This is a genomic window from Streptomyces sp. NPDC006544, assembly GCF_040611715.1.
GTDB lineage: Bacteria > Actinomycetota > Actinomycetes > Streptomycetales > Streptomycetaceae > Streptomyces.
The window spans coordinates 1-57,671 of record NZ_JBEXOV010000001.1; the positions used below are offsets into that span (position 1 = coordinate 1).

A 57,671-nucleotide genomic window follows, 5' to 3' on the forward strand; every position below is an offset into this window, starting at 1 on the left:
AGCATCAAGGGCACCGCTGACGCCCCGGACCTGACCGGCTTCACCGACCCGGCCGCCGGCCTCATCACCGGCAAGATCGACCCGGCCCTCTACCCCCGCGTCGGCTCCGACGGCGACCTCAACGGCGACAAGATCCCCGACCTCTGGGCCGTCGACAAGGACCAGCAGCTCGTCTCCTTCAACGGCCTCGGCACCGCCCCCAACGGCACCAGCGTCCTCTACCCCACCGTCACCGGCATCGCCCCCACCTTCACCCTCCAGGGCAGCCTCAACACCCCCACCTACCAGTGGAAGCTGAACGCCGGAACCGCCACCAGCACCCCCAGCGCAGACGGCAACAAGAACCCCGCCACCACCACCGGCATCACCTACCCCGCCGCCGAAACCATCGAAGGCCGCAGCACCTCCTACGCCGCGTTCAACGGCGCCCAGGCGACGATCACCGCGGCCGGCACCTCCGTCGACACCCGCAAGAGCTTCACCATCAGCACCTGGGCCAAGGCGGGTCCGAGCGGCGGGCTCATCGCCAGCCAGGACAACACCCGCAACAGCGCCTTCACCCTCTACGCAGACGCCGCCACCTCCTCGTGGCGGTTCGCCATGGCCTCCTCCGACGCGGACGGCTGGGCGTACGACTGGTCCGGCCAGGTCAATGACGCGGGGCGGTTCGTTCCGAACGCCTGGACCCGTCTGACCGCCGTCTACAACGCCGAGACCGGCCTGATGAGCCTGTACGTCAACGGCGTCCTCGCCGCCAGCGGCAACCACGCGGCCACGACCAGCCCGGCCCCGACGGGCCCGCTGGTCCTCGGCCGGTACAAGGTCAACGGACAGCCGGACTACTTCGGCACCTTCGTCGGCGGCATCAGCAACTTCGCCGTCTACCCCTACGCCGCGGCCCCCACCGCCACCGGCTCCCCCACCAAGATCTCGCTGGCCTCGAAGGGCACCAAGTGCGCGGACCTCGCGTCCGACGGCAGCAAGGTGCAGATCTGGGACTGCAACGAGATCAACGGGGGCCTCGCCCAACAGTTCGGCGTCCGGGCCGACGGCACCGTCCGTATCCAGGGCAAGTGCCTGGACGCCAAGGACGCCGGTACCGGCAACGGCACCCTGATCCAGGCAGTGGACTGCCACAACCACCCGGCGCAGCGGTTCCTGCCCCGCGCCGACGGCAGCCTCCACAACCCGGTCTCCGGCCGCTGCCTCGATCTGAACCGCGGTGACACGACCAACGGGATCCAGCTCCAGCTCTGGGACTGCAACCAGAGCGACGCCCAGCGCTGGTCCGTCGCCGCTCTGGCCACGGCGACCCTGCCCGTGCCGAGCTACGACGCGGCAGCCTGATCCGACCCCGGCCCCGAGCCCGACAGCCGGCGGCGGCCGCTCCTCCCACCCGGGAGGGGCGGCCGCCGCCGCGCGCGTCCGGGCGGAAAGGGGTCGAGGGACCCTGCCGGACGGGACCTTTGCCCGGCGGTGAGGGCCCCCGGGGTGGGTTAGCTTGCCCGAGTGGGAGTGAGAGCCCCACCCCGTGAGAGAGGCGGCCCCGCGCATGACCGGTACAGAACACTGGGTTCTCCCGCTCCGGCTGGAGGCCGCGCCCGTCCCCGTCCCGTTGCGGGGCGTCTTCGTCTACCGCGCCGACCGGCCCTACGAGATCTCCCTCGACTTCGAGGGTGCCGGCGTCCACGTCGCCCGCTGGGTGTTCTCGCGGGAGCTGCTGCTCGACGGGCACGTCTGCGCCACCGGGGAGGGCGACATACAGGTGTGGCCCCGCTGGAAGGGCACCGAGCCCCGGGTGTTCCTCGCCTTCAGCAACGGTCGGCAGAGCTGTGTCGTGTCCGCGCGCGCGAAGGACGTACGGGAGCTGTGCCGCCGGATGACCCTGATGGTGCCGCGCGGCCAGGAGCAGCGGCACTACGACCTCGACGCCGAGCTGAGCACCCTCCTGCCCCGCTGAGCCCGCCCGCCCCACCGGGTCCGGGGGCCGGCGTCGTCCCGGACCGGCCCCCGGACGCGCGGCCGGGGGGCCGGGGGCCGGGGCTCAGCGGTGCTCGGGGTTCGGGAAGTCGAAGCGGCAGCCCGCGTCCCACTGGGAGCGCTGGTTTCCGTGCGACGGCATCCCGCCGTTCCGCTTCAGCAGGGCGGCGAGGTGCATGAGGTTCCAGCTCATGAAGGCCGTGTTGCGGTTGGTGAAGTCGTTCTCGGGGCCGCCGGATCCCGGGTCGAGGTACGAGGGTCCCGGGCCGGCCTCGCCGATCCAGCCGGCGTCGGCCTGCGGCGGGATCGCGTAGCCCAGGTGCTGGAGGCTGTAGAGGATGTTCATGGCGCAGTGTTTGACGCCGTCCTCGTTGCCGGTGATCAGCGCCCCGCCGACGCGCCCGTAGTAGGCGTACTGGCCGTGCTCGTTCAGGATCGAGGAGCAGGCGTACAGCCGCTCGATGACCTGCTTCATCACCGAGCTGTTGTCCCCGAGCCAGATCGGTCCGCACAGCACGAGGATGTCGGCGTCCATGATCTGGCTGTAGAGCACCGGCCACTGGTCGCTCTCCCAGCCGTGGTCGGTCATATCGGGCCAGACGCCCGTGGCGATGTCGTGGTCGACGGCGCGGACGAGCGAGGTCCGGACACCCGCCGCCTCCATCACGGTGCGGCTCTTGTCGATCAGGCCCTCGGTGTTGCTGGGCTCCGGCGATCGCTTCAGCGTGCAGTTGACGTAGACGGCGGTCAGGTCGGAGTAGTCGAAGCGCTTCGCGGTATCGGTGTCTGCGGCCACGCGTCCAGCCTCGGCCCCGCCGGGCACCACCGCCACCGGGCATCGCCCGAACGGGGCCCGCCCGCTCGTCGTACGGAACATCGCGGGTCGGTGGAGCGCCCCTCCCCGGCGCGAAAGGGAAGGCGGAACTCCAGGGTCCCGTGAGGACATTGGGGCAGAGGGGCACTCCCGCGGGTACGAAGGGTGAGCACCAAGCGGAATGCGGTGGCCGATCGGTACCCTTGGGGCGGGTTGTTACCGGTCCGTGCGGCCGACTAGGGTCAGCGGGCCTTGGTGTTCGGGAAACCGGTGGGAAACCGGTGCGGCCCTCGCCACTGTGATCGGGAAGTCCGGCTCCACTCCTGCGGGAAAGCCACTGGGCTGCGCGGGAGTTTCCGTGCTGCCCGGGAAGGCGGGGCCGGGACATCAGCACCCGTGAGCCAGGAGACCGGCCAGGGTGCGTTGTCCATCCACGAGGTGCTGGAGAGGTCTCCCCACTCATGCATATAGCCGAGGGGTTCCTGCCCCCTTTGCACGCGGTCGCCTGGGGCGCCGCGTCCGCTCCCTTCGTCGTCCACGGCGTCCGCTCGCTCACCCGCGAGGTGAAGGCCAACCCCGAGAGCACGCTGCTCCTCGGCGCGGCCGGAGCCTTCACCTTCGTCCTGTCCGCCCTGAAGATCCCCTCGGTGACGGGCAGTTGCTCGCATCCCACCGGCACGGGGCTCGGGGCGATCCTGTTCCGGCCGCCGATCATGACGGTGCTCGGCACGATCACCCTGCTCTTCCAGGCCCTGCTGCTGGCACACGGCGGGCTCACCACCCTCGGCGCCAACGTCTTCTCGATGGCCGTCGCCGGTCCGTGGGCGGGCTACGCCGTCTACCGGCTGCTGCGCGGGTTCGCCCTGCCCCTGATGGTCACCGTCTTCTTCGGTGCCTTCGTCGCCGACCTGGTCACCTACTGCGTCACCAGCGTCCAGCTCGCGCTCGCCTTCCCGGACCCGGCCACCGGGTTCCCGGGCTCGCTCGCCAAGTTCGGAGGGATCTTCGCGGTCACGCAGATCCCGCTGGCCGTGAGCGAGGGCCTGCTGACCGTCCTCGTGATGCGGCTGCTGTTGCAGGCGAGCGCGTCGGACCTCGTCCGGCTCGGCGTCTCGAAGCCGGCGCCCGCCCGCACCGCGGAGCAGACCGACGAGAAGCCCGACGAGAAGCCCGATGCGAAGACCGAAGCGAAGACCGAAGGGGAGGCGGCGGTCCGATGAGCGGCCTGTCCAGGAACACGAAGATCAACGGCTTGTTGCTGCTCATGGTGGCGGCGCTCGCCGTCATCCCCCTCGCACTCGGCCTCGGCGAGGGCAAGGAGGAGCCCTTCGCGGGCGCCGACGCGCAGGCGGAGGCGGCCATCACCGAGCTCGAGCCGGATTACGAGCCGTGGTTCTCGCCGCTGTACGAACCCCCCTCCGGGGAGGTGGAGTCGGCGCTGTTCGCCCTGCAGGCGGCGTTGGGCGCGGGTGTGCTGGCGTACTACTTCGGCGTCCGCAGGGGCCGCCGCCAGGGCGCGGCCGCCGCCGCGGCTCCCGCACCCGCCTCCTCGGAGGCGTAGGCGGTGCTGCCGATCGACGTGGCTGCCCACGGCAGCCGCTGGCGCGGCCGCCACCCGCTGGAGAAGGCATTGCTCGGGGTCGGGCTGACGGTGACCGCCGTGTGCCTGCCGCCCTGGCCGGGCGGCCCGCTGGTGGCCGCCGCGACCCTCGCCGTACTGCTCGGCCCGGCGGGGGTGGCCGGGCGGCAGTTGTGGCGGGCGTTCCGGATCCCGCTCGGCTTCTGCTTCACCGGAGCGCTGCCGCTGCTGTTCGCGGTCGGCGGTCCCACCGGACCGCTCGCCCTGGCCCCCGACGGCCCCCGGCACGCCGCCGAACTGCTCCTGCGCACCTCGGCGGCCTCGCTCGGGCTGCTGCTGTTCGCCTTCACCACCCCGGTCTCCGACGTGCTCCCCCGGCTGGTCCGGGCCGGGGTGCCGGCACCGGTCGTGGACGTGGCCCTGGTCATGTACCGGATCGGGTTCCTGCTCCTCGACTCCGTCGCGCAGGTCCGCCGGGCCCAGGCGGCCCGCCTCGGGCACACCGGCCGGGCGGCGGTGTGGCGTTCCCTGGCCGGTCTGGCCGCGACCTCGTTCGTACGGGCCTTCGACCGCGCGGCCAAGCTCCAGGCGGGGCTGGCCGGGCGGGGCTACGACGGCGCGCTGCGGGTCCTCGTACCGGAGTCGGCCCTGTCCTGGCGGTTCCTGGCGGGCACGGCCGGTCTGCTGGCCACGTTGACCACCCTGACCCTCACCCTGAAGGGGCTGTACCTGTGAACGCGTCGGACCCGTTGAACCCGATCGAGCCGCTCGGCCCGCCTGCGAACCCGCCTGCGGACCCGTTGGTGGAACTGGCCGGTGCGGGCTACGCCTACGAGGACGGCCCCGCGGTGCTCACCGGCGTCGACTTCGCCATCGCGCAGGAGCGGGCGCTGGCCCTGCTGGGCCGCAACGGCAGCGGCAAGACCACGCTGATGCGGCTGCTGAGCGGCGGCCTGCGGCCCGGATCGGGTGCGCTGCGGCTCGACGGCACGAAGGTCTCGTACGACCGAACCGGCCTGACCCGGCTGCGGACCTCCGTCCAGCTGGTGGTGCAGGACCCGGACGACCAGCTCTTCGCGGCGTCCGTCGAACAGGACGTGTCCTTCGGGCCGATGAACATGGGGCTTGCCGCCCCGGAGGTCCGCGCCCGGGTCGACTCGGCGCTCGACGCACTGGACATCACCGCGCTCCGCGACCGCCCCACCCACCTCCTGTCCTACGGCCAGCGCAAGCGGGCGGCGATCGCGGGGGCGGTGGCGATGGCGCCGCGCGTGCTGATCCTGGACGAGCCGACGGCCGGCCTCGACCCGGACGGCCAGGAACGGCTGCTGGACGTCCTCGCGGGGCTGCGCGCCGGCGGCACGACGGTGGTCATGGCCACCCACGACGTGGACCTCGCGGTCCGCTGGGCCGACGACGCGGCCGTCCTGACCCCGTCGGGCATCCGCTTCGGCCCGGCCGGGGCCCTCCTCTCGGACCCCGCCCTGCTGTCCTCGGCAGGCCTGCGCACGGCGTGGTCCCCGGCGGTGACGGCCCTCCTCCGCGCGCACGGCCTCCTCGCCCCGGACGCCCCGGGCCCGCGCGACCCGGAGGCGCTGGCCGCCTGGCGGTAGGTGCCGCACGGCCGCGGAGAGATCCAGGCCGTCCCCTGCGGACCTTCGGCAAACCTAGGATGGCGGCATGTCGCTCCCGCACGCCATCCTCACCGCCCTGCTCGAGAAGCCCTCGTCGGGGCTGGAGCTGACCCGGCGCTTCGACAAGTCGATCGGGTACTTCTGGTCGGCGACGCACCAGCAGATCTACCGCGAGCTCGGCCGGCTGGAGGATGCCGGGCTGATCCGGGCGCTGGCCAGCGAGGTGCCCGTACGGGGGCAGAAGAAGGAGTACGAGGTGCTGCCCGCCGGAAGCGCGGAGCTGGGCCGGTGGGTCGGGGAGCGCCAGGACCCGAAGCCGGTACGGGATCCCCTGCTGCTCCGGATCCGGGCGGCCGCGGTGGTCGGGCCGCAGGGGCTGGCCGCGGAGTTGCGGCGCCACCTGGAGCTGCACCGCGCCCAGTTGGCGGAGTACGAGGCCATCGAGGAGAAGGACTTCCCGGCCGGGCGGGACTCCGCGCAGGACCGGCTGCGCCGGGTCGTGCTGCACGCCGGAACCGGGCTGGAGACCTTCTGGCTGCGCTGGCTGGAGGAGGCCCTCGCCGAGGTGGAGGGCATGTCCGGGCCGCGGGCCTGACGGCGGCGGCCCCGGCCTCGCGGGGCCGTCGGCGGCGAACCTGACGCGCCCCCGGCCCGGCAGGGCCGGGGCGCGCGGGGCTTACTTGTTCAGGGAGGCCCAGAACTCGTCGAAGCTCAGCAGGCCGTCGTCGTTCGCGTCCTTGGAGGCGATCACGGCGTCCGCGACCGGGCCGGTGACGTACGCGTCGCCCATCGCGGCCATCGCCGAACGGAACTCGTCGGCCGTCACGAAGCCGTCACCGTTCACGTCGAACTTGCCGAACGTCGTCCGTGCGCTCTCGATGTCCGCCACTGGGTCCACCCCTTCTTGGTGCTTGTTGACCGGCTCAGGGTAGCGGCCTGGCGGCACTCTCCGTACCCCGGGTCCCGTTCGAGCGGCAGATAGAAATTCCATTACTCTTCCGTAAGGCGGAAGTAATAATTCCGGCCAACAATTCCGGCCTCCACTTGTCACGCTCCGGGGCCACCGCATAACGTAGCGACATTGCCGCCACACCAGGAGCGCAGGGCTCCCAGGGACAAGTGGCAACAAGGGCGATCACACAGGTGACGATCCAAGCTGACGCATCATTCGAAGTTCTGCCCTTCACCCGCACCTGCCGCCACATCTGGGAAGACGGCGACCATGTGCTCATCGGAGTGAGTCCTGGAAACAGTTACTTCAGCTCCGAGCGCATCGGCAGCCTTTCCCGGTGGGCCACGACCCGCTTCGCGCAGGTCGACTTCGTCTACGCAGACCTCCATGTCGACGGGATGTTCGCCGCGTTCGGCTACACCCGGGAGCACGCGGAGAAGCGCGCGACGAAAGAGATAAAGGCGGTCCGGAGGAGGATCCTCAAGGGCGTGGAGGAATCGGTGAGCCCGGATGCCGAGGTGCGCGTACGAGCACTATCCGAATTCCGGACGAACCCCGTCTACCAACTACTGCACCGACGCGTCCTGCATTTCCTGGAGACTGACGACGAATTCCGCAAGGGCTGCGAGGAAATGGCCCTTCACTTCGTCGGCTCCAAGTTGCCGGAAGGTGAATCCATGACCGACGCGCAGTTGCAGGTGTGTTTCGATTACATGGCGGCCGAGCTGCCCTTCTTCATCGACACCCCGAGCATTCTCGACGTGCCGTCCTCCGTGGCGGCCTACCACCTCAAGATGCCCATGACGGACGTCCTGTTCGCACGCGGCGGGGGCCTTCGCGCCACCCGGAACCAGGCTTATGCCGTCGTAAGGCCCGAGACAGCTGAAATGTCGCAGAACAACCCGGACCAGACGCACACGAAGACGAACACGAACGTGAACGAGAACGCGAACACCGCACCAGCCGAAGGGACCGTCGATGAGCGTCGAGCAGCTTGAGGGCACCGACCCGGCCGCGGGGGCCCTCCTGGACTTCCCGCTCTCGCGACGCGGTGACGTGCTCCCCGAGGAGTGCACCTGGCTGCGCGAGAAGGCGCCGGTCGCGAAGGTGCGCACCCTCACCGGGGACCCGGCCTGGCTGGTGAGCAGCTACGCGCTGGCCAAGCAGGTACTGGAGGACGAGCGCTTCAGCCTCAAGGACACGGCGAACGCCGGCGTCCCGCGCCAGTACGCGCTGACCATTCCGCCCGAGGTCGTCAACAACATGGGCAACATCAACGGCGCGGGCCTTCGCAACGCGGTGATGAAGGCGCTCAGTCCGCGCCAGAAGGGGCTCCAGGACTGGCTGCGCGCCACGGCCGGCACCCTCGTCGACCATCTCGTCGCCGAGGGCGGTCCGGCGGACCTCCGGGCGGGATTCGCCGACCCCTTCTCGGCGGCGCTGCACGCCCGGGTGCTCGGAGTTCCCTTCGAGGACTGGCGCCGGCTGATGTCGGGCTTGGACGTCGCGTTCATGACCGCGCGCGAGCCGTTCACCGACTCGGCGCTCAACTGGTACAAGGACGTCGGCTACTTCGTCGACCAGCTGAACGTCCAGCTGGCGCTGCCCGCCGAGCTGCGTACGGGGCTGCTCGGCGCGTTCGCCGAACTGAAACTGGCGGACCCCGGGTCGGCGCACCTGACCGACGACATGTTCGCCACCGTCGCCGTCTCGCTCTTCGGGGCGGGCGCCGTGTCCACCTCCGCGTTCCTCACCCTCGCGGTCCTCGCGCTGCTGCAGAGGCCCGAGCTGATCGGTTACCTGCGCGAGCACCCGGAGCGCATGGGCAAGGCCGTGGACGAACTGCTCCGCTGGAACCTGTCCGTCGGCGACGGCCTGCCGCGCATCGCCATGGCGGACGTCCAGGTCGGCGACGTACTGGTCAAGGAGGGCGAACTGGTCCTCGTCCTGCTGGAAGGGGCCAATTTCGACCCCGCCGCCTTCGAGAACCCGGACGAGCTGGACCTGGAGCGCGAGAGCCCCCGGCCCCACCTCGCCTTCGGCGCGGGCCGCCACTTCTGCCCGGCGTCCGCGCTGGGGCGGGCGCACGCCGAGATCGCGCTGGAGGTGCTGGTCGGGCGGCTGCCCGAGCTGCGCCTCGCGGTGCCGGCGGAGAACCTCGTGTGGCGCACCGGCTTCATCAAGCGCCTCCCCGAGCGGCTCCCCGTCGCCTGGTGATCACACCGGCGGCGGTGAGCGGATGAGCGTGCCCCGGGGGTCGTGCGAGCTCCCGGGGCACATCCGTGTCGTGGTCCTAGCGGAAGATGCCGGTGTGGCCGAGGGAGTAGCGGCCGGGCTGCGGGTACACGGCGAGACCGTGCGGGCCGGAGCCCACGGGGATCTTGGCGATCTCCTTTCCGGTGGTGGTGTCGATCGCGTAGACCTCGGAGTTGTAGCGGCCCGACAGCCACAGCACCTTGCCGTCGGCGGAGACTCCACCCATGTCGGGGCTGCCGCCGTCGGGCAGCTCCCACTTCTTGGTCAGCTTGTTCTGGGTGAAGTCGAAGACGGAGACCGAGCCCTCGCCGCGGTTGGAGACGTACATCTCCTTGGAGTCGCGGCTGACGTACAGGCCGTGGCAGCCCTTTCCGGTGGGCAGCAGTTTGGGGGTCCCGAAGTCGTCCCCGCCGAGCACCCACATGCCGTGGGCCATCATGTCCGCGACGTAGAAGGTCTTTCCGTCCGGGGAGACCTTGACGTCCTGCGGCATCGCGCCCTCGAAGGGCAGTTTCTGCTGGCCGACGACTTCCATCTTCTCGGTGTCGACCTTGAGCAGTTCGCCGGAGAACTCGCAGCTCACGATGAAGTAGCGGCCGTCGGCGGAGAAGTCGGCGTGATTGACCCCGAAGCAGGTCACGGGGACGGTCTTCACGCGGTCCATGGTGTGCGGATCGCGGAAGACCAGTTCCTTGTCCATCGACGCCATGACCACGGCGTACTTGCCGTTGGGCGTGAAGTACAGGTTGTACGGGTCGTGCACCTCCACCGGCGCTCCCGCCTCGCCGGTGGCCGGGTTGATCGGGGTGAGCGTGTGGCCGCGGTTGTTGTTGACCCAGAGGGTCTTCATGTCCCACGAGGGGACCACGTGCTGGGGCTGGACGCCGACCGGGATGGTGTCGATGACCTTGTACGTCGCGGGGTCGATGACGGACACCGTGTTGGAGGAGGTGTTCGGCACGTAGACGCGGGAGGGGAAGTCCTTGACCACCGGGGAGAGTTTGTTCGGCCGGTCGGCCGCGTAGACGTCCTTCGGGTCGAGGAGCGGCGGCATCCCGGCCAGGCCCGGCGGCACGGCCGGTACGGCCTTGGCGGGCACGGCGGGACCCTTCGTGCCGAGCGCCTCGGCGGGGCCCTTGTCGCCCGATCCGCAGCCGGCGAGGGCGGCGAGGACCAGACCGGCCAGCAGCACGGTGGCATTCCGGGGAAGGCGGGTGGTCGTCATGGGGTCAGCAGCTCCGTGGTGGTCACCGCGCGCAGTTTGCGGCGTGCGAGTTCTTCGAGGAGGGGCGGCATCGCGGCGACCGTGTCCGCGTAGCCGAAGTGCAGGCTCACCACCGATCCGCCCTGGATCGTGCCCATGACGGTGCGGACGACGGCCGCGGCACCGGGCGAGGTGAAGTCGAGGGAGTCCACGTCGTAGGAGAGGACGTGCGGGTAACCCGCTCGCTGGGCCAGTTTTCGCACCAGGGGGGTGGCGTACTGGGTCTGGGACGGCCGGAACCAGGTGCCGATGGACCCGGTGAGCCGCTTGAGCCGGTCGGCGCAGCCGGTGATCTCCGCGTACGCCCGCGCCTCGGGCATGGTGTTGATCGCGAGGTGGTGCTGGGTGTGGTTGCCGAGCTCGTGGCCGCCGTCCAGGATCCGGCGGGCCATGTCCGGGTGCTCCTCGAGCCAGTCGCCGATGGCCAGGACGGTGACGCGCGCTCCGCCCCGCTCCGCCTCGGCGAGCACCGCCGTGGCGACGGCGGGGTCCCCGTTGCCGTGGAAGGTGAGTGCGACGGCCGGGCGGCCCCGCGGACCGTGCCCGATCTCGACGGGCTGCCCTGCGAACCGGCGCGGGGCGGGGGCCGCCCTGGCCGGGGCCGGCGGTCTGTCCGGGGCCGCCTTGGCGGGGGGTGCGGACGGCGCGGGGCCGGCGGGGGCGGTACGGGCACCCGTGCCGCAGGCGGCGGTGAGGGTGCCGGCGGCGACCGCCGCGCCGGCTCGGAGAGCGGATCGGCGGTCCGGGTAGCAGAGCACCTGCCCATTTAAGGGGTGGATGCCCCTCTCGGTAATGATTGACCCAATTCGGGACGTTCGACGGGTCGCCCCCCAGTGGCCCCCGTCCGCTACGTGATCAACGATTCACTCTGAGCGGTGGATATTTATTCAATGATTACGAGGTTCGTGGCCCATCTCACCTAAGATTTAGGTAGAAAGTCTTAGGATATGCACACTTATGTCCAATTTGGGACTTTTGGCGATTGGTCCCTCGTCTGCCATAGTCGGAACCACGGCTTCCCGTTGACCCGAGCGAAGTCTCCACGCCGAGGATCACACCCCCTTCGATCCTCGGCGCTCCCATGGAACCCCCGCAGCGCCCCATCACGGCGACAGGGGGTTTCCGTGTTTCCGGGGCACCCGGGACAGGGAGCAACGAGCAGCGAGCAGCGAGCAGCGAGCATCCGGGGCCGCACTCGGCCGTCAGCGGTCGGCCACCCGCATCTCGAACCAGGTGATCTTGCCGCGCGGCAGCAGGTCCGCCCCCCAGCGGTCGGAGAGCTTGTCGACGAGGAACAGCCCCCGGCCCGTGGTGTCCATCTCGTGGACCGGCATCAGACAGGGCAGCCCTCGCGAGGGGTCGCGCACCTCGACCCGGATCCAGCCGCGGCGCCTGACCATCCGTAAACCGAAGGAGCGGGCCCCGGTGTGCCGGACGGCATTGCCGACGAGCTCGGAGACCAGCAGCACGGTGTGCTCGGCAAGCTGCGGCGAGAGGCCCCACAAGCGCACCACCACGCACTGGGCGAGCCGGCGGGCACTGCCCGCCGACTCGGGCATGGAGGGCAACGTCACTTCCGAATCGGCCGGGTTCCCGTACAGCTCCAGCGCCTTGAGGCCCTGTTCGTCCTCCGGGGCCGCCGTGAGCCGTACGACGGAAGCGCTGCTGCGCTGCCGCGGCTGTTCCACACCCTCCAGACCCGCCATGCACCCATCATGGACGGCCGGTGCGGCCGTTCGGGCCGTTCCGCAGGAAAACACCCCCCGGAATCATGGATTCCAAGGGGGCCTTCCGGCATATGCATTCGGCAATCCGGATCGCGCGATACCCACCTTGACCTGCGGTGACACCCTGCAAAGAGGCGATCACCCTGAGTGGATCTCCGTTTTCGCTTAAGGTTCCCTTAAGGCCTGGCTAATCCACCCGCAGGGAGGACGGCGCCCCGGTCCGGCGGCCGCTCGCGCTCACGGCACTAGAGGAACTTGGCCTTCCCGGGCCCCTCTTCGACGAAGCTGCGCATGCCGCGCTCGCGGTCCTCGGTGGCGAACAGACCGGCGAACCAGTTGCGCTCGATGGTCAGTCCGGTGTCGATGTCGGCCTCCAGACCCGCGTCCACGCATTCCTTGGCGGCACGCAGCGCGAGGGCCGGGCCCTGCGCCAGCTTCGCGGCCCACGCGTGCGCCTGCTCGTACACCTCGGCGGCCGGCACGACGCGGTCCACGAGGCCGAGGGCGAGCGCCTCGTCGGCCTTGACCATGCGGCCGGTGAAGATGAGGTCCTTGGCCTTCGAGGGGCCGATCAGCCGGGACAGCCGCTGGGTGCCGCCCGCGCCCGGGATGAGGCCGAGCAGGATCTCGGGCTGGCCGAGCTTCGCGTTGTCGCCGGCGATCCGGTAGTCGGCGCAGAGCGCCAGTTCGCAGCCGCCGCCCAGGGCGTAGCCGGTGACGGCCGCGACCACGGGCTTGGGGATCCGGGCCACGGCGGTGAAGGCGTCCTGCAGCCCGCGGGACCGGGCGACCATGGCCGCGTGGTCCATCGTCTGCATCTCCTTGATGTCCGCGCCCGCCGCGAACACCTTCTCGCCGCCGTAGATGACGACCGCGCGGACATCGGCCCGGTCGGTCGCCTCCACCGCGAGCTCGCGCAGCCGGTCCTGGGTGGCGATGTCCAGGGCGTTCATGGGCGGCCGGTCCAGCCGGATGACGCCGACGCCTTCGGAGACTTCGAGAGAGATGGTCATACAGGGAAGGTTAGCGCCGGTTAACGCGAGGTGGCCCGGTGCTGTGGGTCACAGCACCGGGCCACCCGGACACCGGGCCCGGGGAACTACGTACGGCAGGGGATCACTTGATCCATTCCGCCCAGTCCATGTTCCAGCCGTTGAGGCCGTTGTCCGGGGCGACCGTCTTGTCCTTGGAGTTCTTCACGACGACCACGTCGCCGATGATCGACTGGTCGAAGAACCAGGCGGCGGGCTGGCCGCCGTCACCCGCTCCGCGGACGTCCTTGAGACCGACGCAGCCGTGGCTGACGTTCTCGGAGCCGAACGTGCCGGACGAGGCCCAGTAGTTGCCGTGGACGAAGGTGCCCGAGGTCGTCAGCCGCATCGCGTGCGGGACGTCGGAGATGTCGTACTCGCCGCCGAAGCCGACGGTCGCGCCGTTCATCCGGGTCACCTTGTACTTCTCGCTGATGACCATCTGCCCGTTGTACGTGGTGTTCGAGGGTGCGCCGGCGGTGATCGGGATGTTCTTGATCTCCGCGCCGTCCCGGACGACGTGCATCTCGTGCGCGGCGGCGTCGACCGTGGTGACCTGCGAGCGGCCGACCTTGAAGGTGACCGTACGGGTCTGCTTGCCGTAGACCCCCGGGCGGCCTTCGACTCCGTCGAGGGCGAGCTTCAGGGTGACCGTGGTGCCGGCGGCCCAGTACTTCTCGGGGCGGAAGTCCAGGCGGTCGTTGCCGAACCAGTGGCCCTCGACCGGCACGGCGGGCTCGGCCGTCACCGTGATGGCCTTCTCGACGGCCTCGGGGTTGGTGATGCCCCGGGAGAAGTTGATGGAGACCGGCATGCCCACGCCGACGGTGGCGCCGTCCTCGGGCGTGTACTGGCCGATGAACGTGTTGGCGGGAGTCAGGGTGGTGAAGGTGGTGTCCTTCGCGGACTCGCGGCCGGCCTCGTCCTTGGCGATCGCGTGCACCTTGTACTCGGTGGCGGAGGCGAGGTTGCGGGAGGGTTCCCAACTCGCGCCGTCCTCGGCGAGCTTGCCCTCGACCGCGTTGCCCTTGGTGTCGGCGACCGTCACCGTACTGAGCTTGCCGCCGGTGCTGGATATCTTGAGGATGCCGCTCGTGGCGACCTCCTTGGCCCCGTCGTCCGGCTTCACGCTCACGACGGCCTTGGACGCCTCGGTGCCGCTCGTCCCGGCACCGCCGTCCCCACCACCGCTCCCGCCGGCGCCCCCGCCGTTGCCGCCACCGCTGCACGCGGTCGTCAACAACAGGGCCGCGCCCAGCAGGAGGGCCGGCAGGCCGGTGCGGGCGCGGCCGCGTATCGGCTGCAGGTTCACTCTTGTTCTCCCCATGTCCCCCGCGCGCGGGCAGTCGCGCGCTTCCTGCCAGGAAAACACATGGGGATATCACGGGACGGTACGAGCGTGTCACCGTTCCGTCCCAAGAGTGAGGACACGCCGGGGACACGCCGGGGACACGCCGGTGGGCGTCCCGGAAGAGTCAGTCCTCGGTGCCGGGTGCCGGGTGCCGGATGCCGGGCTCGGCGGTGGCGGAGCCCCCCGCGCCGGGTGGCGGCGTCAGCCGGTGGCGGAGCCGGCCACCCACGCCGTCCAGGACATGTTCCAGCCGCCCAGCCCGTTGTCCGGGGCGACCGTCTTGTCCTGCGAGTTCACGACCTCGACCACGTCCCCGACCAGGCTCCGGTCGAAGAACCAGCCGGCCGGGGTGTCGGAGCCGCCGCCCTTGTTGTCGCGCAGTCCGATGCAGCCGTGGCTGACGTTGCTGGAGCCGAAGGTGTCCGGGCTGGCCCAGTAGTTGCCGTGCAGGAAGGTCCCGGAGCGGGTGAGCCGCATGGCGTGCGGGACGTCGGGGATGTCGTACTCGCCGCCGAAGCCGACGGTCTGCCCGTTCATCCGGGTGACGTCGAAGAGCTCCATCACCACCATCTTGCCGTTGTAGGTCGTGTGCTTGGGGGCTCCGGCGGTGACCGGCACCGTGGACACCAGCTCGCCGTCGCGCCGGACCTCCATGGTGTGCGCGGCCGCGTCCACGGTGGAGATCTGGGAGCGGCCGACGGTGAAGCGGATGGTCCTGTCCTGGATGCCGTACGAACCGGCCGCGCCCTCGACGTCGCGCAGCTTCATCCTGACCGTGACCTCGGTGCCGGGCTTCCAGTACTGCTTGGGCCGGAAGTCGAGGCGTTCGTCGCCGAACCAGTGGCCGGAGATCTCCACGGGCGGGACGGAGGTGACGGTGATGGCCCGTTCGACCTCCGCGCGCCGCGCGATGGAGCGGCTGAAGCCGAAGGAAATGATCATGCCGGTGCCGACGGTGGAGCGGTTCTCCGGTTTGAAGTAGCCGATGAACCGCTCCTCGGGGACGTAGGTGGTGAAGGTGGTGTGCCGTGCCTGGCGGCGGTCGTGCCCGTCGAGGGCGACCGCGTCCACGGTGTACTTGGCCGCGAGCGCGAGCCGTCCGGCCTCCGGGTCGGGGCTCCAGCTGAGCCCGTCGACGGCGATGGTGCCGGGCACCTTCTCCTCCTGGGCGTCCTCGACCTTGGTCACCACGACGCGCTCGAGCCGGCCCTCGGGCACGGTGACCGTCAGCGGGCCCTCGGCCGGGACGCCCTTGGCGTTGTCCTCCGGGGTGATCCGGATGGCCTCGTCCGGCGACCGGGGTTTGCCGGGCAGCTGGATCTCGATCGGGGAGCTGCCTTTCGCGGTGCATCCGGACAGGCCTCCGAGGAGGCCCGCCCACGCCGCCACGGCGGCCAATCCCGCCCCTGCCCGCCTCGTCAGAAGAGTCACGTTCCTCCAACGACGAGGCACCTCCGAGGGAAACGTGGGTGTGACTCGAGTTCCAGGCAGAACAGTCCGGGCAGAACAGTGGGAAGGACCAGACGGGGGCGGGCCCGGGCCGGGACGCCGGGGCCGCACTTCCCTTACCCCCGGTACCGAGAGCCGTGGAGGCGGGCAGTGTCGAGCGCAGCCGAGCAGGAAACGGTGGAAGCCGTCGCGATCGAGGTACGGAGCGGAGGGGCGGCCTTGACCGTTCCGCACGTCGACGAGCCCCCGGCGGGGCGTCCGGACCGGCCCCGGGCCGGGCACGGGCCCGCGTCCGACCGGCTCAGGGGGCCCGTGGTGCGGGCCCAGGCACGCCCGGGGCCACCGGTGTGGCCCGGGTCCTCGCATCCGCTGGGGGCCCGGTTCCACCACGGCCCGGACGGGACCGCCGGGACGAACTTCGCGCTGTGGGCGCAGGGCGCGGAGGCGGTGGAGGTATGTCTGTTCGACGAGGCCGGCACCGAGACCCGGTGCGCCCTGACGGAGCTCACGCACGAGATCTGGCACGGCTTCCTGCCGGGCGTGCGCCCCGGGCAGCGGTACGGGTTCCGGGTCCACGGCCGCTGGGATCCGTGGACGGGGGCCCGCTACAACCCGGCGAAGCTGCTGCTGGATCCGTACGCGCGGGCCGTGGACGGGGACTTCCGGCTGCCGCCGGAGGTGTACGGGCACGTCCGCGACTGGCCGCAGCAGTACATCGCGGACACCGTGCGCGACGACCGCGATTCGGCGCCGCACGTCCCCAAGGGGGTCGTGGTCCACGATGACGACGACTGGGCGGACGACGTGCGGCCGAAGACGCCGTGGGCCGATTCCGTCATCTACGAACTGCACGTGCGCGGTTTCACGATGCGCCATCCGGGCATTCCCGAACACCTGCGCGGCACCTACGCGGGCCTCGCGCACCCGGCGGCGATCGAGCACCTGACCGGGCTCGGGGTGACGGCGGTGGAGCTGCTGCCGGTCCATCAGTTCGCGCACGAGGACCACCTGCTGCGCCGGGACCTGAGCAACTACTGGGGCTACAACTCGATCGGCTACTTCGCCCCGCACGCGGCCTATTCGTCGAGCGGTACGACCGGGCAGCAGGTCGGCGAGTTCAAGCGGATGGTCAAGGCGCTGCACGCGGCCGGGATCGAGGTCATCCTCGACGTGGTCTACAACCACACGGCGGAGGCGGGCGAGCTGGGCCCGACGCTGTCGCTGCGCGGGATCGACAACCGCGCGTACTACCGGCTCCAGTCGGACCAGCGCCGGTACGCCGACTACACGGGCTGCGGGAACACCCTGCACGCCGGGCGCCCGCACGTGCTGCGCCTGATCACCGACTCGCTGCGCTACTGGGTGACGGAGATGGGGGTGGACGGCTTCCGCTTCGACCTGGCGGCGGCGCTGGCCCGCTCGATGCACGACGTGGACATGCTGTCGCCGTTCCTCGCGGTGATCGCCCAGGATCCGGTGCTGCGGCGGGTGAAGCTGATCGCCGAGCCGTGGGACGTGGGATCGGGCGGGTACCAGGTGGGGGCGTTCCCTCCGCTGTGGACCGAGTGGAACGACCGGTACCGGGACGCCGTACGGGACTTCTGGCGGGGCGCGCTGCCCGACGTACGGGACCTGGGGTACCGGCTGTCGGGATCGAGCGACCTGTACGCGTGGGGCGGCCGGCGGCCGTACGCCTCGGTCAACTTCATCACCGCGCACGACGGGTTCACCCTGCGCGACCTGGTGACCTACGAGTCCAAGCACAACGAGGAGAACGGGGAGGCGGGCCGCGACGGGACCAACGACAACCGGTCGTGGAACTGCGGGGTGGAGGGCGAGACGGACGACGCGCCCGTCGTCGCGCTGCGCCGCCGCCAGCTGCGGAACATGCTGACCACCCTGCTCCTGTCGACCGGGGTGCCGATGCTGGTGGCGGGCGACGAGTTCGGCCGGACCCAGGGCGGCAACAACAACGCGTACTGCCAGGACAACGAGACGAGCTGGGTGGACTGGTCGCTGCTCTCGGACCCGGCCTGGCACGGGCTGCTGTCGCTGACCCGCAGGCTGCTGTCGCTGCGCCGGGCCCATCCGGTGCTGCGGCGGCGGGCGTTCTTCTCCGGCAGCTCGCAGGGCACGGACGGACTGCGGGACCTGGCCTGGTTCACCCCGGCGGGCACGGAGATGACCGAGCGGGACTGGTACGCGCCGGCCGACGCGGTGGCCCTGTACCTCTCGGGCCGGGACATCCCGGGCCGGGACGAGCGGGGCCGGCAGGTGACGGACGACAGCTTCCTGGCGCTGCTGCACGCCGGGGACGGGCCGGCCCGGTGGGTGCTGCCGGGCGCTCCGTGGGCCGCGGCCTACGAGCTGGTCCTGGACACCTCCCGGGAGGACCAGGCGGCCGCCCCCGGCACCCGGCACGCCGGGGGCGAGACCGTGACGGTCCCGGCCCGCGCGGTGCTGCTGCTGAAGGTGGTGGGCTGAGACGGCGGGGGCGGGGCGACGGGCCGGGGCGGGGGCCTCGTGCGCCCTGCTGCGATGATGGCCTTCGTACGCACACACGCGTAAACGGGCGTTCGAGGGGTCGTGTCGATGGCAAGTGTCCAGGCCGCGCTGCGGGAACTGCGCGGGGCGCAGAAGTCTGCGAAGGGGGTGTCGCTCTATTCGCGGTTCGTCAACCGGCCGGCCGGGCGGTACCTGGCCGCGGGATCGTACGCGATCGGACTGAGCCCGAACCAGGTGACGCTGGTCAGTGCCGCCTTCAGTTTCGCCGCCGCGGCCGCCGTCGCGCTGGTCGCGCCCTCGTGGGGGCTGGGGATCGCGGTGTGGGCCGCGCTCGCCGTCGGCTTCGCCTTCGACTCCGCCGACGGGCAGCTCGCCCGGCTGCGCGGGGGCGGCAGCGCGTCCGGCGAGTGGCTGGACCACGTCGTGGACTGCGCGAAGCTCACCGCGCTGCACTCGTGCGTGCTGATCGGCTTCTACCGCTTCCCCGACGCGTACGGCGTCACGGCCGGCTGGTTGCTGGTGCCGCTGGGCTTCCAGTTCGCGTCGGTCGTCACGTTCTTCGGGGGGCTGCTGACCGAGAAGCTCAAGCCCGCGCCGGCGCCGGGGAGTCCCGCCGCGGCGCCGTCGACCGTGCGGGCGGTGGCGTTGCTGCCCGTGGACTACGGGGTGTTCTGCCTGGTGTTCCTGCTGCTGGGCGGCGGCCAGCCGTTCCGCTGGGCCTACGCGGGGATGGGCGCCGTGGCGGCGCTGTTCCTGCTGGCCTTCCTCGCCAAGTGGTACCGGGAGCTCAGCGCCGTACCCAGGTGACCGGGGCGGGGCGGCCGGGCGCGGTGCGACCGGCGGCCGGTCCCCCGCGGCCGGCGACCGGGCGGCCCCGCGGTGGGGCGCTCAGCGCCGCTGTTCCGCGGAGAGCGGCTCCGAGAGGACGTCCAGTGCCCGGCGCAGCTGGGTGCTCGAGGTGTGCACCGTGTACGGGAAGTAGACGACTTCGACCCCGTGCTCGGCGAAGTCCCTCTCCAGACGGTCCCCCTTGGGGGTCCCCCGCCAGTCGTCACCCTTGAAGATCACGTCGAAACGGACCTGCTTCCACGTCTCGACCTTGTCCGGGACGGTCTCGACGAATGCCGCGTCCACGTACTTGACGCTGCGCACGATCTCCAGCCGCTCGACGAGCGGGATCATCGGGCGCCGCCCCTTGGCAATTTCGGCCATTTCATCGGATACGACACCGGCCACCAGGTAGTCGCACTGACTCCGGGCGTGGCGAAGGATGTTGAGATGTCCGATATGGAACAGATCGTAAGCACCCGGTGCGTAACCCACCCGGTACGGTCTGCGCCCCGCCGCAGCAAATTCGGACATGTCCCGCTCCGTCATTGGTTACCCCCCATAAGCCACACCCCCCGGTGTGGCGGATTAGCAGACAATAGCGTGCACGTTCCGCACCACGTCGATGAACGAATAGGGTGACGTGCGCATCATCCTGGGGAGAAGGGGACGTCCCGTGTCGAGATCCGGCCACCGGCGCCTACTGCTGGTTTCCACCAATTACGCCCCCGAGCACACGGGAATCGGCCCGTACGCGACCCAGATCGCGGAGCACTGGGCGGATCTCGGTCACGAGACGCACGTCCTGGCGGGCATGCCGCACTACCCGGCGTGGTCCGTCGAGCCGGAGTACAAGGGGGCGCTACGGCGCACGGAACGGCGCGCGGGAGTCACCGTGCACCGGCGTGCGCACACCGTGCCGCCGCGCCAGACCGCCGTGCGCCGGGCCCTTTTTGAAGGATCGATTCTGTTGCACGGCGCCGTGGCCCCGCCCCGGATGCCGAGGCCGGACGCGGTCCTCGCCCAGATGCCGAGCCTGGCCGGGGGTCTGCTGGCCGCCCGGCTCGCGGCGCGCTGGAAGGTGCCCTACGTCCCCGTGGTCCAGGACCTGATGGGCGCCGCCGCCGCGCAGAGCGGGATCAGCGGCGGCGACAAGGCCGCCGCGCTGGCCGGCCGCGCGGAGGCGTACGCGCTCAAGCGCGCCACCCTCGTCGGCGTCATCCACGAGACCTTCGTGGACCGCGTCGTCGGCATGGGCGTGGACCCCGAGAAGATCCGGCTCGTCCCCAACTGGTCTCACGTGGCGTTGCCCACCAAGCCGCGCGGCCGCACCCGCCACCACCTCGGCTGGGCGCCCGGCCAGACGGTCGTGCTGCACTCCGGGAACATGGGGCTCAAGCAGGGGCTGGAGGTCCTCGTCGGCGCCGCCCGGCTGGACCCGAGCGTCCGTTTCGTCCTCATGGGCGACGGCAGCCAGCGCTCCGCCCTCGCCGACCTCTCGGCGGACGTCCCGAATCTCGACATCATCCCCCCTGCCGCCGACGGGGAGTTCCCCGATATCCTCGCCGCGGCGGACGTGCTCGCGGTCACGCAGCACGCCGCCGTCATGGACATGAGCGTGCCGTCCAAGCTGACCTCCTACTTCCAGGCCGGCCGGCCCGTCGTCGCCTCCGTCGCGGCGCTGGGCGGTACCGCCCAGGAGGTGGAGCGCTCGGGCGCGGGGGTGCTCGTACCGCCGGAGAACCCCGAGGCCCTGCTGAAGGCCGTACGGGCCCTCGCGCAGGACCCGGCCGGCGCGGACGCGCTGGGAGCGGCCGGGCCCCGCCACGTGGCGGCCCACCTGAGCCGTGAAGCGGGCCTGGCCCGCATCGACGCACTGATAGACGAAGCACTTGGGGGTCCCCGGCCGTGATCGAGACCAACCGACCGGCAGCGGCTCCGGCCGAGGACGAACCCGACCTCCTCCGGGACCAGTTCAAGCAGCTCCTGCGCTACCGCCGGCTCCTCGCCGCGGGCGTGGGCGTCGGCCTGCTGGGCGGGGTCTACCTCGGCGTCTCCACGGCGGACACCTACGTGGCCACCGCCGACATCGTGCTGCGCGCGCCCACCGACGACCCGTTCAACCCGAGCCTCGCCCCCGACAAGGCGATCAACATCGGCTCGGAGCGCCAGGTCGCGCTCTCCAGCTCCATAGCCAACGAGGCCGCCAAGAAGCTCGGCGTCGACGCCGCCGGCTTCAGGGCCCTGCGCAGCGGTCTGCAGGTGACCAACCCGCCGCAGTCGATGGTGCTGCGCTTCACCTACACCGCGAGCTCCCCCGCCGAGGCCGCCAAGCGCGCCAACGCGATGACCGAGGCCTACCTGCTCAAGCGGCAGGAGGCCCTCGACGTCACCCGCGACAAGATGGTCAAGGGCTACCAGGAACAGCGCGACCCGGTGGCCAAGCAGCTCGACGACCTCGTCAAGCAGATCAACTCCATGCCGGCCGGTCCGGCGCGCGACGCGGCGTACTCCTCCAAGACCGACCAGCAGAACAAGGTCAACACCCTCAACAGCAACATCGCCAAGCTCCAGGCCCTGGACATGACTCCGGGCCGGGTCACCAGCGCCGCCGTTCCGCCGCACTCGACGGACGGCCCCGGCCTGATCATGTCGCTCGCGCTCGGCGCGGCCGTGGGTCTCGCGCTCGGCCTGCTCGCGGCCTGGGTGCGGCTCGTCTTCGATCCGGCGCCGCGTTCCGAGGGCGACGTCGCCCGCGCCCTGCGCGCTCCCGTGCTGGGCTCCCTGCCCCGGGGCAAGGACGACGGCGGTCCGCTGCTCGCGGCCGGCGAGGAGGACCCCCGGCTCGCCGAGGCGTTCCGCTCGGTGGCCTTCCGGCTCGCCTACGACTCCCGCTTCGCCGACCGGCGCCGGCTCCTCGTGATCGCCCCGCGCGGCAGCAGCGAGACCGCCGCGGCCGTCGCGGTGAACCTGGCCGCCTCCTTCGCGGAGACCGGCAAGGACGTGCTGCTCATCGAGGCCGATCTGCGCACCCCGGTGCTGGCCAGCCAGCTGCCGACGGACGCGGGCGGCCGGCCGCGCTGGAGCCAGACGCCGGGCGGAGGGCAGCACGGGGACACCGAGTGGCCCGACGGGCGGCAGCTCGTCGTGGACGCCGGGGAGTCCGGTTCCTTCGACCTGATCCCGGGCGAGCGGGTGCGCAACGTGCCCCGCGCGCTGACCTCCTCGCGCGCCACCCGGCTGATCTCCGAGGCCGACTCCCCCAACTCCACGGTCGTGGTGCTCGCGCCGCCCGTGCTCTCGTACGCCGACGCGCTCGCGCTGGTGGACCGCGTCGACGGGGTCCTGGTGGTCTGCGACCCGCGCGCGGTGCACCGCACCGACCTTTCCCGCATCCGCGAGCTGATCAGCGGCGCCGGCGGCACGGTGCTCGGCGCCGTCCTGCACTCTCCGCTGCCCGGCGAGAAGAAGCGCGGGGGACCGTTCCGCAAGAACGCCGCTCCCGCCCCCGCGGCCCCGGCCGCCGCGCCCGTCTCCCGGCCGCGCGAGCCTCAGCCGATCCCGTACGAGGTGGCGGCCGCCGACGCGGAGCAGCACATCCCCGGAGACGGCACCGACACGGTCGCCCTGCGTACGGTGCGCACGGGCCGGCGGTGAGCCGCAGGGCCTTCGCGGCGGTCGCCTCCGTCCTGGACCAGGCCGCGTCCAGTGCGACCAACATCCTGGTCCTGGTGCTGGCCGCGCGGCTCTCCTCCGCGGCCGGGTTCGCCGACTTCTCCATGGTCTACGTGACCTTCACCGTGCTCCTCGGCCTGAACATGGCCTACGTCGGCCAGAGCCTGGTCCTGCACAAGGCCGAGGAGGGCCGGCCGCTCGGCTCCGCGTGCCGGGCCGGCCTGGCGTTCACCGGGGCCGCCTCCGCCGTCGTGGGAGCCGTACTGGCCCTCGTGGGCGTGCTGCTGCCCGGGACCCCCGGGCGGGCGTTCCTCGCGCTGGGGCTCGTACTGCCCCTGGTGCTGCTGCAGGACGGCCTGCGCTACTGCTTCTCCGCGCTGCGGGCGCCCCAGCGGGCGCTGGCCGCCGACGCGCTGCGCCTCGTGTGCGTCGTGGCGGCGCTCCTGCTCCAGCCCGAAGGGGCGTCGGCGGCCCGGCTGGTGCTGGTGTGGGGGGTCTCGGCGCTGCCCGCGCTCGCGCTGGGCCTGTGGCTGCTGTGGCCGTCGGTGCGCGGGGCGGCTGCGGCCGAACTGCTCCGGGACCTGCGGCCGTACCTGCGGCGCGGTCACCTGGGGCAGCGGTTCGTCGTCGAGTTCGCGGTGGGCAACGGCTCCAGTCAGCTGGCCGTGCTGGGCCTCGGCGTCTTCGCGACCCCGCTGGCCGTCGGCGCGCTGCGCGGCGCCACCACCCTCTTCGGACCGCTGAACGTGCTGTTCAACTCCGCGAACTCCTTCGGCCCGCCCGTCGTCGGCCGGGCCCGCGGCAAGCGGGGCGTGGTCCGGCTGACCGCCCTGACGGGTGCGGCGCTCGCGGTGACCGGGGCCGCCTGGGGGGCCGTGCTGTACGCGCTGCCCGACCGGCTGGGCCGCGAGCTGCTCGGCGACAGCTGGACGGCGGCGGCCGGGCTGCTGCCCGCGACCGGCGCGCAGTACGCGGTCATGGGCCTGGGTACGTGCGCCCTGCTGACCCTGCGGGTGCTCAACCCGAAGGCCACGCTCTCGCTCCAGGTCGTCTTCTCGCTGCTGTCGGTGGCACTCCTGCTCGGCGGCTACGCCGTGTGGGGCGTGGCCGGGGCCGCGTGGGGGCTGGCGCTCGGCTCCGCGGCGAAGGCGGCGGCGGGCTGGCTGCGGGTGGCCCGGCTGGACGCACCCGCGCCCGCGGCCTCCGGGACGGCCGCGGAGCGGGCGGCCGTGTAGGTGCGCCGTCCGGCGGGGTCCGCCGGGGCCCCGCGTCAGCGCAGCTTCGCGTCCTTGTCCTGCCGGTACGTGGCGACGAGCGCGAGGCACAGCGCGGCGATGGCCACCCGCCCGGAGGCCTGCAGCAGCGGCCCGCGCAGCAGGATGAAGGAGTACCCGGCGACCAGCGGGACGACCACGGAGATCAGGCTGCCGGGTGGTGAGCGCCGGGTGGCCCGCTTCGCGTAGCGACGGTCCACGCGGGCGGAGGCGTACCCCATGCCGAGGAGCCCCGCGCCCATGCCCAGCGGTCCGAAGTCGAGCCACAGCTCCGCCCAGATCGGGGAGGAGAGGTTGGTGTTGACCGTGCCCATCCACTGGCCGACCATCACGCCGGTGTCGCGGGGCTTGCCGGGCCACATCGTGCGCGGCACCGCGAAGAAGACGGACCCCGCGAGCTGACGCCCGTAGAAATGGCCGGGGCCGGAGTTCGAGTAGGTGATGGTGTTCGCGAACATGCCGATCTGGTCGTAGTCCTTGAGCGCCATCGGCTCCAGGAACGAGGTCGTCTCGACGGGCTTGTAGTTCTTCTCGTCGTAGCGGAACCGGTCCGCGAACGGGAAGACGAGCAGGGCGATCACCACGGCCATGGACAGCGCCACCCGGTACATCGCCGCGCTCACCGGGAAGACCGTGAAGAGCAGCGAGAACATGACGGTGAGGAACCAGTAGCGCGGGTTCGAGATCGGGTTGTTGACGACCAGGTTCAAGGCCGCCAGCGCCGACCACGTGACGATGATCGACACCTTGCGGCGGGCGAACTTGGACGTGATCAGCCAGCGCGTGTACAGCAGCAGGGACAACAGCGCCGGGACGGTGCCGAAGCCGCGCAGCAGCGCCTGGCCGGCCTGGCCGTCCTGGGAGACGCCCGCCTCCTGTATGCCCGCGATGATCTCCTGGCGGCTGGAGAAGAAGACCGCCGGGCCGCCCAGCTTCACGACGAACGCCGCGCTCCCCAGGAACGACAGCACGGTCAGCAGCTGGAGCCGCCGCCGGTGCGCCATGACCGGGCGCGGCTCCTTCTGCGAGCCGCCCGCGCGGCCGGCCGGCCGGTGGCGGGCCAGCAGCACGCCCACGTCGAAGGCGGCGCAGCCGAGCAGGACCAGGCCGATGGCGACCGTGAGGTCCGAGCGCGGGCCGACGACGGGGGTCGGGACCTGGCCGAGGACCGCCTGGGCGAGGGGGGCCACGCCCATGGCCATGTAGACGAAGAGCCAGAAGGAGCCCTGGAGCAGCTTGCGGCGGCTGGTCAGGACCATGGCGGACAGGCGGGCGCCCGCGTACATGGTGAGCAGGAGCTGGAGCCAGAAGGCCGCGTCGCGCTGGCCCGCACCGTGCTGGACGGCGACGAGCAGGGGCAGGAAGACGGTGAATCCGAGGGCCAGCGGGACGGAGAGCGCCCGGGAGAGCAGGGTCCGGGGAGTGGTGACCCTGCCCCAGCTCTTCTCGTCGTCGGGAGGGGGCGCGGCCGCGGGCCCGGTGGGACGGACGACGGTCTCGCTCATGTCGGTTGCCACCCTTGCCCCCACCCCCTGTGCCTGATCCGGGCGCAGTCTAGTCTGAGCGGTCGGCGCCCGGGGAGGCGCCCGGGGACCGGACGATGGGGCGGACGATGGGGCGGACGATGCGGCGGACGACGAGGGGCTGCTGTGCGTGATCTTCCTGCTTTCACGCTGTCCGGTTACGACAAGGGGCGCGGGCTGCTGACGCAGGCGCTCTGGTTCGCCGTGATGAACACGCTGTTCATGAGCTGGTTCTGTCCGGCCCGGTTCCGGGTCTCCCTGCTGCGCGCCTTCGGGGCGCAGATCGGTGAGGGGGTGCTGATCCGCCACAAGGTGCGGGTGCTGTGGCCCTGGAAGCTGACCGTGGGCGACCACACGTGGATAGGCGAGGGCGCCTGGCTGCTGAACCTGGAGCCGGTCACGATCGGTTCGCACGTGTGCCTGTCGCAGGAGGCCATGCTGTGCACGGGCTCCCACGACCACCGGGCCGCCGACTTCCGCTACCGCAACGCGCCGATCTCCGTCGAGGACGGTGCGTGGGTGGCCGTACGGGCCACCGTACTGGCGGGCGTCACCGTCGGCCGGTGCGCGGTGGCCGGTGCGGGCTCCGTGGTCCACAAGGACCTTCCCGCGCTGACCCTGCAGACCCGGGACGGGCTGCGCCGCCCCGTCGAGGAGCCGAAGTGAGAGTCCTGCACGCCGTCACCCTGCACTCCCCCACGCACGCCTTCGGCGGCCCGGTGCGGGTCGCGCTGAACCTCGCGAAGGGACTGCGCGGACGCGGCCACGAGGCGGGACTGGTGGCGCTGGGCGAGGGGTTCGACCCGTGGCCGGACTCGGTGGAGGGCGTACCGGCCAAGCTCTTCCCGGCCCGCCGCCTGCTCCCCCTCGGCTTCAGCGGGATGACCTCGCCGGCCCTGCTCGCCTCGGCGGGCCGCCTGGTGCGGGACGCGGACGTGGTCCACGTCCACCTGGCACGGGACCTGGTCACCCTGCCCGTGGCCCTGGCGGCGCTGCGGGCCCGCACACCCCTCGTCCTGCAGACCCACGGCATGGTCGACCCGAGCGGGAAGCTCCTGGCCAAGGTGCTGGACGCGGTGGCGGTACGGCGCCTGCTGCGCGGCGCCGACGCGGTGCTCCACCTGACCCCGCACGAGCGGGAGGGCCTCGACGCGGTCGTCGGCGGCGCCCTGCCCCGGTCGGTGCGGCTGGTGAACGGCACCCCGGCCCAGGAGGAGCGCCCCGCCCCGTCCGGGCCGCCGCGGATCCTCTACTCGGCCCGGCTGCAGGCCCGCAAGCGCCCGGTGGACTTCGTGGACGCGGCTCCGGCCGTGCTGGCGGTGCACCCGGACGCGGAGTTCGTGGTGGCCGGCCCGGACGAGGGCGAACTCGCGGCGGTCCGCGCCCGCATCACCGAGCTGGGCCTCGGCTCCCGCTTCACGGTCCCGGGCGCCCTGTCGGGCTCCGAGGTCCTGACGGAGCTTCGCCGCGCCCACGTCTACGTACTGCCCTCGGTGGACGAGCCGTTCCCCATGTCGGTCCTCGAGGCCCTGGCGGTGGGTGTCCCTCCGGTGGTCACCCATTCCAACGGCCTGGCCCGCGACATCGCCGCGGCCGGCGCGGGCCGAGCCGTCACCCCCGGCGCGCCGGGCGTCGCGGAGGCGGTCCTGTCCCTCCTGGACCCGTCCGAGAACGCCAGGTCCTCGAAGGCCGCCCGCGCCCTCGCCGCGTCCTCGTTCTCCATGGACGCGGTCCTCGACGCGCTGCTGCCGGTCTACGAGGGCGCCCTGCACCGGCGTTGAGGCGGGGTCCCCGGCGGCCGGGTCAGAGGCCGCGACGGGTCTCGTCCACCACCGGGAGGGCGCCGACGCGGCGGCGCTTGAGGACGCTCGCGTACACCGCGAGGCCGATGGCTCCCGCCACCATCATGATCACGCCGACCAGGTCGAGGTTCACGCTCTGCATCTTCCAGTCGGACGCGAAGGTGAGGATGGCCCCCACCACGATCAGGCCTATGCAACCGCTGATGCCCCTCATCGAATTCGCCTCCACAGTCGTGGCCGGGGAGAACCCCGCCGTGTGGAACCTCGCCTGCCCTCGTTCCCGGAACGAAAACACCCCCGCCGCCCGGGTGTTGGGCGGCGGGGGTGTTCCTGTCGGGCCCGGCTCTAGGCCGGCACCCACGCGTAGCAGCCGTTCGAGACGAACTGGGCCGTGGACGCGGGGACGACGGCGGTGATCTTGTCGCCCGCCTTCGGCTGGGTCTCCGGGCCCGAGGCCAGGACCGCGCCGTCCTTGCCCTTGGCCTCCCAGGTGCACGAGGTGCTCTGGGTCAGCGCGCGGTAGGTGCCCGCCGCCGGGGACTCCTTCGTGCCGTCGGGGAAGCCCTTCTCGGCCGCCGCGAGGATCGGCTTCTGCTCGGGGCACAGGTAGGTGATCGCGTCCTTCGCCCCCGGGATCTCCCCGGCCACGAGGGAGCCGACCGCCGCGTCCTTGTCGTGCTTCGCGGTGCGCTCCACGCGCTGGCAGGACTCCTGGCCGCTCTGGAGGACGGCCGCCGGATCCATCTTCTCCGGGACGCGCCCGGACAGGTACTTCTTCTCCGTCGCGGTGAAGCTGCCCGTCTTGGGCGTGAGCTTGGCTTCCGGCAGGACGGGGCCCGTCGGCTTCGCGTCCGTCGAGGGCGGCGCCGAGGCGTCCGCCGGGTCGGCGGCCGGCGACGCGGCCGGCGGCTTGGGCGACTTGGCCGGCGCGTCGGCCTTGTCGTCCCCGCCCGAACTGCAGGCGGTCAGCGTCAGGGCGGCGGCCAGCAGGACAGCAGCCGCTGCGGAGCGTCGGTACATCAGGTGGCTCCCGTACGTATGAGATGGGTGTGCGGGGCCCGGCCGCCCGACGGTGCGTCGGGCGGCCGGGCCCCGCAGGCCCTCAAGCGGTTACTTCGCGCCGAAGGTGAGGACGAGCTGCGGGCTCGCGTCCGCGGCCGTCGCCTCCGAGGACCAGATCCACAGCGGGTCGGTACCCGCACTGGTCAGGCCCAGGCTGTAGTTGGTGCCCAGGACCGCGGAGACCGCGGCCGTGTCCAGCTGGACGCTCTGGACGGCCGATCCGTCCGGCACGCCGGAGATGGAGCCGAGCGGGTTCGTGCCGAGGGTGGGCTTGGTCTTGAACGTCGTGCCCGCACCGCTCCAGGTGCCGGTGACCGGGACCACGGAGATGGTGTCGGCCGAACCGGCGCCCGCCGCCGTCGAGGTCTTGAACTGGAGCGAGGCCGACTTCAGCACCTGGTTGGCCGGAGCCGCCGGGATGTCGAAGCGCAGGTACGTCTCGTAGGCCGTGGTGCCGCGCACCGCGAGCGAGGTGGACGTGCCGTAGGCCGTGCTGGGGGCGCCCTGGTTGATGTAGGTGTCCTCGGTCGCGGAGACCGTGGAGACCGTGTCGGTGGGCGCCTTGGCCAGGTCGAAGTGGTTCTTCACCTGGGCCGGCGTCAGGACCTTCGGGTAGACGGCCGTCTCGTCGATCTGACCGGCGAAGAAGTTGCTCGACGGCTTGGAGCTCCAGCCACCGAGGTTGTCACCGCCCACGTGCCAGAAGCCCTCGTACTGCTGGGAGGCCGTGGTGTTGTTGGTGCCCTTGGCCTGGCCGTCGACGTAGAGCGCCATGCCGGCGGGGCCCTGCGTGGCGACGACGTGGTGCCACTTGTTGTCGTTGAACGTGTCGAGCAGACCGGTGGAGAGGGTCTTCCAGCTGCTGCTGGGGCCCGATCCGAAGAACAGACGACCGGTGTTGGTCATGTAGATGGTCTTGTCGTACAGGCTGCTGCTGCGGTCGGTGTTGTTGCCGAAGCCGATCAGCTTGCCGCCGCGCGTGCTGCTCGTCTTGAACCAGGTCTCCAGCGTGTACGAGCTGCCGACCGTCTGGCGGTGGTCGCTGTACACCTGCTGGCTGGTCCCGTTGAAGCCCATGGCCGTGCTGGTGCCGGTGACGGCACCCGGGCTCTGGCGCAGCGCCGGGGCGTTGAGCTGGATGCCGCTGGTGTTGCCGTTCTCCGAGGAGTCGGCGACGTACGGGCTGACGGTGTCGTCGTAGCGCCAGAACAGCTCGGCGCCGTCCGCGCGGACCTGGTTGGGGTAGGCGTTGACCGCGTTCGGGACCGTCACCGAGGTGCTGGCCGACAGGGCGCTGGTGTTGCCCGCCGCGTCGGTCGCGGTCACGCGGTAGCTGTAGGACAGGCCGGCCTTGACCGTGGTGTCGGTCCAGGAGGCCTGGCGGCGCTCCCATTCCAGGGACTCCGCGCTCAGGGTGGCGACCGGGGTGGCCGAACCGTTGCGGTAGACGCGGTAGGTCAGCTTGCTGTCGTCCTGGTCGTAGCTGGCGCGCCAGCGGACCTGGGCCTCGCCCGGCTTGACGCTGGAGGCGCTGGAGACCGGGGTGGTCGGGGCGCCGACGTCACCGGTGGAGGCGAAGCGGGTCAGGGCCTGCTGGGCCTTGCCGTTGATGAGGGTGAACTCACCGCCGACCCACATGTACTTGGTGTCGCTCTTCTCCGCGATGGACATGACGCGCGGGCCGATGCCCTCGCCGAGGCCGTCGTTGGCGGTGGGGTGCCAGCCGAGCTTCCGCGGGCTGCGCACGAAACCGTCCACGGGCGCGGGGGCGGCGCCTTCGTGGTCGGTCAGCTGCGCCAGCAGGAAGTTGCGCTTGCCGTCGGGGAACTGGCCCTCGAGGGAGCAGTCGTGCGCGTGCGAGGAGCTGTAGAGGACTCCGTCGTACGGCAGGACGAACTGCGTCGCACCGAGGCAGCGGTCGCGCCACTTCTCGTTGAACTCGGTGGAGAGGCCGATGCGGCCGTCGAAGACGCCGCCGCCCGAGCCCTCGTTGCCGGTGTAGTAGCCGGTCGAGTCCGCCGCGATGTGCTTGACGACGGAGTTCGAGGGGATGTTGCCGTACGTCTTGGTGACGGCGCCGGTGGTGGCGTTCACGACGGCCAGCGCGTGGCTGTTCTTGCCGTTGACCGTGAAGAAGTCGCCACCCAGCAGGACGTTCTGGCCGTCGTTGCTGAGCTCGATGGCGCGGCCGGGCTCGTCGACGTTGGCGACGAAGGGCTTGAGCGCACCGGAGGTGGCGTCGACCGCGGCGAACCGCTCGCGGGTCTGGCCCTCGACGGTGCTGAAGTCGCCGGCCGCGTACAGGGTGTCGTCGGTGACGGCGAGCGCCCGCACGGTGGCCGGGAAGGCCGGGTGGAACGAGGCCTTGGGGGTGCAGGTCTCGATGTCGACGGCGGCGACGCTGGAGACCGGGGTGCCGTTGACGGCGCCGAAGTACCCGGCCGCGTAAAGGGTCTTCTTGTCCTTCGAGACGGTCAGGGCGCGCACGGTCGCGCTGCCGTCGCCGACGGTGAAGGAGAGCTTGCAGGAACTCGGGGCGCCGGTCGCCGCGTCGAGCGCGACGAAGTTCACGGCTTCCTGCTCGGCGCCTGCCGCGCCCTCCGGCGGGCGGACCGCCGAGAAGGTGCCACCGGCGAAGACCGTGCCGTTGGCCTGGTCCATCGCGAAGACGATGCCGTTGGGCTGCCAGGTCGGCAGTTCGTCGGCGGTGAAGGCCACCGGCTGGGTGATGGCCGAGGCCTCGGGCATCAGCACCAGGCCCAGGCCGGTGCCGGCACCGGCCAGTGACAGGACGAGGGCAGCAGTCAGCCCTCTGGATCTACGCATGAGCCCCCCAGGGCAATTGCCCGGTTTGAATGGCTGGAACTATCCGAACAGCCATATGTACTGGCGCAGACTAGGGCTCCTGCGAGGGCCCGGTCACCACACTTGACCCATTGCATACCAACTTGGAATCAACAAGGTTCAGTACGGAGGACGCACTTCGGACATATGACAGGTTTGACCCGGTCACACCCGCATGGAGCTGCGCGAATGACCGGGGCACGGCGAATCGTAGGCGAAATATAAGCCTCAGCGGTCGATGCGGACGCTCACGCCCGCCAGTTGGTCCTCGACCTGACGGACATCCGCGTCCACCATGATCTTGGCCAAATCGGCCACCATGACCGTCGGCTTCCAGCCAAGCAGCTCATGGGCCTTGGAAGCGTCGCCGATCAGGGCGTCGACCTCGCTCGGGCGCTCGTACTTGGGGTCGTAGCGCACGTGCTCGTTCCAGTCGAGACCGGCGTGGGTGAAGGAGGCCTCGACGAACTCGCGGACGGTGGCGGCGACGCCGGTGGCCACGACGTAGTCGGTGGCCTCGTCCTGCTGGAGCATCCGCCACATGGCGTCCACGTACTCCGGGGCGTAGCCCCAGTCACGGACCGCGTCGAGGTTGCCGAGGTAGAGCTTCTCCTGCAGGCCCGCCTTGATCCGGGCGACGGCGCGGGTGATCTTGCGGGTCACGAAGGTCTCGCCGCGGCGCGGGGACTCGTGGTTGAAGAGGATCCCGTTGACGGCGAACATCCCGTACGCCTCGCGGTAGTTCACCGTCGTCCAGTACGCGAACACCTTCGCGGCGCCGTACGGGCTGCGCGGGTGGAAGGGGGTGCCCTCGTTCTGCGGCGGCGGGGTCGCGCCGTACATCTCGGAGGACGAGGCCTGGTAGATGCGGGTGTCCACGCCACTGGCCCGGATCGCCTCCAGCAGGCGCAGCGCGCCGAGGCCGGTCACGTCACCGGTGTACAGGGGCGCGTCGAAGGAGACGCGGACGTGCGACTGGGCGCCGAGGTTGTAGACCTCGTCGGGGCGTATCTCGCGGAGCAGGTTCACCAGGGCGACGCCGTCGGAGAGGTCGGCGTGGTGCAGGACGAACGAACGGTTCGCCGTCTGCGGGTCCTGGTAGATGTGGTCGATCCGCTCCGTGTTGAAACTGGAGGAGCGCCGCACGAGCCCGTGCACCGTGTAGCCCTTGGAGAGCAGGAGCTCTGCGAGGTACGAGCCGTCCTGCCCTGTGACGCCGGTGATCAGCGCGGTCTTGCCCATTGGGTCCCCCTGGGGATCGTTGCGGTCTTGTTGTAGTGAGGCTGCGGCGCCTGGTGGTGCTTGCGGTGCTGCACGCGACGCGTGCGGGCGGACCCGCCCGGCCCGGTCCCAGGGGGCTGGATGGGTACCGTACACGCCTCATCCGGAGCCCTTTCCACCGGATTCGGCCCGGCCCGCCGCCTCGTGGGGGCGCACCTCCCCCGTGAACCGGCGGCGAGCGGACTGGCATCATCGGCGGTATGACAAGTTCGCCGCTCCTGCCCCCGAACGCCCGTGTCTTCGTCGCCGGCCACCGCGGTCTCGTGGGGTCCGCCGTCGTCCGCCGGCTCACGGCCGACGGCTACGAGGTGCTCACCCGCGGCCGCGCCGACCTCGATCTGCGCGACGCCGCCGCGACCGCGGCGTACCTGCGGGACGTCAGGCCCGACGCCGTCGTCCTGGCCGCCGCCAAGGTCGGCGGGATCATGGCCAACAGCACGTTCCCGGTGCAGTTCCTCGAGGACAACCTCAAGATCCAGCTCAGCGTCGTCGCCGGGGCCCACGAGGCGGGGGTGGGCCGGCTGCTCTTCCTCGGCTCCTCCTGCATCTACCCCAAGCTCGCGCCGCAGCCCATCAGCGAGGACTCCCTGCTGACCGGCCCGCTGGAGCCCACGAACGAGGCGTACGCCCTGGCGAAGATCGCCGGCATCGTCCAGGTCCAGTCGTACCGCAAGCAGTACGGGGCCTCGTACATCTCGGCCATGCCGACGAACCTCTACGGTCCGGGCGACAACTTCGACCTGGAGTCCTCGCACGTCCTGCCCGCCCTCATCCGCCGCTTCCACGAAGCCGCGGCCGAGAGCCGGGACGAGGTCACCCTGTGGGGATCGGGCACGCCCCGCCGGGAGTTCCTGCACGTCGACGACCTGGCCGCCGCCTGCGTGGTGCTGCTGCGCGAGTACGACGGCGCGGAGCCGGTCAACATCGGCTGCGGCGAGGACCTCACCATCAAGGCGCTCGCCGAGACGGTCGCCGACGTGACCGGCTTCCGGGGCCGGCTCGCGTGGGACACCTCCAAGCCGGACGGCACCCCCCGCAAGCTGCTGGACGTGACCCGGCTGCGCTCGCTGGGCTGGAAGCCCGCGATCGAGCTGCGCGACGGCATCGCCGCCACGTACGCGTGGTGGCGCGAGCAGAGCGGCGGGCAGAGCACCGGTCAGGACAACGGGCAGGGCAACGGGCAGGGCTGATCTCAAAGCTTCGGCTTTCAGTACGCTCCGCGTCCGTCCACCACGGCGCGGAGCGTGCGGCCCATGACGTCGACGTCACTGGTGAAGGACCAGTTGTCGACGTACTGCAGGTCCAGCTGGATCGTTTCGTCCCATGACAGGTCGGACCGGCCGCTGATCTGCCACAGTCCGGTCATGCCGGGCCGCACCGTGAGCCGGCGCAGCTCGACCTCGTCGTACTTCGCCACCTCCTCCGGCAGCGGGGGGCGCGGGCCGACCAGGGACATGTCCCCGGCCACCACGTTGATCAGCTGTGGCAGTTCGTCCATGGACGTGCGCCGCAGCAGCCGGCCGACCCGGGTCACCCGGGGGTCGCGGCGCATCTTGAACATCAGGCCGTCGTTCTCGTTGGCTCCGGACAGCTCGGCCTTCATCGCGTGCGCGTCCACGACCATCGTGCGGAACTTCCACATGACGAACGGGACCCCGTCCCGGCCTATGCGCATCTGCCGGTAGAAGGCCGGACCGCGCGAGCCGAGCCGGATCGCCAGGACCGTACCGATGAACGCCGGCGCCAGCAGCACCAGTCCGATCGCGGCGGCCACCCGGTCCAGTACCGACTTCAGCAGGGTCTGCACGCCCCGGCTCACCGGCGGCGCCACGCGCAGCACGGTCAGCCCGCCCGCGGACAGGGTCTCCAGCCGCTTGACGGAGACCTCCACCAGGCCGGGGAAGACCGCGAGTTCCAGCCCCGCGTCGTGCAGGGCCCATGCGATCCGCCGTAGCCGGTCCCCCGCGAGCCGCGCCCCCGGGGCCACGAGCACCAGATCGGCGCGGTGGGTCGCGACGGCGCCGAGGACCGCGGCGGAGTCCCCGTTCGGGGTCGGCGCCATGGCGGATCCGAGGCGCCCGGCGACGGGCATCCCGCTGTCCAGCTCCCCGGGGCCGACCGGGACCACGCCGACGACCACGTACGGGTGGTCGGTGCGCGCGGCCAGGTGTCCGATGACGGACTCGGCGGCCTCGGGTTCGCCGACCACCAGGACCCGGCTCACGGCCTGGGCCTCGCGCCGGGCGCCGGAGAGGTGGCGGTAGGTCAGTTTGTGGCAGGCGACGGTGACGAACAGAGCGGGCAGCAGGGCGCCGAGGGCGGCCAGCCGGGGGGTGTCCTCGCCGGTGACCACGCGGGCCACGGCGAGTACGCCGATGAGAATCAGCCAGTCGTGCACGACGGGGAGAACTCCCCTGGATTCGCCGAGCACGCGGGCCGCGTACCGTCGGCGCAGCAGCTGCACGCCGGTCCAGGCCAGGGCCGCGCCGAGGGCGCAGTAACCGGGCCGGACCTGGTGCGCGGCCTCGAAGACCAGGCCGACGGGCACGCCGGCGCCGACGAGGTCCGCGGTGACCGCGGCCGGGAGGTACCAGCGCGCCTTGTCGCCCAGCCCCCGGACCGGCGCAGCCGACGCGAGCGCCCTCCGGGCCACTCTTTGCACAGGAATATGGACATGCCTCATGGGCCCCCCTGGCACGTGGTCTATGACGGTGGCCGTCCGTCCACGGCTTCCCCAAGCAGTGGATGACTGGCGCACCGGGAAACAGTACGACAAACACCCGTACGGTTATTGCCGTTCTCGTGAACCGGGCGGCTCGTTGCCCAAGCGTTAGCGACCGGTTTTGCGCATTCCGGATATTGGGCGCTTCTCGCCCCCGCGAAAGTGAATGTTCCGGATACCGGATACGTCTCTTCGGACAACGAACTGTTTCCAGCCAACCTTTTGACGCGGCCCTGACATTGGGCCCGCCAGGTGACACTCTTCGACCGTTCTTCGCACCAGCCCTGATCTGCCCGGAGGCCCACCCAGCCATCCGGAACCCCCCTTGCAGAAGGAGTCTGCGTTGAGTCCCACCCCCCAGCGGCGTGCCACCACGGCCGGCGCGCTTGTCGCCGCGGCCGCTCTCCTCGCCGTAGGCATCCAGACCGGTACCGCCACCGCCGACGTCACCGCGTCGCAGGCTGCTTCGGTCGCCCAGGCCAACCCGGGCGCGGCCAACCGCGCACTCAGCGCTTCGGAGCGTGCGACGCTCCTCGCCGAGGCGAACTCCACCACCGTGCAGGCGGCCAAGGCCCTCGGCCTCGCCGGCACCGAGAAGCTCGTCGTCCGCGACGTGGTCAAGGACGCGGACGGCACCACCCACACCACCTACGAGCGCACCTACGACGGCATACCGGTGCTCGGCGGTGACCTGACGATCCATGCCAAGGACGGCGTCACCAAGAGCGTCACCAAGGCCACGAACGCGGACGTGAAGGTCGCGGACACCACCGCCGCCGTCACCCCGGCCTCGGCCGAGGGCACCGCGCTCAAGTCCGCCAACGCGGCGGGTGCCAAGGACGCCACGGCCTCCAAGAGCGCCCGCAAGGTGATCTGGGCCGCCGACGGCGCTCCGGTCCTCGCCTTCGAGACCGTCGTCGGCGGCCTCCAGCACGACGGCACCCCGAGCGAACTCCACGTGGTCACCGACGCCAAGACCGGCGCGAAGATCACCGAGTGGCAGGCGATCGAGACCGGCGTCGGCAACACGATGTACAGCGGTCAGGTCACCCTCGGCACCTCGCAGTCGGGCAGCAACTTCACGCTGACCGACGCCGGGCGCGGCAGCCACAAGACCTACGACCTCAACGGGGGCACGGGCAGCGGCACCGGCACCCTCTTCAGCAGCACCAGCGACACCTGGGGCAACGGCGCCGCCTCGAACCGGGCGACCGCCGGCGCCGACGCGCACTACGGCGCCCAGCTGACGTGGGACTACTACAAGAACGTGCACGGCCGCAACGGCCTGCGCAACGACGGCGTGGCCCCGTACAGCCGGGTCCACTACGGCAACGCGTACGTCAACGCGTTCTGGGACGACTCCTGCTTCTGCATGACCTACGGCGACGGCATCAGCAACACGCACCCGCTGACCTCGATCGACGTGGCCGCGCACGAGATGACCCACGGTCTGACCTCGGTCACCGGCAACATGACCTACTCGGGTGAGCCCGGCGGCCTGAACGAGGCGACCTCCGACATCATGGCGGCGGCCGTCGAGTTCAACGCCAACAACCCCAACGACGTAGGCGACTACCTCGTCGGCGAGAAGATCGACATCAACGGCGACGGCACCCCGCTGCGCTACATGGACAAGCCGAGCAAGGACGGCGGCTCCAAGGACGCGTGGTACTCGGGCCTCGGCGGCATCGACGTCCACTACTCCTCGGGCCCGGCCAACCACTGGTACTACCTGGCCTCCGAGGGCTCGGGCGCCAAGGTCATCAACGGCGTGAGCTACAACTCGCCCACGTCCGACGGCCTCCCGGTCACCGCGATCGGCCGCGACGCCGCCTCGAAGATCTGGTTCCGCGCCCTGACGGTCGGCTACTTCAAGTCGAACACCAACTACGCGGCCGCCCGTACGGCGACCCTGCAGGCGGCGGCCGACCTGTACGGCGCCGGCTCTGCGACGTACAACAACGTGGCCCACGCGTGGGCCGCCATCGCCGTCGGATCGCGCCCCGCACCCAGCGGCGTCTCGGTCACCGCGATCCCGAACCAGACCACCCAGGTCAACACCGCGGTGAGCCTGCAGGTCCAGGCCACCAGCACCAACCCGGGTGCGCTGAGCTACGCGGCGACCGGCCTTCCGGCCGGCCTGTCGATCAACTCCTCGACCGGCCTGATCTCGGGTACGGCCACCACCGCGGGCACGTCCAACGTGACCGTCACGGTGACCGACTCCGCGAGCAAGACCGGGACGACGTCCTTCACCTGGACGGTCGGCACCTCGCAGCAGAACGTCTTCGAGAACACCACGGACTACACGATCAACGACAACGCGACCGTCGAGTCGCCGATCACCGTGGCCCGCTCCGGCAACGCGCCGAGCACCCTCAAGGTGGACGTCAACATCCTCCACACCTACGTCGGTGACCTGAAGGTCGACCTCGTCGCCCCCGACGGCACCGTCTACAACCTGCGCAACCGCACCGGCGGCAGCGCGGACAACATCATCCAGAGCTTCACCGTGAACGCCTCCTCGGAGGTCGCCAACGGCGTCTGGAAGCTGCGCGTCGCGGACCTCGCGTCCCTCGACACCGGCAAGATCGACAGCTGGAAGCTCACCTTCTGATCCCCACCGGGAACGGAGTGAACCACGGCTGAACCGCTAGATCACGGGGCCGCCCGGGAGGAAACCTCCCCGGGCGGCCCTGTTCCATGGGCCGCCGCCGGCGCCCGTCCCCCGCGGCCCCTGTCCTCCGGCCCCGCCCCGGGGACGGTGGCCGCGGCCCGCGCCGCGGGGGGGCGGCCGTAGTCCACGCCGAGCCGGTGGCGGCGCGGACCGGCCCTTCCGGGGACCGCCCTTCCGGGGTCCGGCCCCTTCCGGGTCCGGCACGCGAAGGGCCCGGCCCCCGAGGGGGCCGGGCCCGGTCGGCGGCGGTTCCCGGATCAGCCGATGGAGCGGAAGACGGAGTCGAAGAAGTCGCGCGCCTTGCCCTGGCCCTGCGAGACGGCCGCGCGGCCGCCGGCGCGGTCCTCGTCGTTCGACTCGTCGGAGCGGCCGTCGTGGTCGCCGCGGCCGTCGTGGTCGCCGCGCTCGTCGTGCTCGCCGCGGCCGTCGTGGTCACCGCGGCCGTCGTGACGCCCGTCGTTGTCCTCCCGCTCGTCGTGGCGGCCCTCGTGCCGGCCTTCGTGGCGGCCGTCCCCGCCGGCCGGCTTGAGGTAGACGGAGGCCACCTCCACGCCGTGGATCCGCTCGCCCGGCTCGAGCACCGCCTCCGCCGACCCGCCGCAGTCCTCGTCGCTGTAGAGCACCGCGAGGGATTCCGTCTCGTTCTTCACCTCGAAGGCCGGACGGTGCTCGGAGGTGTGCGTCAGCCGGTAGCAGGTGTCGTTGTCGGAGGGCCGGATCTCGCCGCCCGTGCGATCGCCCTCCCGGTCGGTGTACCGGTAGTGCAGCGTGCCGAGGTTCTCGCGGTCGTCGTGGTCGCTGGCGTACGACAGGCCGGCGGTCGGCAGCACGAGCGCGAGGGCGCCGACGAGCGCGGTGGCGGTGGTGCGAAGACGCATGGGGTGTCCGTTTCTCGGGTTCCTGGGATACCGGGTCCGGTGGGCATCCGCGGGCAGCGTAGGAGCGGACGGATTTGCCGAAACGATTCGGCAAGACAAGCGCGTTCGAAGGTTCACCCTCACGGGCCCCCCGGTGCGCCGAACGCCGGGACGCCCCGGATCCGCGGGGGGATCCGGGGCGTCCGGGGCAGGCGTACGGGGCTGCGTAGGCGGGCGCGGCGGTTCAGACGCTGCGCCCGGCCCCCCGCGCGGCGGGGCCGGCCTGCCCCGCCGGGGCCGGGACGGCCACCGGGGCCGCGGAGCCCGCGGGGCCCGCCGGGGCCGCGGCGGCGGGCCTGCGGACCAGCGCCACCAGGATCACCGCTCCCGCCAGACCCATCGCGCCCGAGACCCAGAAGGTGTCCTTCAGGCCGCTCGCGAAAGCCGCCTCCACCCACGACCGCGCCTCCGGGGCCGCGTGCAGCAGCTTCCCCGCGCCACCCGAGGCCAGCGCCCCGGCCGTGCCCTGCGGCTGCCCGGAGCCTTCGAGCCCGTCGTCCAGCCCGGACTGGAAGACCGCGCCGAGCACCGCGATGCCCAGGGCCATGCCCAGCTGCCGGAAGGTGTTCAGCGCGCCGCCGGCCATGCCCGCACGGGCCGGGGGCACGGCCCCCATCGCGGCGGCCGCGAGGGCCGGGGAGATCATGCCCACGCCCAGACCGGTGACGATCAGCCCGGCCACGAGCGCCGTCCAGCCGTCCCCCGCGTCCAGCATCCAGCCCTGGAGCAGCGCGCCCGCGCCGATGAGGAGCAGACCGCCGCCGACGGTGATCCGGATGGAGGCCCCGTGCATCAGCCGTCCGGAGGCGGCGGCCACGAAGAAGCCGGCCAGGCTGAGCGGCACGAGCGCCAGACCGGCGCCGACCGGACCCATCCCCTCGGCGGTCTGCAGCCACAGGGAGACGTACATCAGGTACCCGAAGGCGGCGCCGGACATCAGCAGGGAGGCGGTCATCACGGCGACGAAGGTCGGGCTGCGGAAGAGCGAGAGGTCCAGCATCGGACGGGGGCTGCGCAGTTCGACGAGGACGAAGGCGGCGAAGGCGGCCGCGCTCAGGGCGAACAGGGCGAGGGTGGTGACGGAGGTCCACCCGTTCTCGCCGACGCGGATGAGGGCGTAGGTGACGGCCGCGGCGCCGGTGGTGAAGGCCGCCATGCCGGGCAGGTCGAGGCCCTTGGCGTGCGGGTCGCGGGACTCGGTGACGGCCTTGAGGGTGACGTACACGGCGAGGGCGCAGACCGGCAGGTTGATGAAGAAGATCCAGCGCCAGCCGAACTGCTCGGTGAGCAGGCCGCCGATGATCGGACCGGCCGCGGCGGCCGCTCCGTTGACCGCGCCCCAGACGCCGAAGGCGACGCCCCGGTCGCGGCCCTGGTAGGCGGAGCTGAGGAGGGCCATGGTCGTGGCGAACATCGCGGCGCCGCCGACGCCCTGGACGGCGCGGAAGGCGATCAGCGTGGCAGGGCCGCTCGCCAGGCCGCAGGCGAGCGAGGCGGCGGCGAAGAGTCCGAGCCCACCGAGATAGACGCGGCGCCGGCCGATGCGGTCGGCGAGCGAGCCTGCTCCCAGCAGCAGGGCGGCCAGGGCGAGGGCGTATATGTCCATCACCCACTGGAGGCCGGCGAAGCCGGTGTGCATGTCGGCGGCCATGTCGGGCAGGGCGACGGTCACGATCGTGACGTCGACCAGGAGCATGAAGGCTCCGAGGCACACGGCCGTCAACGGCAGCCATTTGCGCATGGGAGATCTCCTCGGATTGCGGCGCGGCGCGGCGCGCGGAGCAGGGCGGGGCGGGGCGGGATCCGGGCGCGGGATCCCCGGTGGCCCCCAAGATCTCAGCAAGCCCCGGTATCCCCCACCCAGTGGTTCCGCGCTGCCGGATTTCCTCCGTCGCAGCGCCTGCGATGATGGAAAACGTGAACGCCACGGAGTTGGATCCGCTCGACCGGTCTCTGGTCCAGGCCCTCGCGATCGACGGCCGGGCTCCCTTCAGCCGGCTCGCCGAGGTGCTGGAGGTGTCCGACCAGACCGTCGTACGCCGCTACCGGCGCCTGCGGACCAACGGTCTGGCGCGGGTGGTGGGACTGCCGCTGGGCAGCCGTGTCGGGCTGTTCGAGTCCTGGCTGCGGGTGCAGTGCGCCCCCGACGCGGCGCTCCCGGTGGCGGAGGCGCTCGCCCGCCGCCCGGACATCGCGTGGGTGACCCTGAACTCGGGCGGCACGGAGGTCCACTGCATGACCCGGGCCCGTACCCGCAAGGACCGGGACGTGCTGCTCCTGGAGAAGCTGCCGCGCACCCGCCGGGTGACGGGCATCAGCGCCCACACCATCCTGCGGAAGTTCTTCGGCGGTCCCGACTCCTGGGCGGGTCTGGACGTGCTGCGCCCCGATCAGATCGCCGCACTGCGCCGCCCCTGCCCGTCGCCCGGCCCGGAGCGGGACGCGCCGTACGTCATGGACGCGGCGGAACTCGCGCTGCTCGGGGTGCTGGGCCGGGACGGCCGCGCCGGGTATCCGGAACTGGCGCGTGCGTCGGGCCTGTCGGAGTCCACGGCCCGGCGCCGGCTGGAGCGGCTGCGCGATCTGCGGGCGGTCTTCTTCGACGTGGAGTTCGTTCCCCTGCTCTTCGGCTACGAGGCGGAGGCGACGCTGGTGCTGACCGTCCCGCCGGCCCGGCTGGCGCAGGTGGGGGCCGCCCTGGCGAGCCACGGCGAGGTGGCGTTCGCGGCGGCCGTGACCGGGGCGGCCTCCCTGATGGCGGTGGTGGCGTGCCGGGACACCGATGCGCTCTACCCCTATCTGACCGAGCGGATCGGCGCGGTGGACGGCGTGGGCCACGTGGAGGTGATTCCGGCCCTGCGCAGCGTCAAGCGGGCCGGGATGCTGGTGGAGGACGGGCGGCTGGTGGACCCGCCGCCCGTCCTCTGAGCCCCGCGGACCCGCGGGGAGTCCCCCGCGGACCGGCGGGCCCGTTCTCGAGGCCCTGCCGCCAGGGCCTACCGCAGGAGCACGCCGCCTCCCGCGTCCGTGTCCACCGGCCCGGCGACCAGACCCAGTTCGGCCGGGGTCGCCAGCAGCGGATGCGCCGGCAGGATCCGTACGGTGTACCCGAAGGGCCCCGTACGGTCGAGGGCGAGCGGGCCCTCGTACAGCCAGCGTCCCTCCAGGTCAGGCCCGCCGGCGGGCTTGAGCGGGAAGGTGCGCGCGCCCTGGATCACGTCCTGCGCGTCGACCCGTCCCGCGACCGCCTGCACCTCCACGTCCTCGGGGGCGAGGGCGTCGAGCGAGACCTGCACGCGCAGGGTGAGGGTGGCGCCGAGTTCGGCGGTGCCGCTCACGGGACCCGAGGCCAGCGCCTCGACGTGCTCGACGGCGAGCTGCGGCCAGGCCGCCCGGACCCGTCCCTTCCACCAGGCGAGGTCCCGCGCCGCGTCCGGGGTCAGGGTGCGGTGGGCGAGCGCGGCCGGCGCGTAGAGCCGCTCCACGTACTCCCGCACCATCCGTCCCGCCAGTACCTTGGGCCCCAGCGAGACGAGGGTGCGCCGGACCATCTCGATCCATCGCACGGGGAGCCCGCCGCTCCCGGCCCGGTCGTAGAACCGGGGCGCGACCCGGCCCTCGATCAGGTCGTAGAGGGCGCCCGCCTCCAGGTCGTCGCGGCGGTCCTCGTCCGAACCGAGACCGTCGGCGGTCGGGATGGCCCAGCCGAAGTCCGGCTCGAACCACTCGTCCCACCAGCCGTCGAGGACGGACAGGTTGAGGCAGCCGTTGAGCGCCGCCTTCATCCCGCTCGTCCCGCACGCCTCCAGCGGGCGCAGCGGGTTGTTGAGCCAGACGTCGCAGCCCGGGTAGAGCTTTTGAGCCATGCCCATGCCGTAGTCGGGCAGGAACACGATGCGGTGGCGCACGCGCGGGTCGTCCGCGAAGCGCACCAGCTCCTGCACGAGGCGCTTCCCGCCGTCGTCGGCCGGGTGCGCCTTGCCCGCGACCACGATCTGTACGGGCCGTTCCGGGTCCAGGAGGAGCCTGCGCAGCCGGTCGGGGTCGCGCAGCATCAGCGTGAGCCGCTTGTACGACGGGACGCGCCGCGCGAAGCCGATCGTCAGCACGTCGGGGTCGAGGACGGAGTCCACCCAGCCCAGCTCGGCGGCTGCGGCCCCGCGCTGGCGCCACGAGGCGCGCAGCCGGTCCCGCACCTCCTGCACCAGCTGTTCGCGCAGGACCCGGCGCACGTCCCAGACGTCCTGGTCGGGGATGTCGGCGACGGCGTCCCAGCGCGGCGAGCCGCCCACGGACAGCGCGTCCTCGGTCCGTCCGGCGCCGATCTGGCGCGCGCCGAGCCGGACGACCTCCGGCGCCACCCAGGTCGGCGCGTGCACCCCGTTGGTGACGGAGGTGATGGGCACGTCGGCGGGGTCGAATCCCGGCCACAGCCCGGCGAACATCTCCCGGCTGACGGCGCCGTGCAGGGTGGAGACGCCGTTGGCCCGCTGGGCGAGGCGCAGCCCCATGACCGCCATGTTGAACACCCCGGGGTCGCCGCCGGGATAGGTCTCGGCGCCGAGCTCCAGGATCCGGTCGACGGGTACGCCGTCCAGTTCCCCGCCGTCCGCGAAGTGGCGGGCGACCAGGGACCGGTCGAAACGGTCGATGCCGGCCGGGACGGGGGTGTGGGTGGTGAAGACGGTTCCGGCGCGCACGGCTTCCACCGCGGCGTCGAAGCCGAGCCCCTGCCGCCCCTCCAGTTCCCTTATGCGCTCGAGGCCCAGGAACCCGGCGTGTCCCTCGTTCGTGTGGAACACCTCGGGGTCGGGATGACCGGTGATCCGGCAGTAGGCCCTGACGGCCCGCACCCCGCCGATCCCGAGCAGCATCTCCTGGAGCAGCCGGTGGTCGCTGCCGCCGCCGTAAAGCCGGTCGGTCACCTCGCGGGCGACGGCGTCGTTGTCCTCGACGTCGGAGTCGAGCAGCAGCAGCGGCACCCGCCCGACGAGGGCCTGCCAGACGTGCGCGTGCAGGGCCCGGCCGCCGGGCAGGCTCAGCGAGACCCGGGCCGGCGTCCCGTCCTCCTCCCGCACCAGGGCGACGGGCAGTTCGTTGGGGTCGAGGACCGGATAGTGCTCCTGTTGCCAGCCGTCCCGGGAGAGCGACTGCCGGAAGTAGCCGTGCCGGTAGAGGAGTCCGACGCCGATGAGGGGCACGCCGAGATCGCTGGCGGCCTTGAGGTGGTCCCCGGCGAGGATCCCGAGCCCGCCGGAGTACTGGGGCAGGGCGGCGGTGATCCCGAACTCGGGCGAGAAGTAGGCGATGGCGGCGGGCAGGTCCGCGGCGGTCTCGTGGCTCTGGTACCACCTCCCGCCGTGGACGTAGTCATCGAGGTCGGCGGCCGCGACGGCGAGCCGGCGCAGGAAGCGCCGGTCTCCCGCCAGCTCGGCGATCCGCGCCGCGGACACGGAGCCGAGCAGCCGGACGGGATCCCCGCCGGCGGCCTGCCAGCCCTCGGGATCGACGGATTGGAAGAGCTCACGGGTCTCTCCGTGCCATGACCACCGCAGATTGCGCGCGAGGTCGGCGAGGGGGGAGAGGGTCTCGGGGAGGACGGGGCGTACGGTGAATCGACGGATAGCCTTCACGCGTTCCACCTTCGCAGGGGATTCCGGATCGAAGCGGCCGCACCACGCGGTGCACCGCGAGCGTCACCCTCGGAAGGCTAGCGCCGCCTCCTCCCCCCGGCCACGGCGTCTCTACCGCCGCTCCACCGCCGGTTGGGTTCCGGGCCACGGACATCCGGTAGTTGTTACGGAGTTGACGAAGCATCGGCGAATGTCGGGCGGGGGCTTGGGGATACCTGTGCGACTACGTACGAGTTGTTAACCGAACACATTGATTGGTCCGGGCTGGAGTGGGCAGGCCTCCCCGGGTAACACGCACGGCACACCCTCCCCCGACCTTCTCCCGCCACCCGAGTGAACGCGGACAGGAGCGGCCATGCCCGCAGCCCAGCCGTCTTCCGAGCGGCTAGAAACAGAGCGAACAGAGCGTGCACTACCAGTCGCCTTACCGGCTGGCCTGTTGTCACCGAGCCCTGCGAACTGCCCCCAGGTGATCCCATCATGATCGGTCGCATTCCCGTGCTGGACGTCCGCCCTGCCGTCGACTGCGGCGTCAGACCCGCCAAGGCGGTCGTGGACGAGGTCTTCGAAATTTCCGCCACCGTGTTCCGCGAGGGACACGACGCCGTGGCCGCACATGTCGTGCTCCGCGATCCGAGCGGGCGGCTGCGGCCCCCCGTGCCCCTGTCCGAGCTCGCTCCCGGCACCGACCGGTGGGGCGCCCGGGTGTCCGCCGACACCGAGGGGAGGTGGACGTACACCGTCGAGGCGTGGAGTGACCCGGTGGCCACCTGGCGGGCCCATGCGGCGATCAAGATCCCCGCCGGCATCGACACGGACCTCACGCTCCTGGAGGGCGCCGAACTGTACGCGCGCGCCGCGGCGAAGATTCCCAAGCGGGACGGCCGCGAGCGCGTGCTCGCGGCCGTCGACGCGATGCGCGACGAGGACCGGGAGGTCGCCGTACGGTACGCGGCCGCCCTCGATCCGCAGGTCGCGGCGACGCTGGCGAAGCGCCCGTTCCGGGAGCTGGTCAGCGCCTCCAAGCCGCTGCCGCTGCTGGTCGAGCGCAAGCGGGCCCTCTTCGGCTCCTGGTACGAGATGTTCCCCCGGTCGGAGGGGGCCGTGCTGGAGCCCGGCGAGGCCCCCGTCAGCGGGACCTTCCGGACGGCCGCCGAGCGGCTGCCGGCCATCGCCGCGATGGGTTTCGACGTGGTCTACCTGCCGCCGGTCCACCCCATCGGGAGCACCTTCCGCAAGGGCCCGAACAACACGCTCTCCGCCGGGAGTTGGGATCCGGGCGTGCCCTGGGCCATCGGTTCCACGGAGGGCGGGCACGACGCCGTCCACCCCGAGCTCGGCACCCTCGAGGACTTCGACGCCTTCGTGGCGAAGGCGCGCGAGCTGCGCATCGAGGTGGCGCTCGACTTCGCCCTGCAGTGCTCCCCGGACCATCCGTGGGTGGAGAAGCACCCGGAGTGGTTCCGCCACCGCGCCGACGGGACGATCGCGTACGCGGAGAACCCGCCGAAGAAGTACCAGGACATCTTCCCGATCCACTTCGACACCGACATGGCCGGCATCGTCGAGGAGACCGTGCGGATCCTGCGGCACTGGATGGACCACGGGGTCCGCATCTTCCGGGTCGACAATCCGCACACCAAGCCGGTGGTCTTCTGGCAGAAGGTGATCGCGGACATCAACAAGTCCGACCCGGACGTGATCTTCCTGGCCGAGGCCTTCACCCGGCCCGCGATGATGCGGGCCCTCGCCTCGATCGGATTCCAGCAGTCCTACACGTACTTCACCTGGCGCAACACCAAGGCCGAGCTAACGGAGTACGTGAGCGAGCTCGCGGACACCCGCTCCGCCTCCGTCATGCGGCCGAACTTCTTCGTCAACACCCCTGACATCCTGCACGCGTACCTTCAGCACGGGGGCCGTCCCGCCTTCGAGGTCCGCGCGGTCCTCGCCGCCACGCTCTCCCCCACCTGGGGGGTCTACGCCGGTTACGAGCTCTGCGAGAACGCTGCCGTCAAGGAGGGCAGCGAGGAGTACCTGAACTCCGAGAAGTACGAGCTGCGGCCGCGCGACTGGGCCGCCGCCGAACGCGAGGGCCGCACGATCGCCCCGCTGATCACCGCGCTGAACCGGATGCGCCGCCGCAACCCCGCCCTCCAGCAGCTTCGTGACATCCATTTCCACCCGACCGACAACGAACACGTGATCGCCTATTCGAAGCACGCCGGAGCCAATTCCGTACTGGTGGTCGTCAACCTCGATCCGCACCACACCCAGGAGGCGACGGTCTCGTTGGACATGCCGGTACTCGGCCTCGACTGGCACGGGTCCCTCGCGGTGCGCGACGAGCTCACCGGCGAGACCTATCACTGGGGCAGGGCGAACTACGTGCGCCTAGAGCCGGGCCGAACGCCCGCGCACGTGTTGGCCGCTCTGCGACCGTCCCCGCCCACCGGAGGGTCACCCACCTCATGATGATCAACGATCCCGTCCACGACACCTTCGAGGACACCCCCGCCAAGGACCGCGATCCCGACTGGTTCAAGCGGGCGGTGTTCTACGAGGTCCTCGTCCGCTCCTTCCACGACAGCAACGGCGACGGCGTAGGTGACCTCAAGGGGCTCACCGCCAAACTGGACTACCTCCAGTGGCTCGGCGTCGACTGTCTCTGGCTCCCGCCGTTCTTCGCCTCACCCCTGCGCGACGGAGGCTACGACGTCTCCGACTACACCTCGGTACTGCCCGAGTTCGGCGACCTCGCCGACTTCGTGGAGTTCGTGGACGCGGCGCACACCCGCGGCATGCGGGTGATCATCGACTTCGTCATGAACCACACGAGTGACCAGCACGAGTGGTTCCAGCAGTCCCGCAAGGACCCCGACGGGCCCTACGGCGACTACTACATGTGGGCCGACAACGACAAGCAGTACCAGGACGCCCGCATCATCTTCATCGACACCGAGACCTCGAACTGGACGTACGACCCGGTCCGCAAGCAGTACTACTGGCACCGGTTCTTCTCCCACCAGCCGGACCTCAACTACGAGAACCCGGCCGTCGTGGAGGAGATCGTCTCCGCGCTGCGCTTCTGGCTCGACCTCGGCATCGACGGCTTCCGCCTCGACGCCGTGCCCTACCTGTACGCGGAGGAGGGCACCAACTGCGAGAACCTGCCGCGCACCCACAGCCTCCTCAAGCGGGTCCGCGCCGAGATCGACGCGCACTACCCGGACACCGTGCTGCTCGCCGAGGCCAACCAGTGGCCCGAGGACGTCGTCGACTACTTCGGGGACTTCGCCAAGGGCGGGGACGAGTGCCACATGGCCTTCCACTTCCCCGTCATGCCGCGCATCTTCATGGCCGTGCGCAGGGAGTCCCGTTACCCGGTCTCGGAAATCCTGGCCAAGACCCCGGCGATCCCGGACCGCTGCCAGTGGGGCATCTTCCTGCGCAACCACGACGAGCTCACCCTCGAGATGGTCACGGACGAAGAGCGCGACTACATGTACTCCGAGTACGCCAAGGACCCCCGCATGCGGGCCAACATCGGCATCAGACGCCGGCTGGCCCCACTGCTGGACAACGACCGCAACCAGATGGAGCTGTTCACGGCCCTGCTGCTGTCGCTGCCCGGTTCGCCGGTCCTGTACTACGGCGACGAGATCGGCATGGGCGACAACATCTGGCTCGGTGACCGCGACGGCGTGCGCACGCCGATGCAGTGGACCCCCGACCGCAACGCCGGTTTCTCCTCGTGCGATCCGGGCAGGCTGAACTTGCCGGTCATCATGGACCCGGTCCACGGGTACCAGGTCACCAACGTCGAGGCGGCCATGGCGTCGCCCTCCTCGCTGCTGCACTGGACCCGCCGGCTGATCGAGGTACGCAAGGCGAACCCGGCGTTCGGGCTCGGCTCCTACACCGAACTGCCCTCGTCCAACCCGGCGGTGCTCGCCTTCCTCCGGGAGTTCGGGGACGACCTGGTGCTGTGCGTGCACAACTTCTCGCGCTTCGCACAGCCCACCGAGCTCGATCTCCGGTCGTTCGACGGGCGCGTCCCGGTGGAGCTGACGGGTGACGTGCGCTTCCCGCCGATCGGCCAGTGGCCGTACCTGCTGACCCTGGCGGGACACGGCTTCTACTGGTTCCGTCTGCGCACCGAGTAGAGACCGGACCCGGGGGCGGGCGCGGCGAATGGGTCAACCGCCCGCCCCTGTAAGGACCCATCTGACCCGACACTCGCACACACCGGAGAAGCAACAACCGCGATCCGGGACACTCTGCGCATTCTGTGACGGCCCGGGGAAAGGACGCGACGCCATGTCGGAGGCTGCATCCGCCCGGGATCGGCTCACCGCCGACCGGGTCACCGGACTCGGCCCACTGGAGCCGATGCTGAGGGCCTGGCTGCCCGCACAGCGCTGGTTCGCGGGCAAGAGCCGTGAGATCGGACGGCTGAGGACGGTCTCGGCGGCCGAACTGCTGCCGCCCGGGTCCACACCCGGACTGCTCCACCTGCTGCTGGACGTGGACGGGGACTGCTACCAGCTGCTGCTCGGGATCCGCCCGAGCCCGCTGCCGCCCGCGCTCGCGCCCGCGCTGATCGGCCGCGCCGAGCGGGGCCCGTACGCCGGCCAGTCGGTCTACGAGGGACTGGGCGACCCCCGGCTCGCCTCGCTGCTGCTGGAGCGGCTGCGCTCCCCCGGCAGGCTCGGCCCGCTCCGCTTCGACCGGGACCCGGACGCGGTGATCCCCGAGGGGCCGGCGCCCCGGCCGCTGTCCGGCGAGCAGACCAACTCCTCCATGATCTACGGGGATTCCCACATCCTGAAGGTGTTCAGACGAGTCGGCCCCGGGGTCAATCCCGACCTGGAGCTGCCCAGGGCCCTGGCCGCGGCCGGCTGTGTCCGGGTCCCGGCGCCGGTCGCCTGGTACGAGGCCGACCTGCCCGGATCCGAGCCGCTGACCCTGGGCGTCCTGCAGCCGTACCTGCGGGGCTCCGACGACGGCTGGCAGCTCGCGCTGCACCGGCTGCGCTCCGGGGCCGACTTCACCGCCGAGGCGCACGCGCTGGGCCGGGCCACCGCCGAGGTGCACAGCGCGCTGGCCGGGGCCCTGCCCACCGTCGCGCTGGGTCCGGAGCAGACGGCCCGGCTGGCCGCCGGGATGACGGCGCGGCTCGCCGCCACCGCCCGCGAGGTGCCCGCGCTGCGGCCCTACGAGGCGGGGCTGCGCGGCGCCTTCGACGCCCTGGCCGCCTCCCGCGGGGCCGGGGTGCCCGCCCAGCGGATCCACGGGGACCTGCACCTGGGGCAGACCCTGCGCACCGTGGACGGCAGTTGGGCGATCATCGACTTCGAGGGCGAACCGGCCCGGCCGCTGGCCGACCGCCGCCGTCCGGAACCGGCCGTGCGGGACATCGCCGGGATGCTCCGCTCCTTCGACTACGCCGCCCGCTCGCACCGGCCGTTCGCCCCCGCCTGGGCGGACGCCTGCCGGGCCGCCTTCTGCGAGGGCTACGCCCGCACCACCGGGCGCGACCCGCGCGAGGACCCCGTACTCCTGCGCGCCTACGAGACCGACAAGGCGGTGTACGAGGCCCGCTACGAGTCGCGGCACCGCCCCGACTGGCTGCACGTGCCGATGGCGGCGATCCGGCGGCTGTCCGAGCCGCAGCGTCCCCCCGTCCACCGCACCCAGTCCCCCGCCCCCGGCTCCCGCACCCCCCACCCGAAGCCCCCGAGGAGGCCGCTCGCGTGAGCGCCGCACGACAGCCGTCACCGACCGTCCGCGACGAAGCCGCTGTCCCCGTCACCGGCCCCGCCTCCGACCCCGCCCCGGAGGCGCCGGCGAAGAAGACCCGCGCCCCACGGGCCCGCCGGGCCGCCCCGCCCCGCGGGGTGCGGCCGGCGCCCGCGCTCGGCGCCGAGGAACGGGCCCGGCTGCTGGAGGGCCGCCATCACGACCCGCACGGGGTGCTCGGCGCACACACCCGGCGGGGCGGGGTCTGCTTCCGGATGCTGCGCCCTTACGCGAAGGCGGTCACCATCCTCGCCAAGGGGCTGCGGGCCGAGCTCCTCGACGAGGGCGACGGGCTGTTCTCCGGGCTGCTTCCCCTGGCGGAGGTGCCCGACTACCGGCTGCTGGTGACGTACGACGGCGACGAGGTGGAGGTCCACGACCCCTACCGTTTCCTGCCGGCACTCGGCGAGCTCGACCTGCACCTGATCGGCGAGGGCCGGCACGAGGAGCTGTGGAAGGCGCTGGGCGCGGAGCCGATGGAGCACCAGGGCGTGGCCGGCACCCGTTTCACGGTGTGGGCCCCGAACGCCCAGGGCGTGCGGGTCAGCGGGGACTTCTCGTACTGGGACTCGGTCGCCTTTCCGATGCGCTCGCTCGGCTCGACCGGCGTGTGGGAGCTGTTCCTGCCGGGCGTCGGCGAGGGGACGCTGTACAAGTACGACATCACGCGCCCGGACGGCTCGCACACCCTGCGCGCGGACCCGATGGCCCGGCACACGGAGGTCCCGCCGGCCACCGCCTCGGTGGTGACGGCCTCCCGGTACGTCTGGCAGGACGACGCGTGGATGGCCGCGCGCGGGGCCGTCCCGCCGCACGCATCCCCCTTCTCCGTGTACGAGCTGCACCTGACGTCCTGGCGGCCCGGCCTGTCCTACCGGCAGCTGGCCGAGCAGCTCCCCGCCTACGTCACGGAGCTCGGCTTCACGCACGTGGAGTTCATGCCGGTCGCCGAGCACCCCTTCGGCGGCTCGTGGGGCTACCAGGTCACCGGCTTCTACGCGCCGACCTCCCGGATGGGCGGCCCGGACGACTTCCGCTTCCTGGTGGACGCGCTGCACCGGGCCGGGATCGGGGTGATCGTCGACTGGGTGCCGGCGCACTTCCCGCGCGACGACTGGGCGCTCGCCGAGTTCGACGGGCGGCCGCTGTACGAGCACCACGACCCGCAGCGGGCCGCGCACCCGGACTGGGGGACGCTGGAGTTCGACTACGGGCGCCGGGAGGTCAGGAACTTCCTCGTCGCCAACGCCGTCTTCTGGTGCCAGGAGTTCCACGTCGACGGGCTGCGCGTGGACGCGGTGGCCTCCATGCTCTACCTCGACTACTCGCGCGCCGAGGGCGAGTGGACGCCCAACGAGCACGGCGGGCGGGAGAACCTGGACGCGGTGGCGATGCTCCAGGAGATGAACGCGACCGTCTACCGGCGCTGCCCGGGCGTGGTGACGATCGCCGAGGAGTCCACCGCGTGGCCCGGCGTCACCCGGCCCACGGACGGCGGGGGCCTCGGCTTCGGCCTGAAGTGGAACATGGGCTGGATGCACGACACGCTGCGCTACGCCTCGAAGGAGTCGGTGCACCGCAAGTACCACCACCACGACATGACCTTCGGGATGATCTACGCGTTCAGCGAGAACTACGTGCTGCCCATCTCGCACGACGAGGTGGTGCACGGCAAGGGCTCGCTGGTGTCGAAGATGCCCGGGGACTGGTGGCAGCAGCGGGCCGCGCACCGGGCGTACCTGGGCTTCATGTGGGCCCACCCCGGCAAGCAACTGCTCTTCATGGGGCAGGAGTTCGCGCAGGGCTCGGAGTGGTCCGAGAGGTACGGGCCGGACTGGTGGCTGCTGGACTCCTCGTACGCGGCGGCCGGCGACCACCTGGGCGTCCGCAGCCTCGTGGGCGACCTGAACCACACCTACCGGGCGGCGCCCGCCCTGTGGGAGCGGGACACCGTGCCGGAGGGCTTCGCGTGGGTCGAGGCGGACGCGGCGGAGGACAACGTCTTCGCGTTCCTGCGGTTCGCGCAGGACGGCTCGCCCCTCCTGTGCGTCTCGAACTTCTCGCCGGTGGTCCGGCACGGGTACCGGCTCGGGGTCCCGGAGGAGGTGGTCCAGTGGCGGGAGGTGCTCAACACCGACCGGGAGGCCTACGGGGGCAGCGGCGTCCACCACGCGCGGCCGCTGCGGCCCGAACCGGTTCCCGCGCAGGGGCGGCCCTCGAGCCTGCGCCTGACGCTGCCGCCGCTGGCGACGCTCTGGTTCAGGCCGACGCCGCGGGCGTAGCCCCGGCCGCGGGCGTAGCCGCTCCGGCGGCCACGCCCGCCGCCAGCACGTCCTCCAGCTCCTGGAGCAGCCGCCGTTTGGCGCGGGCGCCGACCATCTGCCGGACGGGCTCGCCGTCCCGGAAGACGAGCAGGGTCGGCATGGACAGCACCCCGTAGCGCGCGGGCGTCGCGGGGTTGCGGTCCGCGTCGATCTGCACCACCTTGAGCCGGCCGGCCTCCTCGGCGGCGATCGCGGACAGTACGGGCGCCAGCTGGCGGCACGGGCCGCACCAGTCCGCGGTGAACTCCACCAGCACGGGCCGGCCGCGCTCGGCCAGCACCTCCGCCTCGAAGTCGGCGTCGGTCACTTCGGTCACTTCGGTCACACCGTGAGCCTTCATGGTCCTCTCCCTCTCGTCTCGACCGGTCAGCCGGTCAGTTCGCACCGGGGCCGGGCGGCCTCCGCTTCGGCGAGCTGGCCCGCCACCTGGTCGCGTACGCCGGTGAGCCGGCCGATCAGGCCGTCCAGCTCGGCGAGCTTGCGCCGGTAGACGGCCAGCGAGGCCGGGCAGGAGTCGCCGGCCGGATGCCCGGCCCGCAGGCACTCCACGAAGGGGCGCGTCTCCTCCAGGTCGAAGCCGAAGTCCCGGAGCGTGCGGATCTCGTGGAGCAGCCGCAGGTCTTCCTCGCCGTAGGTGCGGTAGCCGTTGCCGTCGCGCCGCGCGGGCAGCAGTCCCCGTGCTTCGTAGTACCGGAGCGTCCGCGTGCTGGTGCCCGCCCGCTCGGCCAGTTCGCCGATTCGCATGGCCCGACCGTAATCCTTGACGTCGGCGTCAAGGCAAGAACGTGGTGGGCGCGGGCGGCGCGGAGGGGTGCGGAAGGGAGGCCCCCGCCACCCCCGTGGGCGGGGGCCTCTCCCCGGAGCACGTATCGGCCGGGTGGCCGGTTCAGGCCGGTGGATCCGTGTGAGGGGGATCACGCGCGGGGGTGTCGCCGGGGGCGGCCGGAAACGTACGCTGGGAAATGGATCACGACCCGATCCGATTACCGGACAGTCGCAGAGAAAGCGGACCAAAGCCCTTAACTCCATAGGACGTTCCTACGAGTTATGGGCTTGTTTGATTGGTCTGTAGTCGCCGCAGCTCGGCCACTCCTACGGTGTGGCGTGTGCACTCCAGCCCACCTTTCAATGCCCCCGCCGCGCGTCGTCTGCGCGCGGCCCTGGGCATGGCTCCCGGTCATGTCGCCTATGGCCTGCGCGCCCAGTACGGACTGCTCGTCACGCCCGAGACCGTGATGGCCTGGGAACGGGGCGAGATCTCGCCCGGCTCCGCCGAGCTCACGGCCCTCGCGGGCGTGCTCTGGTGCTCACCCGGCGAACTGCTCGCCGAGCCGGTCACCCTGCGCGAGCACCGGATCTCCAGGGGGCTGGCCGCCGAGGACCTGGCCCGGCGGATCGGCGTGGAGGCCGGCGCCTACCAGAAGATGGAGGACGCCGGCCGCTGGAAGGGCAACGAGCGCCAGTCCGCCGCCCTCGCGACGGCGCTCGGGCTGACCCTGGCCCAGTTCGTGACGGCGACCGGCAAGCACGAGGAGCTCGCGGACCTGCTGCGCAGCGCGGTGACCACGCGGTGGCAGGCGTACGTCAAGCCGCTGTCCAAGCTGCTGCCCGTGCCGAAGGCCCACCTGGAGCGGGTGCTGGAGCGGCTGCACGGCGACTACCAGTCGAAGATGGTGGCGACCCTCAGCTGGGGCGGCGGTGTGGGCGAGGCGGGGACCGGGGACGCGGGGCGCGAGTTCCTCGCGGACATCGTGGAGCACTTCTGGTACGTCGCGGGCGGTGCGGCGTAGGTCACGTCCCGCGGCCCGGCCCCTACGGCGAACGGCCCCGGCGCGTCCGCACGAGGACCGCGCCGGGGCCGTTCGGCCGGCGGAGTCGGGAGGAAGGTCCCTGCCGGACGGGGCCGTAGGACCCGCCGGCAGGGCGGGCCGGCGGGTGGCGGCCCCCGGCCGGCGGTCCTAGAAGACCGACTCGGCCTCGTACATGCGGTCCTCGGGGACGGTCTTCAGCTCGGTGACGGCCTCGGCCAGCGGGGCCATCACGATGTCGGTGCCGCGCAGGGCCGTCATGTTGCCGAAGTCGCCGCGGTGGGTGGCCTCGACGGCGTGCCAGCCGAAGCGGGTCGCGAGGACCCGGTCGTAGGCGGTGGGGGTACCGCCGCGCTGGACGTGGCCGAGGATGACCGGGCGGGCCTCCTTGCCCAGGCGCCGTTCCAGTTCGACCGCGAGGCGGTTGCCGATGCCGGCGAAGCGCTCGTGGCCGTACGCGTCGATCGCGCCCTTCTCGTACGGCATGGAGCCCTCGGCCGGGTGCGCGCCCTCCGCGACGCAGATGACGGCGAACTTCTTGCCGCGGGAGAACCGCTCCTCCACCATCTTCACCAGGGCGTCGACCTCGAACTGGCGCTCCGGCAGGCAGATCCCGTGGGCGCCGCCGGCCATTCCGGACTCCAGGGCGATCCAGCCCGCGTGGCGGCCCATGACCTCGACGACCATGACGCGCTGGTGCGACTCGGCGGTGGTCTTGAGGCGGTCGATGGCCTCGGTGGCGACCATGACGGCGGTGTCGAAGCCGAAGGTGCGGTCGGTGGAGGAGATGTCGTTGTCGATCGTCTTCGGCACGCCGACGACGGGCATGCCCGCTTCCGACAGCATCCGGGCGGCGGTCAGGGTGCCCTCGCCGCCGATCGGGATCAGGGCGTCGATACCGTAGCGCTTCGCCAATTCGGCGGCGTTCTCGGCCGCTTCGTGCAGACGCGCGCGCTCCATCCGGGCTGAACCGAGAATCGTGCCGCCCCGGGCGAGAATGCCGCTGACGGCATTGATGTCGAGGGGGCGGAAGTTTCCGTCCAGGAGGCCCTTGAAGCCGTCTTCGAAACCGATGACCTCGTCCCCGTGCCCGACCACGGCGCGGTGTACGACCGACCGGATGACAGCGTTCAGGCCCGGGCAGTCGCCGCCTGCGGTGAGAACTCCGATACGCATCGTGCTGTGTCTCCTGCTCCTGGTCGTACCCGGCCGTCCGCGTGCGGGCGGGCGGACGTACATATGAAGGGCGTATTGATGAAGCGTGTCCGATTGTTCCACGCTCACGGGGGGACGCGCGCTCCGCGACCCTCTGCGGGAGGGGTGCCCACAGGGCCTTTCGACCCCTCCGGACAGGGCTTTTTCCCGGGGGGCGTCCTGTCGATCCACGGAGGTATCGTCGAGAGGTCAAGCCCACACTAACCGGGACATCCGGCTCGGAGATCCGCCCCGCGGCGGCGAGGATCGCGGTGGGCCGCACCGACATTCACACGATTGGGACGGAGACCACGCGTGACGCGCAGCGTGTACGTGACCGGTATCGAGCGGGGGGACGGCCGGCAGGTCGTCGAGCTGGGGATCATGGAGCTCCTGACCCGCCAGACGGGCCGGGTCGGCGTCTACCGCCCCTTGCTGCACGACGGGCCCGACCGGCTCTTCGACCTCCTCAAGGGCCGCTACCGGATCGACCAGGACGCCTCGACCGCCTTCGGGATGGAATACCAGGAAGCCTCCGTCATCCTGGCCGAGAAGGGCACCGACGAGCTGGTCTCCCAGCTCGTCGGCCGCTACCACCGGGTGGCCCGTGACTACGAGGTCATGCTGGTCCTCGGCACCGACTACGCCGACACCAACCTCCCCGACGAGCTGGCGCTCAACGCCCGCCTCGCCAACGAGCTGGGCGCCCTGGTCGTCCCCGTCGTGGGCGCCACCCGGCACGACGCCGATGCCGTGCGCGCCGAGGCCCGCAACGCGTACCGCGCGTACGAGGCGCTGGGCTGCCGCGTGGGCGCGATGGTCGTCAACCGGGTGGCCGCCGAGGACCGCGACGTGATAGCCGAGCGGCTCGCGGCCCGGCTGCCCGTCCCCTGCTACGTGCTGCCGGACGACAAGCACCTGTCCGCACCGACCGTCGCCCAGATCACCCAGGCGCTCGGCGGGGAGGTGCTCCTCGGCGACGAGGCCGGGCTCGCCCGCGACGCCCTGGACTTCGTCTTCGGCGGGGCCATGCTGCCGAACTTCCTCAACGCCCTGACCCCCGGCTGTCTGGTCGTCACCCCCGGGGACCGCTCCGACCTGGTGATCGGCGCGCTCGCCGCGCACACCTCCGGCACCCCGCCGATCGCCGGCGTGCTGCTGACGCTGAACGAGCGGCCCACCCCGGACATCCTGACGCTGGCTTCGAAGCTGGCTCCCGGCACGCCGGTCGTCTCGGTGGCCGGCAACAGCTTCCCGACGGCCGCGGAACTCTTCTCGCTGCAGAGCCGCCTGAACTCCGCGACCCCGCGCAAGCTGGAGACCGCGCTCGGCCTGTTCGAACGCCACGTGGACACCGCCGAGCTGCGCCAGGTGCTGTCGGTGGCCCGCTCCGAGCGCGTCACGCCGATGATGTTCGAACACGAGCTGCTGGAGCGGGCCCGCTCGGAGCGCCGCCGCGTGGTCCTCCCGGAGGGCGCCGAGGAGCGCGTGCTGCGCGCCGCGGACGTGGTGCTGCGCCGCGGGGTCTGCGACCTCACCCTGCTGGGCGAGGAGCCGGTGATCCTGAAGAAGGCCGCCGACCTGGGGATCGACATCTCGGGCGCCCAGCTCATCGACCCGGCGACCTCCCCGCTGCGGGAACGCTTCGCCGAGTACTACGCCACGGCCCGCGCCCACAAGGGCATGACGGTCGAGCTGGCCAACGACGTGGTCACCGACGTCAACTACTTCGGAACGCTGATGGTCCAGGAGGGCCTGGCCGA

At 71.7% G+C, this 57,671-nt stretch carries 46 protein-coding genes and 1 riboswitch (1 of these 47 running past the window's edge); of the genes, 25 read left to right on the forward strand and 21 right to left on the reverse strand.

The window, feature by feature from the left end; translation table 11 throughout:
• Nucleotides 1-1,347: ricin-type beta-trefoil lectin domain protein (locus ABZY44_RS00005; protein WP_356649255.1), on the forward strand; the 1,347-nt coding region annotated here is incomplete at its 5' end.
• 205 nt (nt 1,348-1,552) lie between these two features.
• Nucleotides 1,553-1,960: an SsgA family sporulation/cell division regulator gene (locus ABZY44_RS00010; protein WP_356649256.1), complete on the forward strand. Its 408-nt coding sequence runs from the start codon at nt 1,553-1,555 to the stop codon at nt 1,958-1,960.
• A gap of 84 nt (nt 1,961-2,044) precedes the next feature.
• Here ABZY44_RS00010 and ABZY44_RS00015 read toward each other — a convergent pair whose 3' ends face one another.
• Nucleotides 2,045-2,776 (reverse strand): flavodoxin family protein, encoded by a 732-nt coding sequence (locus ABZY44_RS00015; protein WP_356649257.1) that lies wholly within the window; start codon nt 2,774-2,776, stop codon nt 2,045-2,047.
• A gap of 254 nt (nt 2,777-3,030) precedes the next feature.
• A riboswitch (cobalamin riboswitch) is annotated at nt 3,031-3,227 on the forward strand.
• A 28-nt stretch (nt 3,228-3,255) separates the two neighbouring features.
• On the opposite strand from ABZY44_RS00015, the gene ABZY44_RS00020 reads away from it, so the two are divergent.
• The 5 genes from ABZY44_RS00020 (at nt 3,256) to ABZY44_RS00040 (ending at nt 6,602) form a co-directional block, all read left to right on the forward strand.
• Nucleotides 3,256-4,014 carry an energy-coupling factor ABC transporter permease gene (locus ABZY44_RS00020; protein ID WP_356649258.1) on the forward strand — a complete coding sequence of 253 codons (759 nt, stop codon included), beginning with the start codon at nt 3,256-3,258 and terminating at the stop codon, nt 4,012-4,014.
• A 5-nt stretch (nt 4,015-4,019) separates the two neighbouring features.
• Nucleotides 4,020-4,355: an energy-coupling factor ABC transporter substrate-binding protein gene (locus ABZY44_RS00025; protein ID WP_356649421.1), complete on the forward strand. Its 336-nt coding sequence runs from the start codon at nt 4,020-4,022 to the stop codon at nt 4,353-4,355.
• A 3-nt stretch (nt 4,356-4,358) separates the two neighbouring features.
• Nucleotides 4,359-5,108, forward strand: a complete 750-nt coding sequence (cbiQ, locus tag ABZY44_RS00030) for a cobalt ECF transporter T component CbiQ (protein ID WP_356649259.1) — start codon at nt 4,359-4,361, stop codon at nt 5,106-5,108.
• 23 nt (nt 5,109-5,131) lie between these two features.
• On the forward strand, nt 5,132-5,986 hold the full coding sequence (locus ABZY44_RS00035; RefSeq protein ID WP_356649422.1) for an ATP-binding cassette domain-containing protein: 855 nt from the start codon (nt 5,132-5,134) through the stop codon (nt 5,984-5,986).
• A gap of 67 nt (nt 5,987-6,053) precedes the next feature.
• The gene (locus ABZY44_RS00040; RefSeq protein WP_356649260.1) at nt 6,054-6,602 is read left to right on the forward strand and encodes a PadR family transcriptional regulator; all 549 of its coding nucleotides are present in this window, start codon (nt 6,054-6,056) and stop codon (nt 6,600-6,602) included.
• Between the two features lie 81 nt (nt 6,603-6,683).
• On the opposite strand, the gene ABZY44_RS00045 is transcribed toward ABZY44_RS00040, so the two are convergent.
• Nucleotides 6,684-6,896, reverse strand: coding sequence for an EF-hand domain-containing protein (locus tag ABZY44_RS00045; RefSeq protein WP_356649261.1), 213 nt, complete (start codon nt 6,894-6,896; stop codon nt 6,684-6,686).
• Between the two features lie 254 nt (nt 6,897-7,150).
• Between ABZY44_RS00045 and ABZY44_RS00050 the strand changes: the two genes are divergently transcribed.
• The gene (locus ABZY44_RS00050) at nt 7,151-7,957 is read left to right on the forward strand and encodes a tRNA-dependent cyclodipeptide synthase (RefSeq protein WP_356649262.1); all 807 of its coding nucleotides are present in this window, start codon (nt 7,151-7,153) and stop codon (nt 7,955-7,957) included.
• Complete coding sequence (locus tag ABZY44_RS00055; RefSeq protein ID WP_356649263.1) at nt 7,938-9,176, forward strand: cytochrome P450; 1,239 nt, start codon at nt 7,938-7,940, stop codon at nt 9,174-9,176. The genes ABZY44_RS00050 and ABZY44_RS00055 overlap by 20 nt, the downstream gene beginning before the upstream one ends.
• Before the next feature lie 76 nt (nt 9,177-9,252).
• Here the strand turns inward: ABZY44_RS00055 and ABZY44_RS00060 are convergent, their stop codons facing one another.
• The 6 genes from ABZY44_RS00060 to ABZY44_RS00085 form a co-directional block, all read right to left on the reverse strand.
• Nucleotides 9,253-10,440 carry a YncE family protein gene (locus ABZY44_RS00060; protein WP_356649264.1) on the reverse strand — a complete coding sequence of 396 codons (1,188 nt, stop codon included), beginning with the start codon at nt 10,438-10,440 and terminating at the stop codon, nt 9,253-9,255.
• The gene (locus ABZY44_RS00065; protein WP_356649265.1) at nt 10,437-11,237 is read right to left on the reverse strand and encodes a polysaccharide deacetylase family protein; all 801 of its coding nucleotides are present in this window, start codon (nt 11,235-11,237) and stop codon (nt 10,437-10,439) included. The genes ABZY44_RS00060 and ABZY44_RS00065 overlap by 4 nt, the downstream gene beginning before the upstream one ends.
• Before the next feature lie 444 nt (nt 11,238-11,681).
• Nucleotides 11,682-12,185 (reverse strand): ATP-binding protein, encoded by a 504-nt coding sequence (locus ABZY44_RS00070; protein ID WP_356649266.1) that lies wholly within the window; start codon nt 12,183-12,185, stop codon nt 11,682-11,684.
• A 266-nt stretch (nt 12,186-12,451) separates the two neighbouring features.
• Complete coding sequence (locus ABZY44_RS00075) at nt 12,452-13,219, reverse strand: enoyl-CoA hydratase-related protein (protein ID WP_356649267.1); 768 nt, start codon at nt 13,217-13,219, stop codon at nt 12,452-12,454.
• A 103-nt stretch (nt 13,220-13,322) separates the two neighbouring features.
• A complete protein-coding gene (locus ABZY44_RS00080; protein ID WP_356649423.1) occupies nt 13,323-14,543 on the reverse strand; it encodes an Ig-like domain-containing protein in 1,221 nt (406 codons plus the stop codon).
• A 246-nt stretch (nt 14,544-14,789) separates the two neighbouring features.
• Nucleotides 14,790-16,010: an Ig-like domain-containing protein gene (locus tag ABZY44_RS00085; RefSeq protein WP_356649424.1), complete on the reverse strand. Its 1,221-nt coding sequence runs from the start codon at nt 16,008-16,010 to the stop codon at nt 14,790-14,792.
• A gap of 339 nt (nt 16,011-16,349) precedes the next feature.
• On the opposite strand from ABZY44_RS00085, the gene glgX reads away from it, so the two are divergent.
• The gene (gene glgX / locus ABZY44_RS00090; RefSeq protein WP_356649425.1) at nt 16,350-18,521 is read left to right on the forward strand and encodes a glycogen debranching protein GlgX; all 2,172 of its coding nucleotides are present in this window, start codon (nt 16,350-16,352) and stop codon (nt 18,519-18,521) included.
• Between the two features lie 108 nt (nt 18,522-18,629).
• Nucleotides 18,630-19,349, forward strand: coding sequence for a CDP-alcohol phosphatidyltransferase family protein (locus ABZY44_RS00095; protein ID WP_356649268.1), 720 nt, complete (start codon nt 18,630-18,632; stop codon nt 19,347-19,349).
• An 81-nt stretch (nt 19,350-19,430) separates the two neighbouring features.
• On the opposite strand, the gene ABZY44_RS00100 is transcribed toward ABZY44_RS00095, so the two are convergent.
• Nucleotides 19,431-19,904, reverse strand: coding sequence for an adenylyltransferase/cytidyltransferase family protein (locus ABZY44_RS00100; protein ID WP_356649269.1), 474 nt, complete (start codon nt 19,902-19,904; stop codon nt 19,431-19,433).
• A 172-nt stretch (nt 19,905-20,076) separates the two neighbouring features.
• On the opposite strand from ABZY44_RS00100, the gene ABZY44_RS00105 reads away from it, so the two are divergent.
• From ABZY44_RS00105 to ABZY44_RS00115, 3 genes are read left to right on the forward strand one after another with little or no spacing between them, the layout of a single operon-like run.
• Entirely contained in the window at nt 20,077-21,282 is a 1,206-nt protein-coding gene (locus tag ABZY44_RS00105; protein WP_356649426.1) for a glycosyltransferase, read from the forward strand.
• Entirely contained in the window at nt 21,279-23,027 is a 1,749-nt protein-coding gene (locus ABZY44_RS00110) for a lipopolysaccharide biosynthesis protein (protein WP_356649270.1), read from the forward strand. Before ABZY44_RS00105 ends, ABZY44_RS00110 begins: the two co-directional genes overlap by 4 nt.
• The gene (locus ABZY44_RS00115; RefSeq protein WP_356649271.1) at nt 23,024-24,280 is read left to right on the forward strand and encodes a hypothetical protein; all 1,257 of its coding nucleotides are present in this window, start codon (nt 23,024-23,026) and stop codon (nt 24,278-24,280) included. Before ABZY44_RS00110 ends, ABZY44_RS00115 begins: the two co-directional genes overlap by 4 nt.
• A 35-nt stretch (nt 24,281-24,315) precedes the next feature.
• Here the strand turns inward: ABZY44_RS00115 and ABZY44_RS00120 are convergent, their stop codons facing one another.
• Nucleotides 24,316-25,824 (reverse strand): hypothetical protein, encoded by a 1,509-nt coding sequence (locus tag ABZY44_RS00120; protein WP_356649272.1) that lies wholly within the window; start codon nt 25,822-25,824, stop codon nt 24,316-24,318.
• A gap of 144 nt (nt 25,825-25,968) precedes the next feature.
• Between ABZY44_RS00120 and ABZY44_RS00125 the strand changes: the two genes are divergently transcribed.
• Together ABZY44_RS00125 and ABZY44_RS00130 are read left to right on the forward strand one after the other, a co-directional pair.
• Nucleotides 25,969-26,508, forward strand: coding sequence for a WcaF family extracellular polysaccharide biosynthesis acetyltransferase (locus ABZY44_RS00125; protein ID WP_356649273.1), 540 nt, complete (start codon nt 25,969-25,971; stop codon nt 26,506-26,508).
• A complete protein-coding gene (locus ABZY44_RS00130; RefSeq protein WP_356649274.1) occupies nt 26,505-27,623 on the forward strand; it encodes a glycosyltransferase in 1,119 nt (372 codons plus the stop codon). Before ABZY44_RS00125 ends, ABZY44_RS00130 begins: the two co-directional genes overlap by 4 nt.
• A 22-nt stretch (nt 27,624-27,645) precedes the next feature.
• Here the strand turns inward: ABZY44_RS00130 and ABZY44_RS00135 are convergent, their stop codons facing one another.
• The 4 genes from ABZY44_RS00135 to gmd form a co-directional block, all read right to left on the reverse strand.
• Entirely contained in the window at nt 27,646-27,858 is a 213-nt protein-coding gene (locus ABZY44_RS00135) for a hypothetical protein (RefSeq protein WP_356649275.1), read from the reverse strand.
• A gap of 131 nt (nt 27,859-27,989) precedes the next feature.
• Complete coding sequence (locus tag ABZY44_RS00140) at nt 27,990-28,664, reverse strand: hypothetical protein (RefSeq protein ID WP_356649276.1); 675 nt, start codon at nt 28,662-28,664, stop codon at nt 27,990-27,992.
• A gap of 90 nt (nt 28,665-28,754) precedes the next feature.
• Nucleotides 28,755-31,532 (reverse strand): LamG-like jellyroll fold domain-containing protein, encoded by a 2,778-nt coding sequence (locus ABZY44_RS00145; RefSeq protein WP_356649277.1) that lies wholly within the window; start codon nt 31,530-31,532, stop codon nt 28,755-28,757.
• A gap of 246 nt (nt 31,533-31,778) precedes the next feature.
• Nucleotides 31,779-32,792, reverse strand: a complete 1,014-nt coding sequence (gene gmd, locus ABZY44_RS00150; RefSeq protein ID WP_356649278.1) for a GDP-mannose 4,6-dehydratase — start codon at nt 32,790-32,792, stop codon at nt 31,779-31,781.
• Between the two features lie 239 nt (nt 32,793-33,031).
• Here gmd and ABZY44_RS00155 point away from each other — a divergent pair, with 239 nt between their 5' ends.
• The gene (locus ABZY44_RS00155) at nt 33,032-34,021 is read left to right on the forward strand and encodes a GDP-L-fucose synthase (protein ID WP_356649279.1); all 990 of its coding nucleotides are present in this window, start codon (nt 33,032-33,034) and stop codon (nt 34,019-34,021) included.
• Nucleotides 34,022-34,038: 17 nt separating this feature from the next.
• Here ABZY44_RS00155 and ABZY44_RS00160 read toward each other — a convergent pair whose 3' ends face one another.
• The gene (locus ABZY44_RS00160; protein WP_356649280.1) at nt 34,039-35,514 is read right to left on the reverse strand and encodes a sugar transferase; all 1,476 of its coding nucleotides are present in this window, start codon (nt 35,512-35,514) and stop codon (nt 34,039-34,041) included.
• 382 nt (nt 35,515-35,896) lie between these two features.
• Between ABZY44_RS00160 and ABZY44_RS00165 the strand changes: the two genes are divergently transcribed.
• Entirely contained in the window at nt 35,897-38,170 is a 2,274-nt protein-coding gene (locus ABZY44_RS00165) for a M4 family metallopeptidase (RefSeq protein WP_356649281.1), read from the forward strand.
• Nucleotides 38,171-38,487: 317 nt separating this feature from the next.
• On the opposite strand, the gene ABZY44_RS00170 is transcribed toward ABZY44_RS00165, so the two are convergent.
• Nucleotides 38,488-39,108 (reverse strand): hypothetical protein, encoded by a 621-nt coding sequence (locus ABZY44_RS00170; RefSeq protein WP_356649282.1) that lies wholly within the window; start codon nt 39,106-39,108, stop codon nt 38,488-38,490.
• A 223-nt stretch (nt 39,109-39,331) separates the two neighbouring features.
• Complete coding sequence (locus ABZY44_RS00175; RefSeq protein ID WP_356649283.1) at nt 39,332-40,888, reverse strand: MFS transporter; 1,557 nt, start codon at nt 40,886-40,888, stop codon at nt 39,332-39,334.
• 167 nt (nt 40,889-41,055) lie between these two features.
• On the opposite strand from ABZY44_RS00175, the gene ABZY44_RS00180 reads away from it, so the two are divergent.
• Entirely contained in the window at nt 41,056-42,075 is a 1,020-nt protein-coding gene (locus ABZY44_RS00180; protein ID WP_356649427.1) for an Lrp/AsnC family transcriptional regulator, read from the forward strand.
• 68 nt (nt 42,076-42,143) lie between these two features.
• Here the strand turns inward: ABZY44_RS00180 and glgP are convergent, their stop codons facing one another.
• Nucleotides 42,144-44,780: an alpha-glucan family phosphorylase gene (glgP, locus tag ABZY44_RS00185; RefSeq protein WP_356649284.1), complete on the reverse strand. Its 2,637-nt coding sequence runs from the start codon at nt 44,778-44,780 to the stop codon at nt 42,144-42,146.
• A gap of 480 nt (nt 44,781-45,260) precedes the next feature.
• Here glgP and ABZY44_RS00190 point away from each other — a divergent pair, with 480 nt between their 5' ends.
• The 4 genes from ABZY44_RS00190 to glgB all read left to right on the forward strand — a co-directional run bounded on the left by ABZY44_RS00190 (nt 45,261) and on the right by glgB (nt 52,864).
• On the forward strand, nt 45,261-47,255 hold the full coding sequence (locus ABZY44_RS00190; RefSeq protein WP_356649285.1) for an alpha-1,4-glucan--maltose-1-phosphate maltosyltransferase: 1,995 nt from the start codon (nt 45,261-45,263) through the stop codon (nt 47,253-47,255).
• Complete coding sequence (gene treS, locus ABZY44_RS00195; protein WP_356649286.1) at nt 47,252-48,946, forward strand: maltose alpha-D-glucosyltransferase; 1,695 nt, start codon at nt 47,252-47,254, stop codon at nt 48,944-48,946. Before ABZY44_RS00190 ends, treS begins: the two co-directional genes overlap by 4 nt.
• 154 nt (nt 48,947-49,100) lie before the next feature.
• Nucleotides 49,101-50,540, forward strand: a complete 1,440-nt coding sequence (locus tag ABZY44_RS00200; protein WP_356649287.1) for a phosphotransferase — start codon at nt 49,101-49,103, stop codon at nt 50,538-50,540.
• On the forward strand, nt 50,537-52,864 hold the full coding sequence (gene glgB, locus ABZY44_RS00205; RefSeq protein WP_356649288.1) for a 1,4-alpha-glucan branching enzyme: 2,328 nt from the start codon (nt 50,537-50,539) through the stop codon (nt 52,862-52,864). Before ABZY44_RS00200 ends, glgB begins: the two co-directional genes overlap by 4 nt.
• On the opposite strand, the gene trxA is transcribed toward glgB, so the two are convergent.
• Nucleotides 52,842-53,246 (reverse strand): thioredoxin, encoded by a 405-nt coding sequence (gene trxA / locus ABZY44_RS00210; RefSeq protein WP_356649289.1) that lies wholly within the window; start codon nt 53,244-53,246, stop codon nt 52,842-52,844. The genes glgB and trxA overlap by 23 nt on opposite strands.
• A 26-nt stretch (nt 53,247-53,272) precedes the next feature.
• Entirely contained in the window at nt 53,273-53,650 is a 378-nt protein-coding gene (locus tag ABZY44_RS00215; RefSeq protein ID WP_356649290.1) for a MerR family transcriptional regulator, read from the reverse strand.
• A 362-nt stretch (nt 53,651-54,012) separates the two neighbouring features.
• Between ABZY44_RS00215 and ABZY44_RS00220 the strand changes: the two genes are divergently transcribed.
• Nucleotides 54,013-54,696 carry a helix-turn-helix transcriptional regulator gene (locus tag ABZY44_RS00220; RefSeq protein WP_356649291.1) on the forward strand — a complete coding sequence of 228 codons (684 nt, stop codon included), beginning with the start codon at nt 54,013-54,015 and terminating at the stop codon, nt 54,694-54,696.
• A 168-nt stretch (nt 54,697-54,864) separates the two neighbouring features.
• On the opposite strand, the gene ABZY44_RS00225 is transcribed toward ABZY44_RS00220, so the two are convergent.
• Nucleotides 54,865-55,890 (reverse strand): ATP-dependent 6-phosphofructokinase, encoded by a 1,026-nt coding sequence (locus tag ABZY44_RS00225; protein ID WP_356649292.1) that lies wholly within the window; start codon nt 55,888-55,890, stop codon nt 54,865-54,867.
• Between the two features lie 333 nt (nt 55,891-56,223).
• Here ABZY44_RS00225 and pta point away from each other — a divergent pair, with 333 nt between their 5' ends.
• A protein-coding gene (gene pta / locus ABZY44_RS00230) for a phosphate acetyltransferase (protein ID WP_356649293.1) crosses the window boundary here: on the forward strand, nt 56,224-57,671 show its 5' portion. It continues 637 nt past the right edge of the window; only the first 1,448 of its 2,085 coding nucleotides appear in the window; it begins with the start codon at nt 56,224-56,226; its stop codon lies off the right edge, out of view.

Coding starts and splice junctions, on each gene's coding strand:
- ABZY44_RS00160 (WP_356649280.1), bottom strand. CDS start 35,514: ATGAGGCATGTCCATATTCCTGTGCAAAGAGTGGCCCGGAGGGCGCTC.
- ABZY44_RS00225 (WP_356649292.1), bottom strand. CDS start 55,890: ATGCGTATCGGAGTTCTCACCGCAGGCGGCGACTGCCCGGGCCTGAAC.
- ABZY44_RS00060 (WP_356649264.1), bottom strand. CDS start 10,440: ATGACGACCACCCGCCTTCCCCGGAATGCCACCGTGCTGCTGGCCGGT.
- ABZY44_RS00095 (WP_356649268.1), top strand. CDS start 18,630: ATGGCAAGTGTCCAGGCCGCGCTGCGGGAACTGCGCGGGGCGCAGAAG.
- ABZY44_RS00070 (WP_356649266.1), bottom strand. CDS start 12,185: ATGGCGGGTCTGGAGGGTGTGGAACAGCCGCGGCAGCGCAGCAGCGCT.
- ABZY44_RS00200 (WP_356649287.1), top strand. CDS start 49,101: ATGTCGGAGGCTGCATCCGCCCGGGATCGGCTCACCGCCGACCGGGTC.
- ABZY44_RS00215 (WP_356649290.1), bottom strand. CDS start 53,650: ATGCGAATCGGCGAACTGGCCGAGCGGGCGGGCACCAGCACGCGGACG.
- ABZY44_RS00140 (WP_356649276.1), bottom strand. CDS start 28,664: ATGTACCGACGCTCCGCAGCGGCTGCTGTCCTGCTGGCCGCCGCCCTG.
- ABZY44_RS00180 (WP_356649427.1), top strand. CDS start 41,056: ATGGAAAACGTGAACGCCACGGAGTTGGATCCGCTCGACCGGTCTCTG.
- trxA (WP_356649289.1), bottom strand. CDS start 53,246: ATGAAGGCTCACGGTGTGACCGAAGTGACCGAAGTGACCGACGCCGAC.
- ABZY44_RS00135 (WP_356649275.1), bottom strand. CDS start 27,858: ATGAGGGGCATCAGCGGTTGCATAGGCCTGATCGTGGTGGGGGCCATC.
- ABZY44_RS00100 (WP_356649269.1), bottom strand. CDS start 19,904: ATGTCCGAATTTGCTGCGGCGGGGCGCAGACCGTACCGGGTGGGTTAC.
- ABZY44_RS00055 (WP_356649263.1), top strand. CDS start 7,938: ATGAGCGTCGAGCAGCTTGAGGGCACCGACCCGGCCGCGGGGGCCCTC.
- ABZY44_RS00145 (WP_356649277.1), bottom strand. CDS start 31,532: ATGCGTAGATCCAGAGGGCTGACTGCTGCCCTCGTCCTGTCACTGGCC.
- ABZY44_RS00170 (WP_356649282.1), bottom strand. CDS start 39,108: ATGCGTCTTCGCACCACCGCCACCGCGCTCGTCGGCGCCCTCGCGCTC.
- treS (WP_356649286.1), top strand. CDS start 47,252: ATGATGATCAACGATCCCGTCCACGACACCTTCGAGGACACCCCCGCC.
- ABZY44_RS00155 (WP_356649279.1), top strand. CDS start 33,032: ATGACAAGTTCGCCGCTCCTGCCCCCGAACGCCCGTGTCTTCGTCGCC.
- ABZY44_RS00020 (WP_356649258.1), top strand. CDS start 3,256: ATGCATATAGCCGAGGGGTTCCTGCCCCCTTTGCACGCGGTCGCCTGG.
- ABZY44_RS00010 (WP_356649256.1), top strand. CDS start 1,553: ATGACCGGTACAGAACACTGGGTTCTCCCGCTCCGGCTGGAGGCCGCG.
- ABZY44_RS00075 (WP_356649267.1), bottom strand. CDS start 13,219: ATGACCATCTCTCTCGAAGTCTCCGAAGGCGTCGGCGTCATCCGGCTG.
- ABZY44_RS00175 (WP_356649283.1), bottom strand. CDS start 40,888: ATGCGCAAATGGCTGCCGTTGACGGCCGTGTGCCTCGGAGCCTTCATG.
- ABZY44_RS00120 (WP_356649272.1), bottom strand. CDS start 25,824: ATGAGCGAGACCGTCGTCCGTCCCACCGGGCCCGCGGCCGCGCCCCCT.
- ABZY44_RS00190 (WP_356649285.1), top strand. CDS start 45,261: ATGATCGGTCGCATTCCCGTGCTGGACGTCCGCCCTGCCGTCGACTGC.
- gmd (WP_356649278.1), bottom strand. CDS start 32,792: ATGGGCAAGACCGCGCTGATCACCGGCGTCACAGGGCAGGACGGCTCG.
- ABZY44_RS00040 (WP_356649260.1), top strand. CDS start 6,054: ATGTCGCTCCCGCACGCCATCCTCACCGCCCTGCTCGAGAAGCCCTCG.